Genomic DNA, 57066 nt, shown 5'->3' on the forward strand with positions numbered 1-57066 from the left:
GCACGGCATGGCCATCACCTACTTGATCCGCAACAAGACGCTGCCGGGCATGCCGGCGCGCAACCCCGACCCGCGGAGCACCGACGACAAGTTCATCATGGAGGTGCGCTCGGAGGACAACCACCTGGGTGCCGAGGCCATCGTGGACCTGCTGCGCGGCACGCCGGCCCTGGAGATCAACGAACGCGAACGCTGAGCCATGCGCAAGCCGCACCCGATCACCCTCGTTCCCGCCCTGCTCGCCGCGGCCCTGCTGCCGTCGTGCGGAGGCGACCCCAACAGCCCCGGCATCGAGTACATGCCCGACATGTACCGCAGCCCGGCCGTGGAGGCCTATGTGGACCCCGGCCAGGACCCCTATTACGTGGGCAATGAGAAGGCCGAGGCCCAGCGCTCCACCCAGAGCGCCCGTCTGCCGGTGGCCGGCACGGTGCCCTTCAGCATGGACCCCGCCAAGGCGGCGTTCAACTTCCCGTATCCGTATCCGGGCACGCCCGAGGGGTATGAGCAGGCCGGCCTGGAGCTGAAGTGCCCCCTGCCCATGACGCAGGCCGTGGTGGACCAGGGCAAGGTGGTGTACGACAAGTTCTGCCAGCACTGCCATGGCGCCAAGGGCGAGGGCGATGGCAGCGTGGTGAAGAACGGCAACTACCCGCAGCCGCCCAGCTACACCGCCGCACTGAAGGACCTGCCCGAAGGCAAGATCTTCCACAGCCTGGTGTATGGCAAGAACGTGGCCATGGGCAGCCATGCCGGTCAGCTGAACAAGGAGGAGCGCTGGCAGGTGACGCGCTACGTGCAGTTCCTGCAGAACGGCGGCAAGCTCACGCGCGACACGCCGACGCCCGCCGCCGACAGCACCGCCACCGCCGCCAAGTGAACCCGGACGAACACGGATCAGCGATGAACTTCACCTTCAGCAAACGGGCCCGCACCATCAGCATGGCGTTGATGGTCATCGGCGCCGTGGCCGCCGTCATCGGCATCCTCGGTGACCACACCGACCACCACCAGCGCACCTGGGCGAGCCTCTTCGTCAACGGCTTCTTCTTCTTCGGCATCGCCCTGGGCACCCTGTTCTTCTACGCCCTGCAGAACGCCACCGAGACCGCGTGGAGCGTGATGGTGAAGCGGGTGTACGAGGGCATCCTGGGCTTTTTACCGATCGGGGCGGGCGTGGTGCTGCTGTGCCTGGCCGCCGGAAGTCTTGGTCTGCATCACATCTGGCACTGGATGGACCCGCGCGTGACCGACCCGACGAACGCCGAGCACTACGACGCGTTGATCGCCGGCAAGAGTTCCTTCCTGAACCTGCCCTTCTTCTGGGTGCGCGCCATCGCCTACATGGCCACCTTCATCCTGTTCGCCCGCTGGTTCCGCAAGCAGAGCCTGGCACTGGACGAACTGAGCGGCGAGGCCCTGGTGAAGCGCCACCTGCTGATGTACCGCCGCGGGGCCCTGTTCCTCGTGCTCTTCGCGGTGTTCAGCAGCATCCTGGCGTGGGACTGGCTGATGAGCATCGATGCGCACTGGTTCAGCACCCTGTTCGGCTGGTACGTGTTCAGCGGCATGTGGGTGAGCGCCATGATCACCGCGGTGGTGCTGGTGCTGTACCTGCGCCGCAAGGGCTACCTGCCCCAGGTGAACAACAGCCACATCCACGACATGGGCAAGTGGGTCTTCGCCATCAGCTTCCTGTGGAGCTACCTGTGGTTCAGCCAGTTCATGCTCATCTGGTACGCCAACATCCCCGAGGAGGTCACCTGGTTCCAATCGCGGATCGATCACCACCCCGGGCTGCTGTGGACCATGTTCTTCATCAACTTCGCGGTGCCCATGGTGCTGCTGATGAGCCGTGATGCGAAGCGCAACCCGCGTTTCCTGATCGGCGTGGGCGCGGTGATCTTCATCGGCCACTGGCTGGACGTGATCCAGATCGTGATGCCCGGCGCACTCGGCCACCACTTCCACGGGGTCGGCCTGCTGGAGGTGGGCATGTTCCTGGCCTTCCTGGGCCTGCTGATCCACACCGTGCTCACCACCCTCACCAAGGCGCCGCTGGCCCCCGTACAGCATCCCTACCTGGAAGAGGCCGTGCACCATTCCATCTGACGAACAAACACCCGCCCCTGAGGGTATTCCAATAGGCGAACGATGACGAAGCTGCTGATCCTCCTGGTCCTGGTGCTGGCCATCCTGGCGGTGGCCCAGCTGGCGCGGGTCTATGAACTGACCTCCAAGCTGCGCGGCAAACGGGAGGAGGACATCTCCCCGGCCGACAACCGGATGAACGCCAACCTGTGGTACGTGTTCATGCTGGCGTATTACGCCTTCTTCCTCTGGCTGATGTGGGCCTATGGCGACAAGATGCTGCCGGTGGCCGCCAGTGAGCACGGCGTGGCGCTGGACGCCCTGCTGAACTTCAACTGGTTGATCCTCTTCATCGTCTTCTTCATCACCAACACCCTGCTGTTCTGGTTCGCCGGCAAGTACGCCTACCGAGCCGACCGCAAGGCCTACTACTACGCGCACAACAACAAGCTGGAGCTGATCTGGACGATCGTGCCGGCGGCCTTCCTGGCGGTGATCATCATCTTCGGTCTGCGCACCTGGCAGGACATCACCGGTCCGGCCTCGCCCGACGCGCTGCAGGTGGAGCTTTACGCCAAGCAGTTCGACTGGACCGCCCGCTACCCCGGGGAGGACGGCATCCTGGGCGCCACGGATTTCCGCCTGATCAACGGGGACAACCCGCTGGGCATCGTCACCAAGGAGAGCATCGCCAAGCGGTTGGCGGAGCTGGCGGCGGACAAGGCCGAGATCGACTCCACCCTGCAGCACGCCATCCTGCCGGATGCGAAGGTGGCCGAGTTCCATGCGGCGATCGCCAAGATCGAACGCCAGGCCGGCCGCATCGTGAACCTGCGCACGATGATGGAGCAGGACATCGCCGAGAAGGGCGACGCCAGCGTGTACGCCCACGGGGCCGATGACGTGGTGATCAAGGAGTTCCACCTGCCGCTGCGCAAGGAGGTGAACCTGTTGATCCGCAGCCGCGACGTGATCCACAGCGCCTACATCCCGCACATGCGGGCCCAGATGAACGCAGTGCCGGGCATGACGACGACCTTCAAGATGGTGCCCACGATCAGCACCGACAGCATGCGCCTGGTGATGAAGGACGAGACCTTCGACTTCATCCTGCTGTGCAACAAGATCTGCGGCGCCAGCCACTACAACATGCAGATGCCGCTGGTGGTGGAGGATCAGGGCACCTACGACGCCTGGTACGCCGAGGCGCGCAAGAAGCCCTTCCAAGCCCCGCCGATGGCGGCCGCCCCCGCTGCCCCCGCCGCTGCGGCCCCTGCCGACAGCACGGCCGCCCCGGCGGACAGCACCGCCGCCCCGGCCTCCGCCACCGCCGCCCTGAAGCCCTGAACCGACGACCCGACGAACCATGGGATCCGTAGCCACCGCCCCCCACGCCCACGCCGGGCACGCGCACCACGCGCATCATCACCACGAGGAGAGCTTCGTGTCGAAGTACGTCTTCTCGCAGGACCACAAGATGATCAGCAAGCAGTTCCTGATCACGGCCATCATCATGGCAGTGGTGGCGGTGATCATGTCGGTCATCTTCCGCCTGCAGCTGGCCTGGCCGGGCGAGAGCTTCGCCTTCACCAGTTTCTTCCTGGGCGAGAAGTGGGCGCCGAACGGCGTGCTGGACCCCAACATGTACCTGGGCCTGGTGACCATCCACGGCACCATCATGGTGTTCTTCGTGCTCACGGGCGGCCTGAGCGGCACCTTCAGCAACCTGCTGATCCCCCTGCAGGTGGGCGCGCGGGACATGGCCAGCGGCTTCCTGAACATGCTGAGCTACTGGTTCTTCTTCCTGAGCAGTGTGCTGATGCTGGCCTCCTTGTTCGTGGAGGGCGGTCCGGCCAGCTCGGGATGGACGGTGTACCCCCCGCTGAGCGCCCTGCCGCAGGCGATCCCCGGATCGGGCGCGGGCATGACGCTGTGGCTGGTGAGCATGGCCATCTTCATCGCCAGCTCGCTGTTGGGCAGCCTCAACTACGTGGTGACCGTGCTGAACCTGCGCACCAAGGGCATGAAGATGACCCGTCTGCCGCTGACCATCTGGGCCTTCTTCGTGACCGCGGTGGTGGGCATCCTGAGCTTCCCGGTGCTGCTGAGCGCGGCGCTGCTGCTGCTGATGGACCGCAGCCTGGGCACCAGCTTCTACCTCAGCGAGATCCACGTGGCCGGTGAGGCGCTGGACCACGTGGGCGGAAGCCCGATCCTGTTCCAGCACCTGTTCTGGTTCCTGGGTCACCCGGAGGTGTACATCGTGCTGCTGCCGGCGTTGGGCATCACCTCGGAGGTGATCGCCACCAATGCGCGCAAGCCCATCTTCGGCTACCGCGCGATGATCGGGTCCATCCTGGCGATCGGCTTCCTGAGCTTCATCGTGTGGGGCCACCACATGTTCATCACGGGCATGAACCCCTTCCTGGGCTCGGTGTTCGTGTTCACCACCCTGCTGATCGCCATCCCCAGCGCGGTGAAGGTGTTCAACTACCTCACCACCCTGTGGCGCGGCAACCTGGTGATGAGCCCGGCCATGCTGTTCAGCATCGGCCTGGTGGCCACCTTCATCGCGGGCGGCCTCACGGGCATCATCCTGGCCGACAGCGCGCTGGACATCAACGTGCACGACACCTACTTCGTGGTGGCGCACTTCCACATCGTGATGGGCATGAGCGCCATCTTCGGCATGTTCGCCGGCGTCTACCACTGGTTCCCCAAGATGTACGGGAGGATGATGAACACCAAGCTGGGCTACGCGCACTTCTGGCTCACCTTCGTGGCTGCCTTCGGGGTGTTCTTCCCCATGCACTTCATCGGCCTGGCCGGGGCCCCGCGCCGCTACTACAGCTACACGGAGTTCCCGATGTTCAACGGCGTGGTGGACCTCAACGTGCTTGTGACCATCTTCGCCATCCTGGGCGCGCTGGCGCAGATCCTCTTCCTCTACAACTTCTTCTACAGCGTGTTCCGCGGCCCCAAGGCGGTGCAGAACCCGTGGAAGGGCAACAGCCTGGAGTGGACCACGCCGGTGGAGCACATCCACGGCAACTGGCCCGGCGCCATCCCCACCGTGCACCGCTGGCCCTACGACTACAGCAAGCCGGGCAAGGCGGAGGACTTCGTGCCGCAGACCGTGCCGCTGGAGCACGGCGAGGAGGAGGAGCACGGCTGATCCGGCCGGTGATCGCTTGGGAATGTCCGCACCTTTGGTGGCGGACATTCCGCTTTTTTGCCCCGATGCGCGCGCGGATCCTGCCTTTGCTCCTGCTCCTGCCCCTGGCCGCACCGGCGCAGCTGCTGGACAGCCTGGGCCACTTCCTGCACCTGCGGCCGCGCTGGAACCTGGGGGTGGACACGCGGGGCTCCTTCATCAGCAACCGGGGGGTGACCGTGGCGGGTGTGCGCGTGGGGCTGGAGCACGGCGGGCGCCTGCGCTACGGGCTGGGCTATCAGTTCCTGCTGACGCAGGTGGAGCAGGACAGGGCCGTGTGGGAGGCGGGTGCCGAGCGGGTGGTGCCGACGCGACTTCGCCTGGGCTACGTGGCCCCCTACTTCAGCTACACCTTCCTGCAGCGCCGCCGTTGGTCCATGGCGATCCCTGTGCAGGTGGGGGTGGGGCGCGGGTCCCTGATGTTCGAGGACCTGGCCGGCGACCGCCAGCCGCTGCAACGCACCACGCTGTGGGTGTACGAGCCGCTGATGACGGTGCAGTACCGGTTCTGGCGCTACGCCGCCTTCCAGCTGGGCTGGGGCTACCGCCTGGTGGCCCGCAGCAAGGGCCTGGACGAGCAGCTGACGGCGCCGATCTACCAGCTGGGCCTGCGGCTCTTCACCCGCGAGGTGATGGAGGACCTGCGGCGGTGAGGGAGGCTGGCGAAGGAGGAAGGAGCAAGGAGGAAGAGCCAAGAGCCAGGAAATACGCCTTCGACAGGGTCTTCGGCGAGGCCAACGGAGTGGAGGGACTCGGGAGCCCGATGAGCCGGCCTGAGGGCAGCGGTGTCCACAAACTCACGCAGAGGAGCAGAGGACGCGGAGCCCATCCTAACCGTCATCGCGAGCCGGTCCCGCAGGGCCGGTGTGGCGATCTCCATCCTCAACGTCATCACGAGCAGCCCGAAGGGATGCGTGGCGATCTCCTTCCTATCCGTCATCGCGAGCCGGTCCCGCAGGGCCGGCGTGGCGATCTCCCTGGCCAGTGATCCGATCTCTATCGGGGAGTTCGCTTCGCCTGCAGAGCCTTGCTCGCGAAGACGATTGAAGGAGATCCCTTCAGTTGCGTCCCCCCCTGTAAAGCCCACGTGAAGTTTTCAACCGAGGGCACCAACCCGCTCACTGTCGACTATATTCGACCTGTCATGCCTGCTTTGAACACGCGCATACGTGGATGCGAACCGGACGGATCGCCGATGTCGGCGTGCGCCGCAAGCGAACGGCTTGTGGCCGGATGCTGGCGGCTGGAGGCTGGAGGCCTGTGGCCGGACAGGCCGACACAACCCCGAACGATGAAGGTAGCTGGCCTGGCCACTACCCCCCACGAAGAAGCCCCCGGCGCGTGAACACCGAGGGCTTTGGTCACTCATGTCCCACCAACTCGCGAAAGAAGATGAACAGGAGCTAGCACAAAGATAGGGTGCACCCGCAGAGCCCACCAGGCAGCACCAGGCCGTGCAGACACGGTCTACCAGCGGAGCCTTGCCGCAACCCGCGACGGACAAGGGCTTGAACGGAGCGGAAGAGGACCGGGATGATGCTCCCGGCCGATACGAACAACGAACGCGATGAACACCACCTACACGGCCTACACGAAGCATGGTTTCATGCATGCGGTGGCGCTTATGGCGGCGGTGTTCTGCACAACCAATACTGCGCACACCCAGAACCTGATTCCGAATGCGGGGTTCGAAGAGACGGATACCTGTGTTACCACCTTGGGCCCGGGTGGCCTTGAGGATTGGTACAGTGCCTACCTTCACTTCGACCGATTGCAGGCCTGTAACAATGGCGGTGCGAATGGATTACCGATGAATGCATTCACCTACCAAGAACCTTTCGAGGGTGGATCGTGCATCGGACTCTATACCTACTATCAAAGCGGTGTGGAGCAGCAGCGAGAATGGGCCATGGTGCCTTTGTTGGAACCCTTGGTGGTAGGGCAGACCTACTACTGCAGCTTCAGGGCCAATGCGGGTTTTGGTGGCAACGCGCAATACCCGCAGATCTGGCTGGCCAGTAATAACATCGGCATGCTCTTCACCACGTACGATCGTCATTGGTACCAAGGCGATGCTTACCCGGCACCGTTGAACACGGCTCATGTGTTACGTACCCAGGTACTGGCCGATACCGTGGGCTGGACCTTGGTGAGCGGCAGTTTCGTGGCCGACAGCGCTTACACCTACCTGATGATGGGCAATTTCTTCAGCAACGCGCTTACCGATACGGTACACTTCGCTGATCCGGATTCCGTGTTCCCCTGGTATCCCAGGGGCTATACGCTGATCGATGCTGTGTGCGTATCGCCAAACCCGGACGGTTGTGATCTAGGACAGGACGTGGAAGAGGTGCAGGAGGAAAGCGGGATCCTGTTCCCGAACCCGGCGAGCGACCAGCTGTTCATTGCCGGTCGCACCGGTGTGGAATACCAGGTGCTGGATGCGCTGGGGCGTGCCATAGCGCAGGGCAGGGCGCTGAACGGTCATTGGGCGGTGGATGTGCGTACATGGCCACGCGGCGCCTACATCATGCGCTTGGAAACTGCGGGAAGGTTGGAAGTAAGAAAGTTCGTTGTAGCGGATTAGGGAGCATCACCCCGGTCCTTTCGGAAACAGCTGATAAACGAAAGGACATGAGAACGAAGGTATTTCTTGCACATGCCTTGTGCGGTGTGTGCTTGCTTACGGCGCAGCGCGTCGGAGCGCAAGCGACTACGCTTGGAAATTTGGGTGGACCTGGTGATTATTCCGGCTGGAACGGCTCCACCACCATGCCCCTGGAAGTGCGCCACAACGGCAACCATGAGATCGAGTTCTGGACGGATAGCATCCAACGGGTGGAACTGAACCCGACGGAGAGCTACGTGGTGAACTCCAGCTTTGGGGCCAAGACGGCGAACGGGTGGATGTTGCTGAGCCCGGACATCGCCAACTTCCTGAGCGGGGCCAACGGGCCGTACAGCCTGCTGCATCTGGCGGCGGCCACCAACAACGCCCAGACCAGCAGCGACCGGCCCTGGATGAACGTGGGCATGACGCTCACGGGCAACAGCGACCACAGCTACGTGGGGCAGAAGGCGAACGCCAGCGACAAGACGGACATGGTGATCCACTGGAGCGACAACCCGGCCACCTGGTACGGCCCGGACCGCTTGCGCTTCCTGTTCACCAGCGGCTACAGCAGCTCCAGCGCTTCCGGGGCCTACAGCGAAGAAGGTTTGGAAGGCATGCGGCTGTGTCCGGTGACGCCGGATGAGGTGAATGTGGGCATCGGTGACTTCTACGCGGCCAATCTGTCCGACCCGACCATCACTGAACCCGAAGAGCGGGTGGACGTGGTTGACGGTCGGGTGCGGATCCGCCAGTTGCCGAACGAGGCGGTGATGGACACCGCGGACAAGTATGTGGTGGTGAACGAAGATGGGGTGCTGGGCTGGCAGAACATCGCGGCGCTACCGGATAATTGCGAATGGACCATGGGCGCCAATCCGAACCCCAACCACCTGTGGACGGCGGTGGGCGCGTCGGACCCGGACTGCCCGGATGGAGAGGATAACGTCGGGATCGGCACGAACAGCCCGGCGGGTGGAACGAAGCTCAACGTCATTGAGAACACCCCGCATTCCGGCTTGTCCAACCGAGGTATTTTCGTGCGCACGGAGATCCCAACGGGAACAAATGGTGCAGGTGCCTCTTGTATCGGTGTGCGTGCCGAGGCGGCCAACGGAGAAGATCGGAACGTTGGGATCCAAGGCACCGCATTCACGCCAAGTGGGGTCACTTCTGTGGACAACTATGGGATGGAGGGTTTCGCGAATCCTTCCGGTGAGGTGGGTCAGAACAGGGCGTTGTCGCTTGATGCATCAGTAGCCTCCGGTGGCGTGGTCGATGAGAACAGAGGTGTCTTCTCGCGCGCTACGGACAATGCCGCCAGTGCAGAGAACTGGGGTGGACAGTTCGAGGCTTACGGAACAGGCACCTCGGCGACGAACCGCGGCGTGGAGACCTATGTTCAAGGCACCGGGTCAAGCCAGAACAACATCGGCGTTCGGACCTACGTGTACAGCACAGGCAGCAGCTCCACGAACCATGGGGTGTGGAGTCGGGTGGATGGGGCGACCTCAAGCACCAACATCGCGGTGTATGGCCAGGTGGGCGATACGCTCACCAATCATTGGGCGGGCTACTTCGCTGGCCGCGTTCAGGTCACCGGCAGCATGTGGAACAACGGGACCTTCATCTTCTCGGACGCCGACATCAAGACCAATGTGGAGGACATCGAAGGACCGGATGCGGCCGATCTGCTGGGACAGCTGGCGCCACGGACGTACACCTACCAAAGCGCTCAGTATCCGCGATTGTATCTCCCGAGCGGACAGCAATACGGCTTCATGGCGCAGGAAGTGGCGCAGGTGATCCCGGCCGTCGTGAGCAGCACGAAAGTCCCCGCTGAGCTGGACAGCCTCGGCAATGTGGTGCATCCGGAAATGGATGTGGAGGGCATCAATTACACGGCGATGATCCCGTTGCTCGTGGCGGCCTTCAAGGAGCAGCAGACCACCATCAGCACCTTGCAGGACCAACTGGCGGCCGTGCAGCAGGACCTGGCGAGCTGCTGCGCGGCCCACGGCAGCACGGATGGGCGCAGCATGAGCCCAGGGGCAGGGGCGGGGGCACGCCTTCGCCAAGGCTTCGGCGATGCGAACGCAGGTGCAGGAGAGGCCCTGCGCACCGATCTTTTCATCGTGCCCAACCCTGTGGCGGACCACACGCAGCTGCGCTACACGGTGGCCACGCCGGGCCGCACGCGGCTGGAGGTGAGCGATGCCAGTGGCAAGCGGCTGGAGGTGCTGGAGGAGGCCGTGCGGGAGGCCGGTGCCTACACCCACGACTGGACCACCACGGATCTGGCGCCCGGCACCTACCATGTGACGCTGTACCTCGACGACAGCTTCGTGGTGAAGAAGGCGGTGAAGGTGGCGCGATAGGCTTGTGGACAACATGGGTCAGGGGCCGCTTCGCGATCGCGGGGCGGCCCTTGGCGTTCAGGCACATGCGCACATGAGCACGACTTGTCCCGCCCCAGCGGGATGCGCACTTGGGCAAATGTGCCCGCCTCGTCCACTGCGGCATGGAACCATGTGCCCGCCCCGCCGATCTACCTTCGCCCCATGCCCGCGTCCTTCGACCCCCGGCAGGAGCAGCGCGCCGCCAGCGACAAGGAGCTGGAGCAGGTGCTGCGCCCCCGGCAGTTCGGCGAGTTCGCCGGTCAGCGGGCGGTGACGGACAACCTGAAGGTGTTCGTACAGGCGGCGCGGCAGCGGGGCGAGGCCCTGGACCATGTGCTGCTGCATGGCCCGCCGGGGCTGGGCAAGACCACGCTGGCCAACATCATCGCGGCGGAGATGGGGGTGGGCATCCGGATCACCAGCGGCCCTGTGCTGGACAAGCCGGCCGACCTGGCGGGGCTGCTGACGAACCTGGAGCCGCACGATGTGCTCTTCATCGACGAGATCCACCGGTTGACGCCGGTGATCGAGGAGTACCTGTACAGCGCGATGGAGGACTACCGGATCGACCTGGTGATCGATGCGGGGCCGAACGCGCGCACGGTGCAGATCGCGCTGAACCCCTTTACGCTGGTGGGGGCCACCACGCGGAGCGGCCTGCTGACGGCCCCGCTGCGGGCGCGCTTCGGCATCAACAGCCGGCTGGACTACTACGACGCGCCCACCCTGACGGGCATCGTGAAGCGGAGCGCGGGCCTGCTGAACGTGCCGATCGCCGAGGAGGCGGCGGTTGAGATCGCGCGGCGCAGCCGCGGCACCCCGCGGATCGCCAACGCGCTGCTGCGGCGGGTGCGCGACTTCGCGCAGATCCAGGGCGACGGCACCATCACGCTGGCCATTGCCCAGCACGCGCTGAAGGCCTTGAACGTGGATGCGCACGGGCTGGACGAAATGGACAACCGGATCCTGGGGGCCATCATCGACAAGTTCGGCGGCGGGCCGGTGGGGCTGAACACGGTGGCCACGGCGGTGGGCGAGGAGGCCGGCACCATCGAGGAGGTCTACGAGCCCTTCCTGATCATGGAGGGCTACCTGCAGCGCACGCCGCGCGGACGCCTGGCCACCGAGCGGGCCTACCGCCACCTGGGCCGGGTGCCGAGCGTGAAGCCCGGAAGCCTGTTCGAGTAAGGCGCGGAGCGCCGTCCGGCATGGCCTAGGGCCGCGGCGGATCGGGGGCGAAGGTCCGCCGTGTCCCGCTGTACATCTCGTAGCGCATGAAGCGGCATTCGAGCGCGCCGTTGTAGAGCTTGATGCGCGGCCTGGGGGTGAGGTGGACGTGCTTGGCGGCCTCCAGGTTGCTGGTGATCATCCAGGCGGTCCACCCGGCCCAGCGCTTCTTGAGCGTGTCGCCGATCATGGCGTAGACGGCGTTGATGTCCTCGTCCTTGTCCATGCGCTCGCCGTAGGGCGGGTTGAGGAGCAGGGTGCCGCCGCCTTCAGGCGGTTCCAGCTCCTGGAAGGGCCGGTTGACGATGCGGATGCGGTCCTTCAGTCCGGCGCTGGCGATGTTGCTCTCGGCCTTGCGGGCCACGTGGGGGCTGAGCTCGCCGCCCAGGATGAGCGGCTTGTTCCGCGCATCGATGCGGGCCAGGGCCTCGGAGCGGACGGTCTGCCAGGTGTCCGGCTGAAAGCCCTTCCAGCGTTCGAAGCCGAAGCGAGGACGATGCATGCCGGGCGGGATGCGGCCGGCGATCATGGCCGCTTCGATGAGGAGGGTGCCACTGCCGCACATGGGGTCCACCAGGTTGCTGCGGCCGTCCCAGCCGGACAGGAGCACCAGCCCCGCGGCGAGCACCTCGTTGATGGGGGCCAGGTTGGTGTGGTCGCGGTAGCCGCGCTTGTGCAGCGAGCCTCCGCTGCTGTCCAGGGAGACCAGGCATTCATCCCCGCGGATGTGCAGGTGGATGCGCAGGGTGGCGTTGTCCAGGTCCACCGAGGGGCGGCGGCCGAAGCGCGCGCGGAACCGGTCCACGATGGCGTCCTTGGCCTTGAGGGCGAGGAACTGCGAGTGCGTGAAGCGGTCGGAATGGAGCGTGCAGTGCACCGACAGGGTGTCGTCCACGTCCATGTAACGCTCCCAGGGCATGGCCTTGATGCCGCGGTAGAGGTCCTCCTCGTTGCGGAGCCCGAAGTCGTGCACGGGCACCAGGATGCGGAGGGCGGTGCGCAGGGTGAAGTTGGCGCGGTACATGCACGCTTCATCGCCGCGGAAGGTGACGGCGCGGTTGTGCTTCTCGATGTCGCGGGCACCGATGGCCCCGAGCTCGGCCACCAGGAGGTCCTCCAGGCCGAACATGGTCTGGGCGGTCATGGGGAACAGGCCGTCGGACATGGGGTAAAGGTCGGGAAGGATGGTCCAGGCCCCGGCCTCCGGCTACAGGCCGCCAGCCGCCAGCCCCCGGCCTCCGGCCACAAGCCTCCAGCCTTCCAAGGCGCGCGCTCCCGGCACGAGTGGATCTGAAGAAACCACACGGGGGCAACGATCCGCGGGCATCCTTTTCCGTGGGTGAACGTCATGGCACCACCATGCACCGCCTCATGCGCCTCCCTGTTCTGACCGTTCTGCTACTAGCCGCTCCGGTGCATGCCTTATGGAATGTGCCCGATGCCAACTTGCGCGCGTGGATCGCGGCGAACTACCCGGGGGCTCTGGTGGGCAACTTCGTGGACGAGAACCATCCTGGCGTGCAGGCCGCCACGGAACTGTATCTGCAGAACAGTGGCATCGCCGACCTGAACGGCGTTCAGGCATTCGCGAACGCGCAAGGCCTCTACGCTGATAATAACCCCATTCCGAACAGCGGTGTGTACACCCCGCCCAACGTGTTGCTCGTGTCCTTGAGCAGCTGCCAGTTGAGCGGCACCCTGTTCATGGACGCCCTCGTGCCCAACAGCATTCAGGCCCTGTACGTGCAAGGCAACCAGCTGAGCTCCTTGACCTGGTGCAGTTCATGCGCGCTCTCGAGCTTCAACGGGGACAACAACCAGATCGCGTCGTTCACGGGTACGCCCCCGATCACGCTGGCCGCGGTAAGGTTGGCGTACAACGGCCTCACCGGGAACGCCCCCGGCCTCGCGGGGCTCCAGCTGTACTACTTGGATGTATCGAACAATGCGCTCACAGGCCTCCCGGACGTAGCGTTCTTTTTCGGAGGCGGCTTGCACGCCCCCTACAACCAGCTCACCACCTTGCATGCGGCCGCCCTGCCAGCGAACATGCAATCGTTGGACGTGGGCCACAATCTGATCCACACCGTGGACCTGAGCGGATCGGTCATCACGCAGCTCACGCTCAGCAGCAATCCCCTCACCAACGGCATCGTGGAGCTTCCCGCAGGCCTGCTCAGCCTGAGCATGACCAATACCCAGTTGCCCTGTCTGCCGTGGCTGCCCCAGAACCTGAACTTCATGACGTGCACCGGGAGCCTGTTCACCTGCCTGCCCAACATGCCGCCCGCGCTGAACCTGTCACCGGGCAACTTCGGCTTCACGCCTGCCCTGTGCACCATGGGGAGCAGCTGCTACATTCCACCGCCGAGCGTGCGCCTGTTCGCCGGGCTGCAGGGCGCGTGGAACGAGAGCTCCGGGTTGATGCGCGATGACCTGCGCGCCCAAGGCCTGCTGCCGCTCACCGAACCCTACACGGCGCTGGGCTACAGCTACGTGTTCAACAACACCCCGCTGAGCGTGCCGTCCTCCTTCTTCACCACCACGGGCCCCACGGCCATCGTGGACTGGGTGGTGGTGGAGGTGCGCCAGGGGGGCATGCCGGGCACCCTGGTGCAGAGCATGCCGGCGCTGGTGCGCCGCAACGGCCGCGTGATCAGCACCACGGGCGATACGCTGCTGACCCTGCGTGTGGCGCGGGGCTCCTACAAGGTGGCCGTGCGGCATCGCAACCACCTGGCGGTGATCAACTTCGCGTCGCAGCCCTTCGGCAACGGCCCCACCACCATCGACATCCTGTACCCCGGCACCACGCAACTGAACATGGTGGCGGTGAGCGTGACCGCGAGCGGGAAGCGCCTGCTGCCGATGGGCGATGTGAGCGGCGACAAGGTGGTGAAGTACACCGGCAGCTCCAACGACCGTGACCCGATCCTGACGGCGATCGGCGGCACGGTGCCCACAGCCGTCCTGAGCGGCCAGTACCGGCGCGAGGACGTGAACATGGACGGCCAGGTGAAGTACGCCGGGGCCTCCAACGATCGCGACCCGGTGTTGAACGTGGTGGGCGGTACGGTGCCCACGGGGACACGGTCACAGGTCCCCGTGTTCTGACGGCCGGCGCGGAGGCGCGTGGCGGCGGCTACCTTGCCCGCATGGATGCGGATGCCCGCTCGGAGGCCATCAAGCGCAAGGCGCACGAGCTGGGCTTTCTGGCGTGCGGGGTGGCGCGGGCGGGCTTTCTGGAGGAGGAGGCGCCGCGGTTGGAGCAGTGGCTGCGGCAGGGCAGGCACGGCAGCATGGGCTACATGGAGCGCCACTTTGACCTGCGGCTGGACCCCACCAAATTGGTGCCCGGCGCGCGGAGCGTGATCAGCCTGGCCTTCAACTACCACAGCCCGCCGCAGCAGCAGGATCCCGAGGCGCCCAAGCTGAGCACCTATGCCTACGGCCGCGACTACCACAAGGTGCTCAAGCAGCGGTTGAAGCCGCTGATGGCCTTCATGGTGGAGGCGTTCGGTGCGGTGGAGCTGCGGGCCTTCGTGGACAGCGCGCCGGTGTTGGAGAAGGCCTGGGCCGAGCGGGCGGGGGTGGGCTGGCGGGGCAAGCACACCAACGTCATCCGCCAGGGTACGGGCAGCTGGTTCTTCCTGTGCGAACTGATCACGGACCTGGAGCTGGCGCCCGATGCGCCGGCCACGGACCATTGCGGCACCTGCCGCCGGTGCATCGACGCCTGTCCCACGGAGGCCATCACGCCCTATGGCGTGGATGGTGCGCGCTGCATCAGCCACCTCACCATCGAGCTGAAGGAGGCGATCCCGGAGGAGTTCAGCGGCAAGCTGGCGGGCTGGGCCTTCGGCTGCGACATCTGCCAGCAGGTGTGCCCGTGGAACCGCTTCGCCACACCGCACAGCGAGCCGCAGTTCGCCCCGCGGCCGGAGGTGATGGCCCTGACGAAGGATGAATGGCACGGCCTGACCGAGGTGGTCTTCGACCGCCTGTTCGAGGGCAGCGCGGTGAAGCGCACCAAATACAGCGGGCTGCGCCGGAACCTGGAGTTCCTGCGGCGATCGGGGGACTGACCGGGCGTGGCCGGGTCAGCTCCGCATGGTGGTCTTGAAGACCTCCAGGATCACATCCTTGTACATGTGGCCGAAGGTGGCCAGGCACCAGGCTTTCAGCACGAGCTGATCGTGCTGGCCGAGCCATCGGCGGGCCTTGATGAGTTCCTTGGTGAACAGCCGGCGGTCAAAGCTGACCTTCTGGAGCACCTGCTTGCTGAGCTCCATCATCTTCCTTCCCTGGTCCATCATCACGAATCGGTTGATCAAGCGGTCGGTTCGGGGAACGCGAGCCTGAAGGTAAGTCGTCGGATCGGGTGAGCGCGCAGCGAAGCCTCGAACAGTTTTCCACAACGCGAACGGGCGCCCCGGCCACAAACAACGGGCCACGCGGAGGGATCCTTGCGAGGGCCGGGCCGGACGGGTGGCTCAGGGCTGGAACTTGCGCTCCTCCACCTGCATCACCTCCTTGGTGGCGGCATCGTAGACGTAGGCCACCAGGGCGCAGTTGTCGGGGTTCAGCACGCTGGCCGGCAGCGGGTTGGAGTAGGTGAAGGTGAGGGTGTCGCCTGCGGCGGCGCTGCCCACGATGGCGGGCACACCCCAGGTGCCGTTGAGGTTGCCGCGCAGCATGTGGCGGTGCTCGTAGTCGGGCACCTCAGGGGGCGTGGCGTTCACGTCGATCTGCCAGTCGATGATGTGGTCCTCGGTGAGGGCCACCACCAGGTTGTGGTCGCCGGTGACCGGGCCCAGGAGGGCGAGCTTGACGGTGGTGGAGACCGAGCCCCCCCCGACGGTGAGGGCGTCGAACCAGAGATGGAAGGCGGTGCTGTCGCCGATGATTGCGTTCACCGCATCGCCCCAGTCCCCATCGCTGATCTGCAGCACGCTGTTGAACGGGCGCCGGCTGATGAGGCCGGTGGGCAGGAAGGTGATGCCGAAGGCGCTTTCGTACGCGGTGCCCTCGGGGGTGCGGTGGTCGCTGTCCAGGATGTTGTCGCCGATGGGCGGCAGGGGTGCGGCGAAGCCGTTGACGCAGTGCACGGCGATGACCACGAGGTTCTCCCCGTGGATCGCCTGCAGGGCCGTGGCCTGTGCAGCGGCGGCGGGGCAGTTGTTGCAGCGGTGGCCGGTCATGTCCTCCAGCAGCACTTTGCGCACAACACCACCGCCGCCGTTTCCACCACCGTCCTGGACGGTCTCGTAGGGTTGTTCCACCTTGTCGCAGGCCGCGAAGGGCAGAGCGAGCACGAGCGCCAGGGCGTGGAGGGATCTCGGGGTGCGCATGGTCAGAAGGTGCTGGTGATGGACACGGTGAGGCCGTTGGCGGCGGGCACCTGGCGGCATACACCGCCCACGCAGAAGATGCCGGCGCGCTGGCGGCCGTAGTTCACCTGGAAGCGGTTGCCACCGCGGATGTAGCCCACCGAGCCGATGGGGTAGTGGGTGCGCTCGGCCGGCACCTCCTTGCCGTCCTTGATGAAGGTGCTGCCGAAGGTCTCGTAGTTGTACTGGTCCTGCGCCGCCACGAACCAGTGCGGGCTGAAGGTGAGCTCGGCCACGGCGGTGGCCCAGTTGCCCAGGTCCTGCTTGGTCCACAGGTGCTGCACCTCGAAGCGCAGGGAGGTGCGGTCGTTGAAGTTGTGGAGCCCCTCGAGCACCACCATGTCGGCGAAGACGAGCGGCTTGCCGGGCTTGCCCTGGATGACGTCGATGTCGTACTCGAAGTAGAGGTAGGTGAGGGCCAGCTCCCAGGTCTCCGACACGCGCTTGCGCAGCTCCACGTTGAGGTCGGTGAAGTACTTGCCGTCGATGTCGTAGTTGCCGGCGAAGAGGCTGGAGCGATAGCCGGTGCGGGCGCTGTCGGTGAGCAGGTCCACGCCGGTGGTGTCCAGCCCCACGGCGGTGCTTCCGTTCAGCGCGATCTTGGTGCCGTACTTGCCCCCGAGCGGCGTGCCCTTCTTGAACTTGTAGAAGACCTCGCCCTGGTAGCTCACCTCCCCGTTGGGCTGGGTGGCGTAGGGGTAGAGGGTGGCGGGCAGGTTGTAGGTGTGCTGCTTGGTGAGCGGCGGCAGGAAGTTGATGTTGAGGTCGAAGGGCGTGGGGGCGTTGCGGGCGCTCTGGTAGAGCATGTTGTCGTAGGAGTGCGCGCCCACGCTCACACCAAGGCCTCTGGTGGAGTAGGTGGCGTTCACCAGCAGCCCCTGACCCGGCTTGTAGATGTAGTTGTTGCGCCGGTTGGGGTCGTTGATCTTGTAGGCGTACTCGGCGTACACGTTCCACCGCGGGCTGGTGAAGTTGAGGCGGCCGGCCCACGCGCCCACGTTGGCGGGCATCTCCAGCTGGGCCACGCTGCCATCGGGCTGGGTCACCAGCTGCGAGGCGGCGGTCTGGTACTTGCTGACGAAGCTGCCGCCGAGGATGAGGTTCCAGTTGTGGCTCCAGGCGGAATCCAGCTCGCTGATGCTGAGCTCGGCATCGGCGCCACGCACCAGACCCTCGCCCTTCACGGTGCCATCGTCGAAGGCCAGGCGCATGCGGCCCATCACGCCCTTGAGGTAGAGGCCGGGCAGGGGACGGTACTTCACGCGCACACCGTCCATGGCGTTGTCCACACCGAGGTAGCGTTCCTCGTAGCTGCGGAACACCATGCCCTGGCCGAACTGTTCGAAGAAGTTGCCGACCGTGATGTCGAGATCGGCCTGGTGGTAGTTGATGTAGCGGTATCCGATGCCGCTGCCCTTGTAGGGGGTGCCGGCGGGGTAGCCGAGCAGGGAGGGCTCGTAGCTCTCCAGCCGCAGCCCGGCCTGGAAGCGGCCCATGGTCATCACCACGTTGCCCCACGCGTTGAAGCCCCAGGTCTGGGGCGGCGGCACGGCACCGATGTCCGGATCGTCGTTGTAGTACTGGCCGTCGGCGCTGAAGTTGCCGTGCACCTCGGGCAGCTGTTGGGCGGAGCCGGGGGTACCCACGGCGCACCAGGCCGCGGAAAGGGCGATGGCCGCAAGGCGGCGGGGATGACCGATGTGCATCGTGTTACTTGCCGGCGGCCTCCTTCACCTTCTGGTAGAGCTCGTTCTCATCGCCCGGCTCGTAGTTGTTGTGCTGGTACACGATCTCGCCCTTGCCGTTCACCAGGAAGGTGTGCGGGATGTTGTTGACGTTGAGCGCGCGCTTGAGGTCGCCGTTGGGGTCGAGGAAGAACTCGTAGTCCCAGTCCTGCCCATTGACGTAGGGGGCGACGCGGGCCATGCTGCGGGCATCGTCGATGCTGACCGCGATGAGCTTCACGCCCGTCTCCTTCTGCCAGGTGGCGTACTTGTCGGCAATGGCGGTGAGCTCGCGTTTGCAGGGCGCGCACCAGGTCGCCCAGAAGTTGACGATGATCGGCTTGCCGTCATTGCTCCAGGTCTTGGTGTCCACCTTCTTGCCGTCCAGGGACTGGAGGGTGACGGAGGGGATGCGGCTTTGGGCGGTCAGCAGGGCCGGGGTCGCGATCAGGGCCAGGGCGATCAGGAAGATCCTCATGAGGTGTGGGTGTTTGGAACGGGAATGGAAAGGTCGGCGATCGGATGCAGATCCCGCACCAGACCGCCGACCTTCCCGGATCACCGTTCGCTTACTTGTTCAGGGTCACTTTGCGGGTGCTCTTCAGGTCGCCCGCGGTGATGGTCATATAGTACACGCCGTTGGTGAGGGTGCTGAGGTCGACCACCTCGCGCTGGGCGCCGGCGCCCACGCTGCGGGTGCTGCTGTACACCACCTCACCCAGCACATTGGTCACCTCCAGGGCGGCCTGCCGGCCACCGGAAAGGTCGAACACCACGTTCACCAGCCCATTGCTGGGGTTGGGGAACACACGCAGGCTGTTGTCGAGCACGTTCTCCTCCACGCCCGTGGCCACCACGTTCACGAAGTCGGCCTGCAGGATCTCCTTGGTGGTGCTGTTCTGCACGAAGGCCACCAGCGTCACGCCGTCCAGGGTGCCCCACAGGTTGTAGTTGCCCTGGGCCGGACCGCCTTCGGTGAAGGTGTAGGTGTGGGTGATGGTCTCCGTACCGCCGGCCGTGAGGTTCACCGTCGTGCCCTGGGCGTTCGGCATCATCTTGCGCATGGCATAGTGGTACTCATCCTGGCCGGTGGTGTTGCCGGAGAAGGTGTAGAAGTCCTCGGTGGCTGCGATGTGCAGCTTGTAGGTGCCGGCGAAGTCGGCATAGGAGTTCACCGTCACGTTGGCCGTGAGGTCGAAGCCGGTGAGGGCGTAGGTGATGTCCACGTTCACGAAGGCGGGCTTGGAGGCTTCGGTGGCCAGGTTGCCGCTGTTGTTGATGAAGCCGTTCGCTTCCGCGCGGCCATCGAGGAACACGTCCGGAATACCGGTGACACCATAGTAGGACTTCCGGGCGTTACCGTCGGGGTTGTAGCTGGGGTCGTTGCCGGGGCTGGGCCAGTTCATCTGGTACTTGACGGCGGCGTAGTTGGAACCGGCATCGTTCGTGTTCAGGGTGCCCAGCAAGGGGTCGAACGTGGTGTTGTAGCTGGCGCAGGGCGGGCAGGTGCTGGAGGTGAACTCCTCGATCAACACGGTGCGTTGCACGCTCTGGGTGGCCACGCCGATGGTCTGCGTCAGCGTGTTGTTGCCGGCGAAGAGATCGCCGTTCACCCCGGAGAGCGTCAGATCGATGGTGTGGCTGCCCACGGTGGCGTTCCACGGCGTGGTGAAGGTGTAGGTGTAGCTCGCGCCCGGCTGCACGGTGGCGCTGAAGTTCTGGCTCACGGGAGCACCGCCATCCACGGCGTAGTCCAGCGTGAAGCCGTTGACGGCCGTGACGCCCGCATTGGTCACCGTCCCGGTGATGGTGGTGTTGCCTTGGGCGATCACCACGGGAACGCCCAGGGTGGCGATGCCCAGGTCGGTGCCCAGCACCACGTTCGCGGTCTGGCTGCTGCCGAAGGAGCCGCCGGTGGCCACATCGTTGCCGCCGACGGTGATCGTCCAGCTGCCATCACCATACGCGCAGCACATGCCGTCGCCGTAGCTGTCCTCCACGGTGATGGTCAGCACCGTGCCATCGGGCACGCAGAAGCTCACCGGTGTCTGAGGATACTCACCGGCACTGCCTTGGTCCTGGTACGGTCCGCCAGAGCCATAGACCGGGCTGCCACCGGGGCCGGTGACCTCCCAAGTGGTCTCGGAACCGTAGGCGTCGGTGACGATGGTCATCGTGACCTGCGTCTCGCCCGGCGGGCATTGGGCGACGCTCTGGAACGAGGCCAGGGCCGCGAAGGTGGAAAAGAGTACAGCCTTCTTCATGATGGTTGGGTTGGGGTTCGGATAGGGTGCGGCCGATGCACGCACCGGACCGGCATCACCGTTGCGGGATGCCGACCAAATGTAGGCGGGCGCATGCAATGGCCAAGGGGGTTGTCCGGTCCTCCTTGGGATCCTACGGGCCTTGGTGGATGCTGAGAAAGCACGTTCGGGGTCCTGTGGAACGCGATCGTTCCCACTACTTTTGTCATCGAACGTTCCAGTCACCGCGATCAGCCGACCACCATGAAGCGAACCCTACTCTCCCTCTCTTTGATGACGCTCGTCGCCGGCACCCAGGCGCAGCTCGCCGAACTTCACGATCTGTGGGGCAACACGGTGAACGGTCAGCTGATCGAGCACTGGGGCGACAACGCCACGTCGAACCAGGAAGTGGATGTGCACGTGATCCTCAATGGCTCCACGAACAAGACCCTGAACGTGCGTCGCTATGAGCTTTCCGTGGTCCCCAATACGGAGAACTACTTCTGCTGGGGCGTGTGCTATGCTCCGCAACTGGCCGGTGCCCTGCCGGTGTGGAACGCGCAGCCTCAGCATGCCATCCAGTGCCAGCCCGGTGTGATGGTGACCAACTTCCATGCGTACCACACCCCGTACGGGGCGAACGGCGCGAGCACCTATCGCTATGTGTGGTATGATATCAGCAACCCCACGGACACCGTGTGGTGCGACATCCGGTTCCAGGTGACCTCCGTGGGCGTTCCCGAGCTGGAGGTCAAGCAGTTCGAAGCCTTCCCGAACCCCGCCGTGGGCCAGGATGTGCAGCTGCGCCTGGAGCTGAACCATGACGTGGTGGGCGCGCAGGTGGTGGTGCACAACATGGTGGGCGAACAGGTGCTTCAGGTGCCGGTGCGCGGCGCTGCGGCGCGCATCACCGTACCCACGGCCCAGCTGGCGCCGGGCATGTACTTCGCCTCGCTGCAGCGCAACGGCCGGGCGGCCTCGAGCATCCGCTTCGTGGTGGCCGCACGCTAAGCGCCACCCATCAGCCTGAAGGCGAGCATCGGCATGCCGATGCTCGCCTTCTGCTTGATGTGCTCCACCGCAGCGCTGCGCAGCGGCACATCCGAGGGATCGATGAGGTGGATGGGACGCCCGGGCGGTAGCGCGTGCACCAGACCGGCCGCCGGGTACACCTGAAGGCTGGTGCCCACGATGATCAACCGGTCGGCCCGGGCGACCAGGGCGGCGGCCTCCGGGATGAGCGGCACGGCCTCGCCGAACCACACGATGTGCGGTCGCAGTTGGGATCCCAGCGCGCAGCGGTCGCCCAGCCGCAGGGTCGGACCGTTCACCGGCGTGATGAGCCGCGGGTCGGCCGTGCTGCGTGCCAGGAGGATCTCGCCGTGCAGATGCATCACGCGGGTGCTGCCGGCCCGTTCGTGGAGGTCGTCGATGTTCTGGGTCACCACGTCGACCTCGTGATGCGCTTCCAGCCGGGCGATCGCCGTGTGCGCCGCGTTGGGTGCCGCGGCCATCACCTGGGCGCGGCGCTGGTCATAGAAGCGCAGCACCAGCTCCGGGTCACGCGCCCACGCTTCAGGGGTGGCCACGTCCTCCACCCGGTGTTCCTCCCACAGGCCGTCGCCATCCCGGAAGGTGCGCAAGCCGCTCTCGGCGCTGACCCCGGCCCCGGTGAGCACCACGATGCGTTCCCGTTCCATGCCCCCAAAGGAAGCGATGCGGGGCAGGTCCCGGATCGTGGGAAGCTCCTACATTCGCGCTTCCGCAAACCGCCCTGCATAGAAGGACCGCTACCCCGGAACATGCGAGCAGACCCCTTTCCGGGTGATCGATGATCGAGAGCCTGAGCGGTACCCTTTTGGAGAAGGCGCCCGGCCATGCTGTGGTGGAGTGCCATGGCGTGGGCTATTGGGTGCAACTCCCTGCCTCGGCCTTTGAACAGCTGCCGGCCGAAGGCCGGCCCGTGCGGCTGCCGGTTCACTACGCAGTGTCGGTGGATGTGCGCAGCGGCCTCAGCGATCACCGGCTCTACGGATTCATCAACACCCAGGAGCGGGCCTTGTTCAGGCAGCTCATCACCGTGCAGGGGGTGAGCGCCACCCTGGGCATGGCCATCCTGGGCGCACGCAGGGCCGATGACCTTCGATCGGCCATCGTGTCGGGGGATGAAAGCGCCTTGCGTGGCATCAAGGGCATCGGGCCCAAACTGGCCCAGCGGGTCATCGCCGAGCTGGGTCCTGTGCTGGCCGGATCGGCCTTCACCCCGGCGCCGGCCGGGGGCAATACGGTCCGGTCGGAGGCGTTATCGGCGTTGGTCTCCCTGGGGCTTGACCGGGTGAAGGCCGAACGGGCGCTGCAAGGCGTGCTCAAGGAACATGCGGACGGACCACCGCCATTGGAGGAGCTGATCAAGTTGACGCTGAAGAACCTGTGAAGCGGTCCGTGCGCACGATCGTGGGCCTGGTACGGGTCCTTTCCACCGGGTGGCCCCACCGCCTGGTGGTGCTGCTGGCCATGCTGCTGGCCCTGCCGGAGCTGGCGGAGGCTTCGCTGGACCTGGGCTTCCTCGTTCAGCAGGTGGACAGCCCCGAGGTCGAGCTGCTGTGGCCGATCGACAGCGACCCCGGCACCGGCCAGAGCGACGGTGGGGTGGACCTGCAGGACCCCGAGAACATCGAGAACGAGGTGATCTATGACCCGGTGACGGGCCAGTACATCCTCAACAGCAGTGTGGGCGGCTCCTTTGATTACCGGCCGCCGATGAGCATGACGCTGGACGAGTACCTGCAGTACGACATGGAGCGCGCCATGGAGACGTACTGGACGGAGAAGAGCACCAGCGAGACGGAGCGGGCGGCCAAGGGGCTGATCCCCTCGCTGAACGTGAAGGGCGAGCTGTTCGACCGGATCTTCGGGGGCAACACGATCGACATCCGTCCGCAGGGCTCGGCGGAGATCATCTTCGGGGTGAACGTCTCCAAGACCGAGAACCCGCGGATCCCGGTGGACCAGCGGCGCATCACCACCTTCGATTTCGACCAGCGGATCCAGCTGAACCTGACGGGCAACATCGGGGACAAGCTGAAGATCAACACCAGCTACAACACCGAGGCCACCTTCGATTTCGAGAACCAGGTGAAGCTGGACTACACCGGCTACGAGGACGAGATCATCCAGAAGATCGAGGCTGGGAACGTGAGCCTGCCGCTGCAGGGCCAGCTGATCCAGGGCAGCCAGAGCCTCTTCGGCATCAAGACCGAGCTGCGGTTCGGTCGCCTCACGGCCACGGGCATCTTCAGCCAGGAGAAGGGGCAGCGGCGCAACATCCAGACCCAGGGCGGGGCGCAGACCACCAACTTCGACATCAAGGCGGACGAGTACGAGGCCAACAAGCACTACTTCCTGGGCCACTTCTTCCGCGACCTCTATGAGCAGAGCCTGCGCACGCTGCCCACGGTGAACAGCCCGATCCAGGTGACGCGTGTGGAGGTGTGGGTCACCAATACGCGCTTCGACTTCGCGCAGACGCGCAACATCGTGGCCTTCACCGACCTGGGCGAGAACGCGGATGCCGCCGCCATCGCCGCGGGCAAGGTGAGCGGCGACCTGCCGCCCGGCCTGTTGATCGACGCTGCGGGGACCACGGCGGACAACGCGGCCAACTCGCTGTACCAGACCGTGGCGAACAACCCGGCCATCCGGGGCTTTGCGAACTCGAGCCAGGCGCTGCAGGCCTTGGGCGTGGTGGCCGCACGGCACTTCGAGAAGCTGGAGAGCGCGCGCCTGCTGCAGCCCAACGAGTACAGCCTCAACGACCGCCTGGGCTTCATCAGCCTCAACCAGAGCCTCAACAACGACGAGGTGCTGGCGGTGGCCTATCAGTTCGTGTACAACGGGCAGACCTACCAGGTGGGCGAGTTCAGCACCGACGGCGCGGTGGGCACCAACGCACTGATGCTGCGACTGCTGAAGGCCACCATCACCAACCCGCGGATCCCGCTGTGGGACCTGATGATGAAGAACGTGTACTCGTTGGGCGCCTTCCAGGTGAACCGCGAGGAGTTCCGGCTGGACCTGATCTACAACAACCCCACCACCGGGGTGGACCTCAACTACGTGCCGCGCGTGCCGATCGACCAGATCCCGCTGCTGCAGGCCCTGGCGCTCGACCGCCTGGACCCGCAGAACGCGCCGAACCCCGATGGATGGTTCGACTTCATCGATGGCGCGGCCACCACGGGCGGCACCATCAACAGCCAGAACGGACGCGTCTATTTCCCGGTCCTGGAGCCCTTCGGCACCACCCTGGACCAGGCGCTGGACCCCGAACAGCCCCTGGCGATCCGCCAGCAGATCGTGTTCCAGGTGCTGTACGACAGCACCAAGGTCGCCGCGCAGAACCAGCCCGAGCTCAACCGCTTCCGCCTGAAGGGCAGCTACCGCAGCGCCAGCAGCGACGTCATCAGCCTCAACTCGGTGAACATCCCGCAGGGCAGCGTGGTGGTGACCGCCGGCGGGGTGCGCCTGGTGGAGAACCAGGACTACACGGTGGACTACAACCTGGGCCGGGTGAAGATCATCAACCAGGGCATCCTGGAGAGCGGCACGCCCATCAACATCAGCCTGGAGAGCAACTCGCTCTTCAGCATCCAGACCAAGACGCTGGCCGGTGCGCGCTTTGATTTCAGGGTGAACAGGGACCTGACCATCGGCGGCACGGTGATGAACCTCTACGAGCGTCCGCTGACCCAGAAGGTGAACGTGGGCGACGAGCCGATCAGCAACACCATCGTCGGGCTGGATGCCAACTGGCGCACCGAAAGCAACCTGATCACCACCTTGGTGGACAAGCTGCCCTTCTTCGCCACCAAGGAGATCAGCACGGTGAACGCCAGTGCCGAGGCGGCCTACCTGATCCCCGGCCACAGCCGGGCCATCGGCAACGCGGGCACCAGCTACATCGACGACTTCGAAGGCAGCGTGAGCACCATCGACCTGCGCCAGCAGAGCCTCTGGTTCCACGCCGCCACCCCGCAGGGCATCCCGGACCTCTTCCCCGAGGGCGACTTCATCAACGACCTGCGCACCGGATTCCGCCGCGCCAAGCTGGCCTGGTACGTGATCGACCCGCTCTTCTTCCGCAACAACAACCTGACACCGCCCAACATCACGGGCGACATGCAGTCGGACCACCGCCAGCGCGAGGTGCTGGAGCTGGAGGTGTTCCCCAACCGCCAGCTGCAGGCGGGCGCCCCGGCCAACATCCCCGTGCTCGACCTGGCCTACTACCCCCGTGAGCGTGGCCCCTACAACTTCAACGTGAACGGGCTGGACCAGGACGGCTTCCTGCTGGACCCTGCGGACAGCTGGGCGGGCATCACGCGCCGCATCACCACCACCGATTTCGAGGCCAGCAACATCGAGACCATCCAGTTCTGGATGATGGACCCCTTCAGCGAGGGCACCGGTGCGGGCAGCAACGAGGACAGCCAGAACAGCACGGGCGGCGACCTGTACATCGACCTGGGCAACATCAGCGAGGACGTGCTGCGCGACAGCCGCAAGAGCTTCGAGAACGGCCTGCCGCCCGACGGCACCGACCTGAGCTACACCACGGGCGAGACCAACTGGGGCGTGGTGGCCACCACCCAGAGCGTGGTGAACGCCTTCGCCATCACCGAGGACAACAGCAACCGCTACCAGGACGTGGGCCTCGACGGGTTGAGCGACCAGCAGACCGACGTGGAGGGACGCACGGAGCAGAGCTTCTACCAGACGGACTACCTGCAGCCGGTGGCCAGTGTGGTGACGAACCCGAACGCGCTGGCCCGCATCAACGCCGACCCTTCGGCGGACAACTACCGCTTCTTCCGCGGCGACGACTACGACGGCAACCCGCTGGCCGACATGCTCTTCCGCTACAAGGAGTTCAACGGTCCGGAGGGCAACAGCATCACCGACGTGGACAGCCCGGAGGACTACCCCACCCAGCAGACCACCCTGCCCACCACCGAGGACATCAATCAGGACCAGAACCTCGCGGAGAACGAGAGCTACTTCCAGTACCGCGTGAACCTGCGGCCCAACGAGCTGCAGGTGGGCAGCGGCTACGTCACGGACCGGGTGCTCGGCACGCACCCCATCAGCGGCAAGCAGGTGTACTGGTACCAGTTCAAGGTGCCCATCCGCCAGCCGGACCGCGTGGTGAACGGGATCCAGGACTTCCGCAGCATCCGCTTCATGCGCATGGTGATGCACGGCTGGCCGCAGGAGGCGGTGCTGCGCTTCGCCCGGCTGGAGTTCATCCGCGGGGAATGGCGCAAGTACTTCTTCTCGCTGGAGACACCCGGGGAGGGCATCGGCACGGACCCCGATCCCACCACCTTCGAGGTGGCCGCGGTGAACGTGGAGGAGAACGGCAACCGGGTGCCCATCAACTACGTGGTGCCGCCGGGCATCCTGCAGGAGGTGGACGTGGCCAGCGCCAACCTGCGCAACCTGAACGAGCAGAGCCTGCAGCTGCGCACCTGCAACCTGCGCGACGGGGACGCCCGGGCCGCCTTCCGCAACGTGCAGTTCGACATCCGCAGCTACAAGAAGATGCGCATGTTCATCCACGCCGAGAGCTCGGACCCCGGCAACCCCGTGGAGTACGGCGACGTGAGCGTGTTCGTGCGCCTGGGCAACGACTTCGACCAGAACTACTACGAGTACGAGGTGCCGGTGGTGCCCTCGGCCTTCGGCAACAACGATCCGGCCAGCGTGTGGCCCGAGGCCAACAACATGGTGATCGAGTTCGCCAAGCTGAACGATGTGAAGATCGAGCGCAACCGCGAGGGCTTCGCCACCAACCAGCGCTACATCCAGTTCGAGGGCGACCGCCGCATCGTGGTGAAGGGCAACCCCAACCTGAGCCAGATGCGCACGGTGATGATCGGCATCCGCAACCCCAAGAAGGATGGCGTGGAGGCCAACCCCTGGGGGGTGGACGACGGGCTCAGCAAGTGCGTGGAGGTGTGGGTGAACGAACTGCGCCTCACCGACTTCGACCAGCGCGGCGGCTGGGCGGCCATCGGCCGGGTGAACACCACCCTGGCCGACCTGGGCACCCTGAGCGTGGCCGGCAACTACAGCACCCCGTTCTGGGGCAGCATCGACAAGCGCGTGAGCGAGCGCCAGCGGGAGACCAAGTACGGCGTGGACCTCGCGGCCAACCTGGAGATGGGCAAGTTCCTGCCCGAGGAGAGCGGGGTGAAGGTGCCCGTGTTCGTGGGCTACAGCGAGCAGGTGAGCAATCCGCAGTTCGACCCCCTGAACCCCGACATCGAATGGGATGATGCCACGCGCAACCTAACCCCCGACGAGCGAAGGGAACGGCTCAAGCAGGTGCGCACCTACACGCGACGGCGCAGCATCAACCTCACCAACGTGCGGAAGGACCGCACCGCGGGCAAGAAGGAGCATTTCTGGGACGTGGAGAACCTCTCGCTCACCTACAGTTATGCCGACCAGGAGTTCCACGACGTGAACACCGAGTTCGACAACACGGTGACGCACCGCGGGGCCATCGCCTACGTCCACAACCCCAAGCCGAGGGAGGTGAAGCCGCTGGCCAACGTGAGCCTCATCAACAAGAGCAAATGGCTGAAGCTGTTCAAGGAGTTCAACTTCAACCTGGGATTCAAGCAGCTGAGCCTGCGCAGCTCCATCGACAGGGGGTACAACGAACGGCTCATCCGGGCCAACCCCGACATCGCCTCGCTGCCCCCCCGGCCCACCTACAACAAGAACTTCAACTGGAACAGCCAGTACGGCTTCCGCTACGAGATCACCCGCAGCCTGAAGGTCGACTTCACCGCCAACAACAACGCCATCCTCGGCGAGCCGCCCGGCCGCGTGGACCCCAAGGTGAAGGGCGAGTACGAGGTGTGGAAGGACAGCGTGCTCACCAGCCTCAGCCAGTGGGGCGAGACCACCGGCTACGACCACACGGTGAACGTCACCTACACGCTGCCCTTCGACAAGCTGCCCCTGACGGACTGGATCACCTCCAACGCGGCCTATGCCGCCGGATACCAGTGGGACCGGGCGCCCTTCACACAGGACACCCTGGGCGCGGTGATCCAGAACTCGCAGAACATCAGCATCAACGGACAGTTCAACTTCGTGAGCCTCTACAACAAGTCGAAATACCTCAAGAAGGTGAACGACAAGGGCCGCACGAGCAACCGCAGCCAGGCCAACAGGTCCAAGGCCGGTGAGAAGCCCAAGGAGGATGACAAGGACAAGGAGAAGGACAAAGGGAAGGACAAGGACAAGAAAGAGGGCGGGTTCAAGCCGCTCGACGCGTTCGCCCGCGTGCTGATGAGCATCCGCAACGGCAACATCACCTACAGCCAGAACTCGGGCATGCTGCTGCCGGGATACGCGCGCAAGACCAACGTGATCGGCATGGACGGCTTCGCCGCCCCGGGCATCGGCTTCATCCTGGGCCAGCAGAACCACGACGTGAGCGATGCGGTGGTGCGCGACTACGCGTCGTACGCCGCCGGGCAGGACTGGCTGGTGCGGACGCCCTCCATCTTTACGCCGCACACTCAGACACGCACCGAGAACATCAACGCGCGCCTGTCGCTGGAGCCCTTCAAGAGCATGCGCATCGAGCTCAGCGCCAACCGGGTGTACAGCGAGAACCGCAGCAGCTTCTTCCGCTGGAACGACTCGCTGGGCACCTACGTGAACGACAGCCCGCGGGAGTTCGGCAACTTCAGCGTCAGCACCATCACCTGGGGTACGGCCTTCAGCGTGGACGATGACAACTTCGTGAACCCCATCTTCCAGCAGATGCTGGATAACCGGGCCATCATCAGCGAACGGCTCGGCCAGGAGCGGGAGGGCAGCATCTTCGTGCCGGACAGCGGCTACTACTCGGGATATGGCCCCACCAACCAGGACGTGGTGATCCCGGCCTTCCTGGCCGCCTACACCGGCCGTGGCGCCGACAAGGTGACCACCAACCCCTTCAGGCTGATCCCGCTGCCCAACTGGGATGTGACCTATGACGGGCTCTCCCGCATGGCGCCGTTCAGCAAGTGGTTCCGCACCTTCACGGTGAAGCACAGCTACCGCAGCACCTTCAACATCGGCAACTACCAGACGAACCTGCTCTTCGTGGAGGGCGCCGGCGAACTGGACGCGGCGTTCAACTACATCCCCGAGCGGCAGATCAGCGTGGTCACCATCACCGAGGTGATGCGTCCGCTGCTGGGGGCGGACGTGACCCTGCAGAACAGCCTGCTGGCCAAGTTCGAGTACAACCGGGACCGGAACCTGAGCCTGAGCATCAGCAACTACCAGGTGACCGAGGTGCGCGGCAAGGAGTACGTGTTCGGCACCGGCTACCGGTTCAAGAACGTGAAGTTCCCCATCACCATCGGCGGCAACCGGCCCAAGAGCGACCTCAACCTGCGGGTGGACGTGAGCATCCGGCAGAACAACACCGTGATCCGCAAGATGCAGGAAGGGCAGAACCAGGTGACCGCCGGGCAGAACATCACCTCCATCAAGGCCTCCGCCGATTACGTGATCAGCCAGCGGCTGAACGTGCGCCTGTTCTACGAGCGCGTGGTGAACAAGCCGGTGATCTCCACCTCCTTCCCCAGCTCCAACAGCAACTTCGGCCTCAGCCTGCGCTTCACCCTCACCCAATAGGGCTGACGGAGGTCTGATGTCCGACACGGGATCCCGCCTATTTTCGCCGCGCAACGCAGAACACCGCACCCGATGAACTTCCCCGCAGACCTGAAGTACACCAAGGACCACGAGTGGATCCGCCTGGAGGGCGGGGAGGCCGTGGTGGGCATCACCGAATTCGCCCAGGGCGAGCTCGGCGACATCGTCTTCGTGGACATCGGCACCGAGGGCCAGGAGGTGGACGAGCACGCGGTGTTCGGCACCGTGGAGGCGGTGAAGACGGTGAGCGACCTGTTCATGCCGGTGAAGGGCACGGTGATGGCCGTGAATCCCGGCCTGGCGGACGACCCGGCCAGCGTGAACAAGGACCCCTACGGCTCGGGCTGGATGGTGCGGATCAAGCCGGCGAACGTGGCCGATGTGGCCGCGCTGATGAGCGCTGACGAGTACCGCGCCCTGGTGGGCCACTGAGCCCATGCTGCGCCACCTGCGCTGGGCCCTCCTGTGGGCCCTGGCCATCCTGGTGCTCTGCCTGATCCCCGGCCGCAGCCTGCCCCAATGGGGCTGGTTCGACCTGCTGGACCTGGACAAGCTGGTGCACGCCCTGCTCTTCTTCGGGCAGACCGTGCTGCTGGCCGCGGCCTTCCTGGGCCATGGCCGCCCGGCGGCCTACCTGATGTGGGCGGTGGGGCTCAGCGTGGCCTATGGGCTGGGTACCGAGGTGCTGCAGGGACTGCAGGCCCTGGGCCGCCGCACCGACCCCATGGACATGCTGGCGAACAGCATCGGCGCGCTCGGTGGCGCCTGGTTCACGGCGCTGCGCCGGCGCAAGGGGCGGGCGATCGTGCCGGCCTTCCTGCGCTGATCACACGATCATCCCCGCGGCCACGGTCTCGTGCGTGCTCTCGTCGATGAGGATGATGCTGCCGGTGTACCGGTTGCGGCCGTAGGTGTCGAGGTGGAGCGGCACAGTGGTGCGCAGCTGCACGCGGCCGATGTCGTTCATGCGGATGGTGCGGTCCTCCGCCTTGTGCAGCGTGCTGATGTCCATCTTGTACTTCACCTCCTTCACCATGCACCGCGCATCGCGGGTGGTGTGCTTGATGGCGTACTTGCCGCCGGGCTGCAGGGGCCGCTCGTTGAACCAGCAGAGCATCACGTCCACATCCTGGCTGGTCTCGGGCACGTTGTTCGGGCTCACCAGCATGTCGCCGCGGCTGATGTCGATCTCGTCGTTCAGCGTGATCACCGCACTTTGCGGGGCGAAGCATTCCTCCACCTCACGGTCGCCGATGTGGATGCTCTTGATGGCGCTCTGGAAACCGCTCGGCAGCACCTGGATGGGGTCGCCCTTGCGGAAGACACCTCCGGCCACGCGCCCGGCGAAGCCGCGGAAGTCGTGCCATTCATCGGTCATGGGGCGCACCACGTACTGCACCGGGAAGCGGCGGTCGATGTGGTTGAGGTCGCCCGCGATGTGGATGTTCTCCAACAGGTACATGAGCGTGGGGCCCTGGTACCACGGCATGTTGGCGCTGCGCTCCACCACGTTGTCGCCCTTCAGCGCGCTGATGGGGATGTAGCGGATGTCGCGCACCTCCAGCTTGCTGCTGAAATCCTCCAGCTCCCTCTGGATGCGGGTGAAGGTGGCCTCGTCGTAGTCCACGAGGTCCATCTTGTTGATGCAGAAAACCACGTGCGGGATGCCGAGCAGCGAGGCGATGAAGCTGTGGCGACACGTCTGCTCCAGGATGCCCTTGCGCGCGTCCACCAGGATGATCGCCAGGTTGGCCGTGCTGGCGCCCGTGACCATGTTGCGTGTGTACTGGATGTGCCCCGGCGTATCGGCGATGATGAACTTGCGCTTGGGCGTCGCGAAGTAGCGGTAGGCCACATCGATGGTGATCCCTTGTTCGCGCTCCGCGCGAAGACCATCGGTCAATAGCGACAGGTCGACCTCTCCGGATCCGCGTTTTGCGCTTGCGCGCTCCACCGCCTCCATCTGGTCCTCGAAGATCTGCTTGGTGTCATACAGCAACCGGCCGATCAAGGTGCTCTTGCCGTCGTCCACGCTGCCCGCCGTGGTGAAGCGGAGCAGGTCCATGTCCAGGTAACCGCTCATGGCAGGAAAGATGAAAGTTGAAAGCTGAAAGCTGAAACCGACAAAGCGTTCATCGCGTGACCAGTGAGGTGAAGATGGAGACCAGCTCGTTCGACTCCTTCAGGAGCGCCTCGGTGGAGGAGAGCGGCATGGTACCGGACTCGGTGAGCATTTCAAGCCAGAAGCCCGATTCATCCGCTTCTTCGATCACGACCCCCAGCTTGGCGATGTATTCACGCTTGCTTCTGCCGCGGAAAGCAGCCCGCGTATTCGCGCCCACGGAGGTGCCTGCCCTCAAAAGTTGCCTGCCCATCACTTGCGCTTCGGTCGTCTTCGGCAAGAGCTTGAACAAGGTCACCACCGCCAGTGCGAATTGCTTGGTCCGATGCTTCAGGTCCTTGTGCGGTGCGGGATTCATTTCCTCTTTCCTCTTTCCTCTTTCAGCTTTCAGCTTTCAGAAGTATCCCTCTTTCTTCCTGTCCTCCATCGCGGCTTCACTCCGCTTGTCATCCATCCGGGACCCTCTTTCGGTGACACGCGACGAGGCCACCTCTTCAATGATCTCTTCCAAGGTGCTTGCGGGTGAATCCACCGCACCGGTGCAGCTCATGTCGCCGATGGTACGGAAACGCACGCGCTTCATGTACGGCTTCTCTTCAGGCTTCAAGCGCATCACCGGGCTGTTCGCGTAGATCACGCCGTCGCGCTCGAACACCTCGCGCTCGTGGCTGAAGTAGATGCTGGGGATGGGGATCTTCTCCAGCAGAATGTACTGCCACACGTCCATCTCCGTCCAATTGCTGATGGGGAACGCGCGGAAGTGCTCGCCCGGACGCTTTTTGCCGTTGTAGAGGTTCCACAGCTCGGGCCGCTGGTTCTTCGGGTCCCACTGGCCGAACTCGTCGCGGTGGCTGAACACGCGCTCCTTGGCGCGGGCCTTCTCCTCATCGCGCCGTCCGCCGCCGATGGCGCAGTCGATCTTGTGCTTCTCGATGGTGTCGAGCAGGGTCACCGTCTGCAGCTTGTTGCGGCTGGCATAGTAGCCGGTCTCCTCCTGCACGCGGCCCGTGTCGATGCTCTCCTGCACGCTGCCCACGATCAGCTTCGCGCCGTGCTCCTTCACCAGGTCGTCGCGGAAGGTCAAGGTCTCCTCGAAGTTGTGGCCGGTGTCCACGTGCACCAGCGGGAAGGGCACCTTGGCCGGGAAGAAGGCCTTGCGGGCCAGGTGGAAGCACACGATGCTGTCCTTGCCACCGCTGAAGAGCAGGGCCGGGTGCTCGAACTGCGCGGCCACCTCGCGCAGGATGTGCATGCTCTCGCTCTCGAGCTCCTTCAGGTGGGTGAGGCGGTAGGAATGCATCGATCTCAATTTTGAACCGCAGAGGGCGCGGAGGACGCTGAGAAATGCAATTTCAGGACATCTCTCCTTATAATCTCTGCGAACTTTGCGTACTCTGCGGTTTTCTGGATTTTAGATCCTTTTAATGCGGGGAAGAATGAATTCGAAGATGTCGCCAGCGCAATCACCTGGCCCACGATCGGTGGTGCTCACTATTACATCCGCCTGTGTAGGTGGCTCAAAAGGCGCACTGATGCCCGTGAAGTCCTCCACCTCGCCGGCGCGGGCCTTGGCGTAAAGCCCCTTCACATCACGGCGCTCGCATTCCTCCAACGGGGTGTCGATGAAGACCTCCACGAAGTCCTCCGCGCCGATGATGGCCTTCGCCTGTTCGCGGGTGGCGATGGTGGGCGAGACGAAGCAGCAGATGACCACGGTCCCGTTCTGCACGAAGAGCCTGGCCACTTCGGCGATGCGCCGGATGTTCTCCGTACGGTCGGCCTCCGAAAAGCCCAGGTTGTTGTTGAGGCCGGTGCGCACGTTGTCCCCATCGAGGACGATCGTGTACACCTGGGTGGCGTGCAGCACGCGCTCGAGCTCGCCGGCGATGGTGCTCTTGCCGCTCCCGCTCAACCCGGTCATCCACAGGCACAGGCCGCGCTGGCCCAAGAGCGCCTCCTTGTCGGAGCGCTGGAGCAGCCGGTCGAACACGGGGTGGATGTGGGTGGGGGCGGACACGGTTCCGGAGCGGCCGCGAAGGTACGCGATCACCCGCAGGAAAGCCGCGCCGGACGCGGGGTCAGAGGGCACGCGGCAGGCGCGCCAGACGGCTGTGGCGGTAGCCGTAGGCAAAGTAGCAGGCGAGGCCGATCAGCAGCCAGGTGCCGAACCACTTCCAGTTGCTGGCGGCCATGCCGGTGAGCAGGTAGCAGCAGGAGGCCAGGCCGAGCACGGGGATCAGCGACCAGCGGTGCACGAAGCTCAGGGCGGACAGGCCGACGCAGAGCGCCCAGAACACCAGGAGGGGGATGCGCTGAGCGCCGTGCTGGCCGGCGGGGTCGAGCAGGTCGCTGAAGTAGCCGGGGAGGCCCACGCGGACGAGCACCACGGCCAGCAGCAGGAGCGCGGGCACGATCCAGCGGCCGTCGATGTGGGGAAGGTGGAATCCCGAGGGGCCGCGTTCGCGGCGGGGCATCAGCAGCACACCGCCGCACACCAGCACGAAGGCGAAGAGGGTGCCGATGCTGGTGAAGTCCAGGATGAAGGCCTCATCGGTGAACAGGATGGGCACGCCCACCACCAGGCCGGTGACGAGGGTGCTGAAGCCTGGCGTGCGGTAGCGGGGATGGATGCGGGCGAAGGGCTTGGGCAGCAGGCCATCGCGGCTCATGCTCATCCAGATGCGGGGCTGGCCGAGCTGGAAGACGAGCATCACGCTGGTCATGGCCACCACGGCGGCGATGCTCACCAGCAGCAGCATCCACTTCACGCCGCGGAGGGCGAAGACCTCGGCCAGCGGGTCGCTGACGTCGAGCTGGGCGAAGGGCACCATGCCGGTGAGGACGAGCGCCAGCAGGATGTAGACCATCGTGCAGATCACGAGGCTGAGGATCATGCCGCGGGGCAGGTCGCGCTGCGGGTCGCGGCTCTCCTCGGCCAGGGTGCTCACCGCGTCGAAGCCGATATAGGCGAAGAAGACGGCGCTGGCGCCGGCCATCACGCCGCCGAAGCCGTTGGGCAGGAAGGGTGTCCACTGGTCGATGTCGACATACGCGATGCCCACGCCGATCACCAGGGCGATGATGACGAGCTTGACGATGACCATGATGTTGCTGGCGTTGCGGCTTTCGCGCACGCCCACGTAGCACAGGGCGGTGATGAGCACATTGATGGCGAAGGCGGGCAGATCGAGGATGATGCGCAGGCCGCCGATCACCGGTGCGGTGTTCCAGGCGGTGAGCCCTTCGCCGGGCGTGTTGTTGACGGCGGAAGCGGAGGCGCTGCGGTGGTTGATGGTGAGCCACTCGGGCAGGTGCAGGCCGGCGGCGTCGAGCAGGTTGGTGAAGTAGCCGCTCCAGCTGAAGGCCACGTAGATGTTGCCGATGCTGTACTCCATCAGCAGGGCCCAGCCGATGATCGAGGCGAAGAGCTCCCCGAAGCTCACGTAGGCGTAGGTGTAGGCGCTGCCGCTGGCGGGCACGCGGGCGGCGAACTCGGCGTAGCACAGGGCGGTGAAGCCGCAGGCCACGGCGCACAGCACGAAAAGCAGCACCACGCCCGGACCGCCGCTGGCGCAGGCCTGGCCCATGCTGCTGAAACTGCCCGCACCGATGATGGCGGCGATGCCGAAGAAGGTGAGGTCGCGCAGGGTGAGGTGCCGGCCGAGCGCGGCGCCGCCATGGATCTCGCCCTCCGGGGTGGCATCGTGGGTGGCGGGCTTGCGACGGAAGAGCTGGTTCATGCCGGATCGGGTTCAGCCTTCCTCGTTCAGCTTCGCCAGTTCCCGAGCCACCCTTCGCACATGCTCACGACCGGGAGGCCACCGTGCTGTCCACCACCCACGTGCAGGGCATGGGTGGACTGATGAACGGACCCACGGTGCGCAGGTACGATTGGAGTGGATCGATCCCACTGTCCGAGGGCGGCGATCGGATGTTCCTCCGTGATCGTCGCGCGGTGTTCGTGCCCGGCGACGCCCCCCGGCACCATCGCGATGGAGATCCACGGGGTGAGCCGGTCGCTGCTGGTCATGCGGGGCAATGTACGCGGCGCGGTCCGGCCATGAAAAAGGGAGGCCGCGGCCTCCCTTTCCCGATGTCGTGGCTGACGTTCACTGTGCGGGCAGGGTGCAGTCCTTGGCGCTCACGTCCTGCAGTTCCTTGGTCAGGAGCATGTCCGTTCCCTGCTTGGTGTTGCTGGTGCCGGCGTTCAGGGCCTTCAGTTGCTCGAACCAGCACTTGGCCATGCCCGGGTCCTTCTCCTTGCTGAAGTGGTAGAAACCGAGGTAGAAGTATGCCTCCTCGAGGTCCACCTTGTACTTGGTCTGGTCCTCCGGTTTGATGTGGCGGACCACCTCCTCGTAGAAGGGCCGGGCCTGCCAGGTCTGCTTGTCGGGGTCGAGGCCCACGTTGGCGCGCGCACGGCCCAGGTACCCTTGGTGCAGGCCGGGCTGCTTCTCCGTGTATACGGCCCAGGCGCTGTCCGAGGTGGTGTACATCCTGGCCTTGTAGGCGTTGCTGCCCAGGTAGTAATAGTCGTTCACCTCGGGCTTGCCGCTGGCGATCTTCTCCTGGAAGGCACGGGTGGCCAGATCGAACCGCTTGGCCTTGCCGAAGGCCTTGCCCGCCTCGCTGAAGAGGTAGGCCTTGGTGCGGTCCATGCGCGCGGCCTTCAGGTAGCTCTCCGCAGCGAGGGAGTCCAGGTCCGGACCCGTGACGGTCACGGCGGATGCATCGGTCGGACCCGGGGCCGGAGGTGTTGCCTTGGCGGCCAGACCCGCGTAGATCTTGCCCATATACTCGTGGTCGGTGGAAATCACCTTGTCGGCGGGTTGCTCGGCGAAGTAGGCCTCCATGGCGGTGCGGGCCGCCTGGAAGTCCCCGGCCTCGCACCGGGCGTAGCCCTCGATGCGGCGCAGGTTGTTGTCCTTCACACCCGTGCCACGCACCGCATCGATCTCGGCGATGCTCTCGGTGTACTTGCCCACCAGGAAGAGGAACTTGGCGTAGCGCACGCGGGCGCTGATGTTGCCGGCGTTCAGCTCGAGGTACTTGTTGTAGTCGGCCGTGGCCTTGTCGTAGGCCTTGGTCATGAAGAGGGCTTCGGCACGGCCGCTGTAGGCGGGGGCGAAGGAGGGGTCGATGGCCACCGCGCGGTCGTACTCGGCGATGGCGGCCTCGTAGTTCTTGGCGCGGTGGTACATCAGGGCCTTCTTGGCCACCGGGCGGGCGGCGCTGGGCATCAGTTCGGCGGCGCGCTTGTAGGCCGCCACGGCCTCGCTGGCGTCAAAGGAGCCGCGGGCCACCAGGAGGTCACCGCGCAGCACCTGGGCGTCGGCATCATTGGGGTTCAGCTCGATGGCCTTGTCCACGTGGGTGAGCGCCGTGGGCACATCGGGATCGGGACCGGCGCCGTACGCATCGGCCACCTCGCGGTAGGTGAGGGCCTTGAGCTCCTTGGGATGCTTGGCCGCCTTGTCCTCGGCCAACGCGATCGCCTCGTTCAGCTTGGCCTTGGCCTCCTCACGGCGGGCCTGGGCCTCCTGGAGGGCGCCCCCGCTGGCGTCATCAGGGATGCCGTGGGCGAAGAGCACCTTGCCGAGGCCGGCATGGTTCAGCGGGTAACGGGGGTTCAGCTCCGCGCCGCGGCGGTAGCACAGCTGGGCGCTGTCCGGCTGCTCGTTCTCCCAGTAGTTCTCGCCCAGGAAGTACCAGGTGGCACCGTCGTTGGGCGTGGCGGCCAGCAGCTTGCGGAAGGCCGTGGTGGCGGCCTCGAACTGTTCGCGGTCGGTGAGGCGCTGGGCGTCCTGCAGGGTCTGGGCATTGGCGGTGAGGGGAAGTGCGGCGAGCAGGTGGCCGGTCACGAAGCCGAGGAGCAGGTTCTTGTTCGTCAGGTGTTCCATCGTTGTTCAGGGGGTCACGATCATCACGTCGCGTGCAGGCACATGCGCGGGGGCGAGGCCTTTCTTGAGGAGGATGCGTTGACCCTTGTGTCCGGCCACAAAGGAAGCGAACCCCGTGCCAAGCCCGCTCTTGCCCTCGGTCACCAGCATCATCAAGGGCCGGCGCAAGGGATAGCGGCCGTCCTTCAGGGTGCCCTGGGTGGGTGCCAGGGCCGGGCCATCGCCGCGGTGGACGGGCACCAGGCGCAGGCCGTCGCGCAGCGCCCGGCAGGCCGGGTCGTCCAGGTCGCTCATCAGGCTGAAGGCCAGCAGCCCGATGGCCGTGCTGTCGCGGCGCAGGCGGTCCACGAGGTCCTCGGGCCCGTGGGCCACCTGCACCTTCAGGGCCTGGTCGGTGGCGCCGTGCCACAGGCTGTCCACCAGCGAGCGGGCCACCCCGCTGCCGGCGTCGTCCAGCAGGGCGGCACAGGGCCGCCCGCCCAAGCGGCCGTCGCGCAGGATCCCGCGGAGCTCATCGAGGCTCAGGCTGTCGGGCCCGGCGGGATGGGCCAGCACGGCGATGGCCTCCACGGCCACGGCCTCCACATGGGGGGTGAGCTGCCGGGTGCGGAAGTAGGCCTGCTGGTCGGCGCCGGGCAGGAAGGTGCCGAACACGGCGCGTACGCTGTCGTTCAGCATGGCCTGCACCAACTGGCGCTCAGGCAGATAGCGCACGTCCACCCGGGCCTTTTCGTACAGCGCTTCAAAGGTGGTGCGCTGGTCCTCGAGCACGGGGCGCAGGTCCTGGTCGGCGAGCACCAGCACGTGGCCGAAGGTGGGGCTGTCGTCGCTGCGCGGGTCGGGCGGACCGCTGCTGCAGGCGGCCAGGAGGAGCATCAGCAGGCCGGTGTGCCGCATGGCTCAGGAATGGCCGTGGTCGGCCTTGCGCTTGCGCCACCACATCACCAGGCGCAGCAGGCCGTAGCCCACCAGCACCAGGGCCAGCACCGCGCGGTAATTCGGCAGCACGTCGCTGGCGAAAGGGGTTAGGCCGATGACCAGGCCGGCCAGGATGTAGAAGCCGGACATCCCGATGGCGAAGGCGGTGCGCAGGTCCATCGCCCGGCCCGGCGCCTCAGCGCAGGTCGAAGTTGATGGGGATGACGTACCGCACCTTCACGGGGCGGCCGTTCTGCTTGCCGGGGCTCCACTTGGGGGAGGCTTTCATCACACGGGTGGCCTCCTTGTCCAGGCCGGCGCTCACGCCGCGCACGGTGCGCACCTCGGTGATGGAGCCGTCCCTGTCCACGACGAACTCCACGAAGACGCGGCCCTCGATGCCCTGTTCGGCCTCCATCTGGGGGTACTTCACGTTCTTGCCGAGGTACTTGTAGAACTCGGCCTCACCCCCGGGGAAGGTGGGTTTCTCCTCCACGGCGGCGAACATCATCACCTCCTCCTCCACCGGCGGGGGCGGGGGCGGGGGTTCTTCGCTCTTCTCGCCTTCCTGGGTCACAGTGCTGGCCGTGGTCTCCTCCAGGATCTCCTGGGTGGGGGGCGGTTCCTCCACGGGCTCGTCCACGGCCTCCAGGGCGGTGAACTGCACGGTCTCGATCTTGGGCGGGGGCGGCACCTCCACGGGCGGGGGCGGGGGCTCCTCCTTCTTCTCCTCCTCGAAGAGCTCGAGGTTCACGTCCACGATCTTCTTGGCCTCCACCACCTCCTCCTCGCCGCCGCCAAGGGCCTCGATGATCTTGGGTGTGCCGATCGCCAGGCCGAAGAAGGCCACCGAGCTGCCCACGGCGATCATCAGGCGCTTCACATAGTCGCGGCGCAGCACGAAGGCGCCGTAGGCCTGGTTGCGGCCTTCGAACACCAGCTGGTTGCGCACCGTGGTGAGCACGTTGTTCCAGCTGAAATCCAGCGTCATCACCAGGGAAAGGACCAGCAGGATGCCGGTGATCAGGAGGTATTCCATGGCTCAGATGGTTGCTTTCTCCGCGTCGAGCAGCAGCTGTTCAGCGGTCTTCAGGCTGTCCAGCACGCCATAGGAGCCGATGCCGCTGATGTCCATCTCGTCGACGATGTCGATCATGTTGCGGTACTTGGCGTCCTTGTCGGTCTTGATGATGGCCTTGAGGTTGGTGGGGTCCCCCTTGGTCTTGCGCCGCAGGCTGTCGTAAGCCGCCTCAGTGATCTTGCCACTATTGAAGTCACGCGCCAGCTGGTTGAGCTTCTCCACGGCCTCCTTGTTGCGCTCCAGCAGCACCTGGCGCACCTTGCTGAAGTCGGTGCGGGTGAGGGTGGTGGGCGGCTTGCCGCTGCCGTCGGTGGGGGTGTGGAACTCGCCCAGGTAGTAGAAGATCTGGTCCTTGGCGGTGAGGATGAGCGTGATGGCGTTGCTCAGCTCGGTCTTCTTGTCGTCGGTAGGGTCCTCGTCCGGCACCGGGAAGGTCATCTGCAGGGTGCTCGGTTTGTACATGGTGGTGGTGAGGATGAAGAAGGTGAGCAGCAGGAAGGCCAGGTCCACCATCGGCGTCATGTCGATGCGGGTGCTGCCTTTCTTGGCGCGTTTCTTCTGGTGGCGTTTTCCTCCGCCGCCTTCTTCGCCTCCACCGGGTGCGTCTGCCATGGTCGGGTCTCGTTGGGCGGGTCGTTCCAGTGCCCCGTACACGTGTGCACGGGAATGGTTCGACCGGCTGTTACATCCGTGATTCCTCCAGGTCGGTGATCATCTTGAAGCGGTTGATCTGGATGCCCGGGGATTGGAAGATCCGGATCACCTCCGCCACCTTGGAATAGTTGGTGTTGCCATCGGCCTTCAGGGCCACCAGCGGGTTGATGCCCGCCTCTTCGTAGAACAGCAGGCGCGTGGTGATGATCCAGTCGCGCAGCTGGTTGTTGGTGCTGTCCGTGGGGATGCCCTCGAACTGCCGGTCGAACTCCTTGCGGGCTCCGCCGGTGGGCAGGGCGAGGTAGGCGGGCAGCTGCTGGATGGGGATGCCCACGGCGCCCACATTGGCGAACTTCACCTTGTCCTCGTCGCTGGGGGTGTAATTGATGCGCTTGCCCATCTCCTCGAGCACCTTCAGGCGCACCTTCTTGTCGGTCATATCCCAATACACCTTGCCGGCGCTGTCCACCACGATGGTCATCAGGTTCTCCGTGGGGATGGGGCTCTGGCTCATGGACGAAGGGGTGTCCACGGCCACGGCCTCCTCCGGTCGGAACTGGGCGGTGAGCATGAAGAAGGTGACCAGCAGGAAGGCCAGGTCCACCATGGGGGTCATGTCGAGCTCGGGGCTCTTCTTGGGCATCTTCAGCTTCGGCATGCGTCGGGGGTCTGGTTCGTTGACGGTGAACGCCCGGCCGCCGGGGGGGTGAGCCCCCGGACGCCGGTGCCGTGCGGGGTCACTTGTGGGTGGCCAGGGTCTGGCTCACGCTGAAGCCGGCCTCGTCGATGCCGTGGGTGATGGCGTCGATCTTGGTGCTGAAGTAGTTGAAGGCGATGATGGCCACGGCCGAGCCGGTGATCCCGAGGGCCGTGTTGATGAGGGCCTCGGAGATACCGGTGGACAGGGCGGTGGCGTCCGGCGTGCCGGCGGTGGCCAGCGCGCTGAAGGCGCGGATCATCCCCAGCACCGTACCGATCAGACCCAGCAGGGTGCTGACGCTCGCGCAGGTGCTCAGGATCACCAGGTTCTTGCTGAGCATGGGAAGCTCCAGGGCGGTGGCCTCCTCGAGCTCCTGCTTCACGGCCTGCAGGCGGGTCTCCTTGTCGTGGCTCGCATCGTGCAGCACCAGCTTGTACTTCTGCAGGCCGCTGCGCATCACGTTGGCCACGCTGCCCTTCTGCTCGTCGCACACGGCCACCGCATCCTCCACCTGGTCATTGGCCAGGAACTGGCGCACCTTGCCCAGGAAGGTCTCGATCCGGCCCTTGCCCTTGGCGCGGCTCAGGGTGATGAAGCGCTCCACCGAGAAGATGATGACGATGAGGTTCACGCTGATGAGGATGGGCACGATGAAGCCCCCCTTGTAGATGGTGCCATACAGTTTGCCGGGGTTCTCGGCGATGGGGTGGCCCTTGATGGGATCGCCGTTCTCGAAGTTCGCCGGATCGCCGAGGACGAACATGTAGATCATCACGCTGATGATCAGCACCAAGGGGAACACAATGGCCACGAAGAGGCTCGAGCCTTTCCCGGTGGACGTTTCGTTGCTCATGAGAAGAGGGGTCGGGTTTTCGGTTGGAGGCGTTGGTCGGTTCCGTGGGGACACCCGGAAGGAACACCCGGGGCCGGTCAAGGGTTTGTTATTGACAGGGGGGCAAACATAACAAGTCTGCCCATCCGGGCATGTTAACCCGGTATGACCTGTGGCGGCCCTGCGGGAGGGGGGGTCTCCGGTGCGGAAGGCCTTCGGTGCGGTCGGTCACGGGCATTGCGGAGCCGAAATAACGGGCCCGCCGTGCCGATCCGTCCCCACAGCAGGGTACGTCCGGGGAACGGCTGCCCTGATGGCAGGAACGGCACGCGGGTCGTCAGGCTATCTTGGCCCCATGACCACCAAGTCGCTCGCACCAGCCCGGCTCGTTCCGGTCAGCGCTCCCCCCATCGACCAGGTGGGCATCGAGGAGCGGGTGGCCCGCATCAAGACCCGCAGCATCAAGAAGGAGACCAAGGTGCAGGGCATGAAGCTGGCCCTCAGCATGATCGACCTCACCACCTTGGAAGGGGCCGACACCCCGCACAAGGTGCAGCAGCTCTGCTTCAAGGCCATGCATCTGCACGATCAGCTTCCGGGCCTGCCCACCGTCGCTGCCGTATGCGTGTACCCGTCCCTGGTGAAGGTGGCGAAGAAGGCCCTGGGCGACAGCGGCGTGAAGGTGGCCAGCGTGAGCACCGCCTTTCCCAGCGGACAGGCTCCGCGCAACGTGAAGATCGCCGACACTCGCTTCGCCGTGAGCGAAGGCGCCGACGAGATCGACATGGTGATCAGCCGCGGCAAGTTCCACAACGGGGAATACGGCTTCGTGTTCGACGAGATCGCGGCGATCAAGGAGGCCTGCCGGGAGGCCCGCTTGAAGGTGATCCTGGAGACGGGTGAACTGGGCACATATGACAAGGTGCGCCTGGCCAGCGACATCGCCATCGCTGCGGGCGCCGACTTCATCAAGACGAGCACCGGCAAGATCAACCCGGCAGCGACGATGGAGGTGACGCTGGTGATGCTGCACGCGATCCGCGACCACTACCTGCGCACCGGGCAGATGATCGCCATGAAGCCGGCGGGTGGCATCCGCAAGAGCAAGGAGGCCCTCCACTACCTGATGATGGTGAAGGAGGAGCTCGGCCCCGAGTGGCTCGATCCCCACTGGTTCCGCTTCGGCGCCAGCAGCCTGGCCAACGACATCCTGATGCAATTGCAGAAGGAGGCCGACGGGCACTACCAGAGCGCGGATTACTTCAGCGTGGATTGATGATGAAGCCAGGGAAATGTGCCCCACTTTGGTTGGTGGTGGCCTTCCTGGTGGCTGCATGTTCGACGCCTGAGGTTCCTAATAATGGAGGAGCGGTCATTCCCGAAGTGATCCCGTCCGATACCTTCGAACCACCTGTGAAGCAACTTGTGGTGGAGGAGCTTCGCTTGATGGCGCTTTGGGATTCACTCGTTGGAGATACCACAGCGCCTTGGGTGACGGATAGTGCAGCCCTGACCTCCACGAAGGAGTGGCGGGATCCGATACTGTACTTTGACCATGAGGGAGCAGTTGCCTTCTACAAGCGCAAGGGCGCTTCCATGCTGGTTTATGCGGATAGCACGTTCGCAAGGAACGCGTTCGAGCGTGTGGCCGACCCACTTGGAGCAGACCCGTCGAAGCGGCACATTGGCCAGTTCGAGCTTCCCACAAGGTTCTTGGTGAGCTCCATCTTCTCGAAGAGCGGTTCAACCCATCTGCTAAGTGGTCGAGTGATCGTTCATCTTCTCGGCTCTTGCGCGGAGTCGCGGCAGGAGGTCGATCGCCGACTTCACTTCGCTGAGATCCTGAGCGGGCAAGGGCTCCTGCGTGGAACGATGAGCATGCGGTGCGGTTGGGGTGGCCTGAAGATCATTCGAGCAGCCTGGCCAACGACATCCTGATGCACCTGCAGAGGGCGGCCGACGGGCACTACCCGAGCGCGGATCCCTTCAGCGTGCTCCGCAGCCCGGCCGGCTCAGCCGTTCTCCGGAAGCACGAGCAACGGCGTGGTGGTGTGCAGCGCCATGCGCTTGGCCTTGCTGGCGGTGAACAACCGCTGCCAGAAGCTCTTCTTCCTGTGGATCACGGCCATGAGCTGGATGCGTCCCTGCCGGGCCAGTTCATCAAGGGTGCCGGTGACGTCCTCACCGGCCACGGTGACGAACGAGTGGCGGATGCCGTCGAGCAGTGCGCTCACGATCTGCCGGTCGCCGCGTTCGTCGAAGGTGGCGATGTTGTCGCGCACATGGGCCACCACCACCTCGGCGCCGGTGCGGCGGGCGATGGCGATCAGCGGTTGAAGGGTGGCCGCGTCCATGGTGCCGCCGTCGTTGGCCAGCAGGATGCGCTTCACCGGTGCGGGCTGCCACTGGGAGGGCACGGCGATCACTGGTACCCCTGCGCCGGTCACCACCGCGGTGGTGTTGCTGCCCACCAGCCCGTAGTTGCCCTCGCCCTGGGTGCCCATCACGATCAGTTCACCCTTGCCTTGATCGGCCAACTCGTTCAGCACCTCGGCCAGGGGATAGGGGGAGGTCCGCTTGGCCAGGGTCACGGTACCTGCGTGGGCACGACAGCGTCGCTCAGCCCGTCGCAGCTTGTTGGCGGCCTCGCGGCCGGTGTCCATGGCCGGAAGCAGGGCATTGCGGTAGGCGGGCTTCAGGTACGTGTGCACCAGCGTGTACCGCACGCCGTCCGTGCCAAAGAGGTCAAATGCGAAGCGTGCCGCGTTGAAGGCGGCATCGCTGCCGTCGGTGGGGAGAAGGATGCGGGTCATCGTCGGGGACGTCCGTTGAGCCCGCAAAATAGGGCCGGTCCGCAACGACCCCGGCTGATCCCCATCAAGATGATGCCCTTGCGGGGCGTGCCGCTGTTCACATCCTGCGGTGGGAACCTCGCGGAGACACTGCCGCGGACCCGCGCCGCAGCAGGTTTCCTTCGCTGCTGAACCACCCTCTGCTCAACAACCATGAACCCTTGCCACAGGATGCCGGTCCTCGGCCTCACCGTGTTCATCACCGCCGTGTGCACGGCCCAATGGTCGCAGACCAACGCCGGCATCGCCGACCTGTCGCAGGGCGCGCAGGTGCTCGGGGCCTCCTCCACACACCTCTTCGCCAAGGCCGGCAGCACGTTGTACCGCAGTGCGGACAATGGCGACACGTGGAACGCGGTCACGAACCCGGTGGCGTTGAACCCCACGGAAAGCGGCTTCGCCGTGGGCAACCGGTACTTCGCCGGGCTGAACGCCTCCTCCGATTGCATCTATTGGACGGACGATGGTGGTGATACCTGGAATACGGTGGCCGGTGCGCCGCAATCGACCGTGGTGCGCGGATTCCTGGCGAATGGCACGCATGTGTTCGCGTATGCCTCCACGGGAGGCGTGTTCCGCGCGCCACTGCCCGGTGATGCGTGGACCACGGTGAACGCCGGTCTTGCCAACACCAACGTCATCGGCATGCTGCTGGTCGGCAACGACCTCTACGCGAACACGATCGGCGGCGGCATCTTCATCAGCACCGATGGCGGAAGCACTTGGGATGACAGCAACACCGGCATCTCTCCCAGCGACCTCAACGGCGAGAACCTGTGGGTGATGGACGGCGACCTGTACTACACGGCGCAGGGCGGTGGCAGATACACCAGTGCCGATGGTGGCGCCACGTGGAGCGCATGGGCCGGTCTTCCGCAGTTCGGCCTGGGCCTGCTGGAGCTGAAGCGCTTCGGCACGGCCCTCTACATGGAAACGCGCCATTTCGCCGGTGGCGGACTCCGTGACAGCGTGTACCTGAGCACCGACGAAGGCACCAGCTGGACCAACATCACCGGAAACCTCAACGCCGCCGACCTCAACGGTTCCGGTCTCTTCGAGCACCAGGGCTGCGTGTTCATCGGCTACAACCTGATCTCGCCGGGCCAGGGCATTTACCGGCGTTGCGCCAGCACGGGCTTGGAGGAAGAGCCCGCACAGGCCGTGCGTGTGTTCCCGAACCCGGGTGAAGGGATCTTCGCCGTGACCCTGCCTCAGCCGGCCATCGGTGCGCCCTACCGCGTGGTGGACATCGCCGGGGCCGAGGTCCTGCGCGGGCGGATCGGCGGTGCACAAATGGAGCTGGACCTGTCGGCGCTGGCCGCGGGCACCTATGTGATGCACGTGGAAGGTGCAGCGGTGGCGCCGGTGCGCGTGGTGAAGCGGTGAACACGGGGTTCGCGATCTTCGCGACATGCGCACCCTGTTCGCTTCGTTGCTCCTCGCCCCGCTGGCCTCCCTCGCCCAGGGCTACACCAGCTACTTCACCGGCAGCACCACCGATGTGGTCACTGCGCCGCAGGGCGGGCTCTGCCTCATGGGTGGCGCCACTGAGAGCGATCCGGCGATGGTGTGGTTCCTGCAGCGCGCGGCGGGTGGCGATGTGCTGGTGCTGCGCGCCTCGGGGAGCGACGGGTACAACGACTACTTCTACACCGACCTGGGCGTACCCGTGAACTCGGTGGAGACCATCGTGTTCAGCAACGCATCGGCCTCCAGCGATCCATACGTGCACCAGCGCATCCAGCAGGCCGAGGCCATCTGGTTCGCCGGTGGCGACCAGTGGAACTACGTGAGCTATTGGCAGAACACGCCCGTGGACAGCCTCGTGCGCGCGGCCATCGCGCAGCGCAACATCGTCATCGGCGGCACCAGCGCGGGCATGGCCATCCTGGCGGGCTACCGCTTCACCGCGCAGAACGGCTCGGTCACCAGCCAGGCTGCGCTCAACAACCCTTACGCCGTCAACGTCACGCTCGACGGCAACCCCTTCATGGGCGCGCCCGGCATGGACGCGGTGGTCACCGATACGCACTTCGACAACCCCGACCGGCGCGGACGCCTGCTCACTTTCATCGCACGCTCCTACACCGATGCCGGAACGCCGGTGCTGGGCATCGCCTGTGAGGAGTATGTGGCCGTGTGCATCGGCGATGACGGCATCGCGCACGTGTACGGCGATCATCCGGCCTACGACGACTTCGAGTGGTTCGTGCAGGCCAGTTGCGACGTGCCACTGCCGCCCGAGACCTGCATGGCCGGCTTGCCGCTCACCTGGGACCATGGCGGGCTGGCGGTGAAGGCCTGCAAGGTTCCGGGCACCACCACCGGCGCCAACACCTTCGACCTTAACGATCGCCGCAGCACCGTGGGCGGCACCTGGGAGCACTGGAGCGCGAACGCGGGTGTGCTTTCCGCTGTGCCGGGCGTGGCGCCCTCGTGCACCGTGGGGCTGGTGGAGGCCCCCGGCCCCTCTTGGGCCTGCGTGCCCACCGAACAGGGTGCCCGGCTCACCGGTTTGCCGGCCGACGCGGTGATCGAGCTCTTCGATGCCACGGGTCGCGCCGTGCCGTTCACCGCACAGCGCGCGCAGGAGGCGGCGCTGCTGAACTGGTCGCGTGCGGGCCTTGTGTTGGTGCGGGTGCGTGATGGGGCGACGCAACGCGTGTTCCGGGTGATGCGATAGGCGACCCGCTGGCCGGGAGGGTGGCGCGTAGTGAACGGGGGCCGTTAGGGGCGCCTGCTGCGATGCAATGCATACACCGTCTCCGCGATGGTGAACGCGTCCGTCATGGTCTCCATCATCCACGGGGCGTCGATGACCTCCTCGCGGTCGGGCCCGTACACCTGCCACCTCCACTTCTTCCGGTCCATCTTCTCCACCCGGAGCATGTAGCCATCTTCCGTGGTGGCCACGAAGTCGTCGTCAACGGGCGTGGCATCCTGAGCACCGGAGGTGGTGCGCCACGTGACCGGCACGAAGGGGTTTGGGCGGATCGACATGGATCAGCCCGCTTCCGCCAGCAGGATCAGGTGGTCCCGTTCCCGTTCCGTGATGTTCTCCTTCTCGCTCTTGTCGTACATGGTCAACAGCACCACCACCTTGTTGACCACGCGCACGTAGGTGATAACACGCGCCCCACCGCTCTTGCCCTTGCCCTTGGAGCCGATCGCCATGCGCACCTTGTAGCAGCCACGGCCGATGGGTGTGCCGATGAACGCATCCTGCGCGAGTTCTTCGCCAAGCGCGGCCACGTCATCTTTCAGGGAGCGGTACTTCTTCGAGAGCCGCTTCAACTCACGGATGAATGCGGGCGAGGGGATCACCCTATAGCTCATCGAGCACTTCCTTCAGGGTCTTCAGTTTCCTTTTTCCGGAGAAGTGGTCCTTCGCCGCCTCGAAGGCCTCGGTCAGGTCCTTCATGAAACGCTTCTCGGCTGCGGTGGCCGGCTTGCGTTTCCGGGCGGTGGGTGCCTTGCGCTTCGCGGAAGACTTGCGTGCCGCGCGTTTGGGTTTGGCAGGGTCGCGCTCCACCTCGATGCCCTTGATGCCCTCAAGCAGTTCCTCGACCTTCTTCTCCTGTTTCGGGTCGGTGATGTGGACGATATAGCGCAGCATGGCACCACGAAGGTAAGCAGGCGCGGGTCCTATCTTCGCTCACCGCCTTTGCCGTTCCGGCTTGGGCGGACGAAGCAATGGCAACCAAGAAGAAGCCCCTCGACTGGACCCTCGCCCCCGCCCCAGAGTCCAAGGACCACGTCAAGATCTCCGAGCAATACGAGCTCTTCATCAACGGCAAGTGGGTGAGGCCGAAGTCGGGGAAGTACTTCGACACCATCAACCCCGCCAACGAGCAGAAGCTCGCGCGCATCGCCGAGGGCAATGATGCCGACGTGGACGCCGCCGTGAAGGCCGCCCGCACCGCCTACGACACCGTGTGGTCGAAGATGCCCGCCGCCGAACGCGCCAAGTACATCTACCGCATCGCGCGCCTGTTGCAGGAGAAGGCCCGCGAGTTCGCCGTCATCGAAAGCATGGACGGCGGCAAGGCCATCCGCGAAAGCCGCGACGTGGACGTGCCGCTTGCCGCCGCGCACTTCTTCTACTACGCCGGTTGGGCCGACAAGCTCAAGTACGCCTTCCCCGGCAAGACCGTAACGCCGCTCGGCGTCGCGGGGCAGGTCATCCCCTGGAACTTCCCGCTGCTCATGGCCGCGTGGAAGCTCGCGCCCGCACTCGCCTGCGGCAACACCGTGGTGCTGAAGCCCGCCGAGACCACGCCGCTCACTGCGCTCACCCTCGCGAGCATCCTGCAGGAAGCCGAACTCCCCGATGGTGTCGTCAACATCGTCACCGGCGCGGGGGCCACGGGCGCGGCGGTGGTCAACCATCCCGATGTGAACAAGGTCGCCTTCACCGGCAGCACCGGCGTGGGCAAGCTCATCCAGCGCGCCACGGCGGGCAGCGGCAAGAAGCTCACCCTCGAGCTCGGCGGCAAGGCGGCCAACATCATCTTCGCCGACGCCACCATCGACCAGGCCGTCGAAGGCATCATCAACGGCATCTACTTCAACCAGGGCCACGTGTGCTGCGCCGGCAGCCGCCTCTTCGTGGAGGAGGCCGTGTACGACGAAGTGATCCGCAAGCTCAAGCACCGCATGCGCTCGCTCGTCGTGGGCGATCCGCTCGACAAGAACACCGACATCGGCGCCATCAACTCGCGCGAACAACTGACAACCATCAACCGCTACCTGAAGGCAGGCGTGAGCGACGGAGCGGAGATGTATCAATCAGCCTGCGACATTCCTTCGAAGGGCTTCTGGTGCCGCCCCACGCTCTTCCTCAACGTGGCGCAGAGCGCGCGCATCGCGCAGGAGGAGATCTTCGGTCCCGTGCTCGCCGTGCAGACCTTCCGCACCGTGGACGAGGTGATCCAGAAGGCCAACAACACCCCCTACGGCCTCAGCGCCGGCGTGTGGACGGACAAAGGCAGCAAGATCTTCAACCTCACGAGCAAGTTGCGCGCGGGCGTCATCTGGGCCAACACCTACAACAAGTTCGATCCCACCTCACCCTTCGGCGGGTATAAGGAAAGCGGGTATGGACGGGAAGGTGGGGTGCATGGGTTGGGGGCGTACTTAAATCTCAACTGATGCGAGGTGTGAGGGGTGAGTGCGGAGGTGTGGGGTGTGAGGTAGCAAGTACTTCACAACTCACGGCTCACACTTCACACCTCACCATTCTGGTTGGGGGCGTACTTGGATCTCAATTGATCCACAGATGGCGCAGATGACACAGATGCTTGATCACAGGGCACGTGTCACGCTGAGCGGAGTCGAAGCGTGGGCGTGCCCCTCGCAAAAGCCTCGGGTCGGGCTATCCGCAGTAGTCCGCCCCCTCGCAAAGCCTCGGGGTGCGGGCTACTTGCTCCTATCCCTCACGCAAGATAGGTGCTTCACCTCTACATTAGACACATGGAGCAGAAGGATTGGCAGGTGCGCCATATGCGCTATGTCTTCATGGATATTGTCCAATTCACCAAAGGCCGCACCAGCGACGATCAGGTCGTTGTGGTGCGCGCATTGAACAATATTGTTCGTCGCGCGCTGCTCGATCTGGACGTTCGTGAAGAGGACCAGATTTTACTTCCCACAGGCGATGGAATGTGTGTTTGCCTTTACTCCAATGAGAGCAGTCCAAATGACTTGCATCTTAGACTCGCGGTGCGGATCCTAGGAGGAGTCAAGGAATTCAGCCATAGCAACGACCCACTTCCTCAGCACGGCTTCATAATCCGGATTGGGGTTGACGATCACAACGATTGCATCATTAAGGACATCAATGGAAATGTGAACGTGGCCGGAGTGGGAATTAGCCGGTGCCAGCGGATAATGGACAAAGCTAGAGGCGGTAATGTGCTGCTGAGTCGCAAGGCCTATGAGTCTCTACCAGATGAGCAAAGAGCATCCGGCCATTTCAGCCGATGGAGCTTCAAGACGAAGCACCAAGACGTACTTGAGGCATACGTTTATACCGATCCCAATGTCCTTGGTTTGAATACGGCAGTCCCTGACGACCTCTCTGCAATTCACGATGATCAGAGTGTTCCGGCGCCACTTGAAGAGGACTTTGCTTTTGCGATTCCCACAAGCGGATTCACCGCAAGGGACAGCTTCACGCAAGTGGAAATAGGAAGTGATTCAACGATTGAGTTCGTGATGAGCAGGCTTGAGCCCAACCAGGCCTATGTCTTCTACTTCCACTTCCGAACCGACCTCAACGAACAAGGTTGGATTGGATTCTGCACTCCGCCGAAATACGGTCGGTTTTGGACAGACGCCGAACGAACCGACGTCATTACAGCTAATAAGGGACCTAATCGGGAGATGAGCATTTGGTGGCTAGTCAAAGAGCGGTGGCCAGAGTTCAAGGGTAAACCCGTTGAGATTAACAGACTACGAATACGAGGTGATGACGACAACAAGTCGATTGTTCAGGTCAACGTCGACCTCAGACGGATTAGGGTCATTTGAACTTGTGCCGAAGGTCAAAGTCTGGTAACACAAGCTCCCTCCATGCCCCGCCTTCTCGTCCACAGCTTCACCATCTCGCTCGCCCGTTCCGCCGCCCTCAGCTAATCCCAGTCCCGGTGCGGGTGTAAGCTTCCCCATTGTTCGGCCAGGTGATAGTGGAGGTCAGGCGGTTTTCCCCGGCCCCTTCAAAGGCCTGGGGAAAACCGGCTGACCGGTCGGGGGCTACCTTCAACCGATCGTAGCCATGAGAAAGACCAAGTTCACCGAGCATCAGATCGTCGCGATGCTCAAGCAGCATGAGGCTGGTGCCAAGGTGGCCGACATCTGTCGGGAACACGGCATCAGCAACGCCACGTTCTACCAGTGGAAGGCGAAGTATGGCGGCATGGATGCCAGCCAGCTCAAGCTGGTGAAGGAACTCCAAGAGGAGAACAGCCGCCTGAAACGCATGTATGCGGAGCTGAGCATGATGCACGACTCCCTCAAGCAGGTGGTGGAAAAGAAGTGGGGGTCTGACGAGAAGCGCGAGATCGTGCAGGCCCTTATCACCGAGCATGGACACACCCAGCGGCAAGCGTGCCGCATGGTGGGTCTTGCTCGCAGTACCGCGCAATACCGCAAGCATCCGCCCGACGACACGATGGTGATCGGCGCATTGGACGACCTGGTGACCAAGCATCCGGCCATTGGGGTGTGGCAGTGCCATCACCGCATACGCTTGATGGGTCATGTGTGGAACTTCAAACGTGTCTACCGGGTGTACACCGGCATGGGGCTCAACATCCGTCGGCGGACCAAGAAGCGCCTGCCTGCACGCGTGAAACAGGCCTTGTTCCAGCCACAGGCCCCCGACCAGGTATGGAGCATCGACTTCATGCACGACACCTTGTGGGATGGCCGCACCTACCGCATGCTCAACGTCCTGGACGACTACAACCGCGAAGTGCTGGCCATGGAAGTGGACACTTCTTTGCCTGCCTTGCGTGTGATCCGCGTGCTTGAACGCCTGAAGGAACAACGCTCACTGCCGGCCATGATCCGCGTGGACAACGGGCCGGAGTTCATCAGTGCCAAGCTTGACCACTGGTGCCGAGAGCACAAGATCACCCTCACCTACATCCAGCCCGGCAAGCCCACCCAGAACGCTTACGTGGAGCGTCTCAATGGCAGCATACGCCGTGAGCTCCTCGGCGCCTACGTCTTCCGCACACTCGAAGAAGTGCGCTTGCGCACCACCGAGTGGATGTACGACTACAACCATCTTCGGCCTCACAAAGCACTCGGTTACCGGCCACCTGTGCTCATCCATCCCTAACAACAAATGCCCCTGAGACCTCCAGTTATCGCTGGCCCGACTTCAGGGGAAGCTTACACGCGGGCTTCATCGCCTCTTCCACGAAGCGATCCAGCGTTCCGTAGAGCCACGTTCTCGGGAAGTCAGGTAGGCGTTCACGCTTGCCGGAATACGTCAGATGAACGATGGCCACGCGTCCATCCGAAAGCGCGAACAGCACATCATCACGGTCCTGGCGTCGTGCGATCACGGTAAGGATGGCACCGGTCAGCACATGGCCCTTCGGTAGTTCCCGCTGGAGCTCCGCCAGCAAGCTGCGGCGTACGGCCGGGTCATCCACCGGGTGCCATGGCACGAGCCATTCCACGGCGGGGCGTTCATGCACTTCTTCACATACATCCGTGGCGAACAGAAAGGAACGTTCAGGTTCCAGGAAGCGTGGTGCATGGGTCCGCCACCAGTCCGCTGCTTCCGGTGCATGGGTGGCCAGCAATTCCAAGGAGGTCTTCGCGTCCACCACGTATCCGGTCGCACGCTTGGCCCGTCCGGTGAGGATGCCGAGCAGCACCCCCAGCCACGTGCGTGGGCCGGTAAGCACGCCCACGCCAAGTCGCGTTTGCGGTCCGGCGTAGCGCTCGTGAACCGGTAGCACCAGTCCCACCCACGCCTGGCGGATGTGTTCCGGTGCCTCGCCCGGTGGCGTGCGGGTGATGCGGATGTGCATGGGCACGGCGCGCGGTTCGTTCAAAAGTACCCGACGCGGTCAACGCAAGCGATGGGGCATCTCGTTGATGGTCATGGGGGCACATCCTGGTTCACCCGCCTTAACTTCGTCTTACACGCCGCTTCCATGTCCACGGAATCCCTCAAACTCCAACTGATCGAGCGCCTGCTGCGCACCACCGATGAAGGTCTACTGAAGAAGGTGGCCGATCTGTTCCGTTCGGAGGCTGAAGCCGATGAGGACGGCCTCACCGACGAGCACTACAACATCGTGAAGGAGCGCGAGGCGGAGTACTTACGCGGCGAGGGGAAGAGCTACACCTGGGAAGAGGTGAAGGCCATGCTACGGGCAGGCAAGGGGCGCGAGGCATGAGCCTGAAGTTGGAATGGCGCGACCGGGCCATCCACGAAGCCCAGGATGCCTTTGACTGGTATGAAGCGCAAGCACCAGGGACCGGTGAGCGTCTGATCACAGAGATCGATGCTCATGTTGTTGATCTTCTCGCTCATGCGCAGGGTTATCCCATGTGGCGTGGGCCGTTCAAGAAGATCAACCTGAAGCGCTTTCCGTACGTGATCGTGTTCCGGATCATGAAGGATGCGGTGATCATCTACAGTGTGTTCCACAGCAAGCGTAACCCCAGCCGCTGGGGAGAGCGACGCTGAGCCAAGCAGATCGCCATGAACAACGAACGCGTCTTCCAGATGCCCTTCGCCAGCGTGTACTGCGCCTTCGCGAAGCCTTCGGCGAAGCAAGGCCCGCACTACGTGGCCAAGGTGGCGAAGAAGGGCCGCACGGTGGAGGAGCTGCACCAGGTCATCGCGTGGCTCACGGGCTACGATGAGCAGGCACTTCAGCAGATCATCGCCGACCAGACCGACTTCGCCACCTTCTTCGCCAAGGCGCGCATGAACCCGAACGCGGGCATGATCACTGGTGTGATCTGCGGCTACCGCGTGGAGGAGATCGAGGACCCCCTCATGCAGCAGATCCGCTACCTGGACAAGCTGGTGGATGAACTGGCGAAGGGTAAGAAAATGGAGTCGATCTTGCGGAAGTGATGACCGACCCGCAAGAGGTTCTCTGCGCACACTTCGACCGCTACCTGGCCTTGGATGAGGCTGAACGGAAGGCACTGAAGGAGCGCAGCCGCGTGCGCCGGTTGAAGAGGCGCGGCTTTCTCCTGCAGGAGGGCGAGGTATGCCGGTCCTACGCCTCTGTGGTGGAGGGCTGCCTGCGCATGTACGAGATGGATGCGAAGGGCGTGGAGCACAACCTGCAGTTCGCGCAGGAGAACGAGTGGATCGTGGACATCGGCAGCTTCCACGCGGAGAAGCCGAGCAGCCTCTTCATCGAAGCGCTGGAACCGAGCGTGGTGGTGTGCATCGACCACGCCGACCTGCTGCGCCTCTACACCGAGCACCCCAAGTTCGACCGCAACTTCCGGGTGATCATCGAGGATCAGTTCGTGGAGCTGCAGCAACGCATGCTCCGGCGGAACGCGTCCAGCGCGGAGCAACGCTATGCGCACTTCGTGGAGCAGCATCCGAAGCTAGCCGTACGGGTGCCCAACGTGCACATCGCCTCCTACTTGGGGGTGACCCCGGAGTTCCTGAGCCGCCTGCGGGCGAAGACCACCAAGCCGTCCTGATCACTTGATCTGGATCAAGATCATTTCTTGATCGGGGCCATGGGCCGGACCCATCGGTCCAAGGAACCTTTGTGCCGCAACGATCCGATCCGATGAAGCACAAGCTCCTCCTCACCCTGCCGGTCGCGCTGCTGCTCGGCTGCCAGGCACCCGAACACAAGACCACCGAACCTGATAACACTCCCACGACCATGAGCACCACCAACCACCAGAACGCGATCAAGGAACTGCTCTTCGCCTACCGCGATGCGCTGAACGCCTCCAGCACCGACCAGGTGATCCCCTTGTACACCACGGATGGCGTGTTCATGCCCACGGGTTTCCCAACAGCGATCGGGACGGAGCAGGTACGGCAGGCCTACGACGGTGTGTTCGCCAACATCAAGCTGAACATCGAGTTCTTCATCGACGAGGTGGAGGTGGACGGCGATCATGCCTTCGCGCGCACCAAATCACGCGGCACCACGCTCATCCACGCCACGGGTGCCACCGTGCCCGAGGAGAACCGGGAGCTGTTCGTGCTTCAACGCACCGATGGCAACTGGAAGATCGCGCGGTACATGTTCAACAAGATGAAGTGATGGCGTGCAGGCTGCTGGCTGATCATCTTGTTGGACTGGAGAAGTGGTAGGCGAGGATCGCGGCAATGGACTCACGTTTTCCGGACCGCCTGGATCACCGCATCCACACCTGAGCCTGCCTCGCGGCGCGGACGATCTTCAGCAGCAACCAAAGTCCAGCGATCTGGATCGAGCGCAGCTAACGCCTCTTCCACCGATACCTGCACCTGCCCGGCTGCTGGTGTCGGTGCCCCGGAGGCGGGATCGATGGGGCGGTGCCCGACCAACAGCAATGTTCCGCCCGGCGCCACTCCTGCGGCCAAGCGATGCACGAGTTCTTCCACGGAGACGGCCACATGGACATACAAGCAGACCACCAGGTCATAGCGGTTGCTCTCAGGCATCCATTCGCCCAGATCACCTTGGACCCATTCAACGCGCCCGGCGACCTCAGGCCCCAAGGCTTCGGCTGCGGAGCGAGCGTGCGTCAATGCCGTGGCCGAAAAATCCACGGCGGTCACATTCCAGCCATGGGCCGCGAGCCAAAGGGATTCGGTACCATGCCCGCAACCGGCATCCAGCACGCGGCCGGCAGGGAGCTTGGCTGCGACGC

Annotated in this window: 53 protein-coding genes (2 of these 53 cut by a window edge); 28 read left to right on the top strand and 25 right to left on the bottom strand. The window is 64.6% G+C overall.

Going from position 1 to position 57066, the window contains the following annotated elements:
- From IPM49_13265 to ruvB, 9 genes are all read left to right on the top strand, one after another.
- Window positions 1-196, top strand: the 3' end of a protein-coding gene (locus IPM49_13265; protein ID MBK9275489.1) for a DUF3341 domain-containing protein. 335 nt of this gene lie to the left of the window's left edge; the window shows 196 of its 531 coding nt (coding positions 336-531); its start codon lies off the left edge, out of view; it ends in the stop codon at window positions 194-196.
- A 3-nt stretch (window positions 197-199) separates the two neighbouring features.
- On the top strand, window positions 200-880 hold the full coding sequence (locus IPM49_13270; protein MBK9275490.1) for a cytochrome c: 681 nt from the start codon (window positions 200-202) through the stop codon (window positions 878-880).
- 71 nt (window positions 881-951) lie between these two features.
- Window positions 952-2112 carry a quinol:cytochrome C oxidoreductase gene (locus tag IPM49_13275; protein ID MBK9275491.1) on the top strand — a complete coding sequence of 387 codons (1161 nt, stop codon included), beginning with the start codon at window positions 952-954 and terminating at the stop codon, window positions 2110-2112.
- A 42-nt stretch (window positions 2113-2154) separates the two neighbouring features.
- A complete protein-coding gene (locus IPM49_13280) occupies window positions 2155-3438 on the top strand; it encodes a cytochrome c oxidase subunit II (GenBank protein MBK9275492.1) in 1284 nt (427 codons plus the stop codon).
- Between the two features lie 19 nt (window positions 3439-3457).
- Complete coding sequence (locus IPM49_13285) at window positions 3458-5266, top strand: cbb3-type cytochrome c oxidase subunit I (protein MBK9275493.1); 1809 nt, start codon at window positions 3458-3460, stop codon at window positions 5264-5266.
- A gap of 65 nt (window positions 5267-5331) precedes the next feature.
- Window positions 5332-5958, top strand: a complete 627-nt coding sequence (locus IPM49_13290; GenBank protein MBK9275494.1) for a hypothetical protein — start codon at window positions 5332-5334, stop codon at window positions 5956-5958.
- 914 nt (window positions 5959-6872) lie between these two features.
- Entirely contained in the window at window positions 6873-7892 is a 1020-nt protein-coding gene (locus IPM49_13295; protein MBK9275495.1) for a T9SS type A sorting domain-containing protein, read from the top strand.
- Between the two features lie 185 nt (window positions 7893-8077).
- Window positions 8078-10294 (top strand): tail fiber domain-containing protein, encoded by a 2217-nt coding sequence (locus IPM49_13300; GenBank protein ID MBK9275496.1) that lies wholly within the window; start codon window positions 8078-8080, stop codon window positions 10292-10294.
- A 183-nt stretch (window positions 10295-10477) separates the two neighbouring features.
- A complete protein-coding gene (ruvB, locus tag IPM49_13305) occupies window positions 10478-11503 on the top strand; it encodes a Holliday junction branch migration DNA helicase RuvB (GenBank protein ID MBK9275497.1) in 1026 nt (341 codons plus the stop codon).
- Between the two features lie 25 nt (window positions 11504-11528).
- Here ruvB and IPM49_13310 read toward each other — a convergent pair whose 3' ends face one another.
- On the bottom strand, window positions 11529-12686 hold the full coding sequence (locus tag IPM49_13310) for a class I SAM-dependent RNA methyltransferase (protein ID MBK9275498.1): 1158 nt from the start codon (window positions 12684-12686) through the stop codon (window positions 11529-11531).
- A gap of 227 nt (window positions 12687-12913) precedes the next feature.
- Here IPM49_13310 and IPM49_13315 point away from each other — a divergent pair, with 227 nt between their 5' ends.
- Window positions 12914-14656 (top strand): hypothetical protein, encoded by a 1743-nt coding sequence (locus IPM49_13315; protein ID MBK9275499.1) that lies wholly within the window; start codon window positions 12914-12916, stop codon window positions 14654-14656.
- Between the two features lie 41 nt (window positions 14657-14697).
- A complete protein-coding gene (gene queG, locus IPM49_13320; protein MBK9275500.1) occupies window positions 14698-15627 on the top strand; it encodes a tRNA epoxyqueuosine(34) reductase QueG in 930 nt (309 codons plus the stop codon).
- A gap of 15 nt (window positions 15628-15642) precedes the next feature.
- Here the strand turns inward: queG and IPM49_13325 are convergent, their stop codons facing one another.
- The 5 genes from IPM49_13325 to IPM49_13345 all read right to left on the bottom strand — a co-directional run bounded on the left by IPM49_13325 (window position 15643) and on the right by IPM49_13345 (window position 20920).
- Window positions 15643-15837, bottom strand: a complete 195-nt coding sequence (locus tag IPM49_13325) for a hypothetical protein (protein ID MBK9275501.1) — start codon at window positions 15835-15837, stop codon at window positions 15643-15645.
- Between the two features lie 198 nt (window positions 15838-16035).
- Window positions 16036-16893 carry an Omp28-related outer membrane protein gene (locus IPM49_13330; GenBank protein ID MBK9275502.1) on the bottom strand — a complete coding sequence of 286 codons (858 nt, stop codon included), beginning with the start codon at window positions 16891-16893 and terminating at the stop codon, window positions 16036-16038.
- Between the two features lie 2 nt (window positions 16894-16895).
- Entirely contained in the window at window positions 16896-18638 is a 1743-nt protein-coding gene (locus IPM49_13335) for a hypothetical protein (protein MBK9275503.1), read from the bottom strand.
- A gap of 4 nt (window positions 18639-18642) precedes the next feature.
- Window positions 18643-19134, bottom strand: coding sequence for a TlpA family protein disulfide reductase (locus IPM49_13340; protein ID MBK9275504.1), 492 nt, complete (start codon window positions 19132-19134; stop codon window positions 18643-18645).
- A 91-nt stretch (window positions 19135-19225) separates the two neighbouring features.
- Window positions 19226-20920 carry an Omp28-related outer membrane protein gene (locus tag IPM49_13345; GenBank protein ID MBK9275505.1) on the bottom strand — a complete coding sequence of 565 codons (1695 nt, stop codon included), beginning with the start codon at window positions 20918-20920 and terminating at the stop codon, window positions 19226-19228.
- 243 nt (window positions 20921-21163) lie between these two features.
- On the opposite strand from IPM49_13345, the gene IPM49_13350 reads away from it, so the two are divergent.
- Complete coding sequence (locus IPM49_13350; protein ID MBK9275506.1) at window positions 21164-21913, top strand: T9SS type A sorting domain-containing protein; 750 nt, start codon at window positions 21164-21166, stop codon at window positions 21911-21913.
- Here IPM49_13350 and IPM49_13355 read toward each other — a convergent pair.
- A complete protein-coding gene (locus IPM49_13355) occupies window positions 21910-22602 on the bottom strand; it encodes an NAD-dependent deacylase (GenBank protein MBK9275507.1) in 693 nt (230 codons plus the stop codon). The two genes, IPM49_13350 and IPM49_13355, sit on opposite strands and share 4 nt — an antisense overlap.
- A 131-nt stretch (window positions 22603-22733) precedes the next feature.
- On the opposite strand from IPM49_13355, the gene IPM49_13360 reads away from it, so the two are divergent.
- The 4 genes from IPM49_13360 to vanZ all read left to right on the top strand — a co-directional run bounded on the left by IPM49_13360 (window position 22734) and on the right by vanZ (window position 31460).
- The gene (locus tag IPM49_13360; protein MBK9275508.1) at window positions 22734-23336 is read left to right on the top strand and encodes a Holliday junction branch migration protein RuvA; all 603 of its coding nucleotides are present in this window, start codon (window positions 22734-22736) and stop codon (window positions 23334-23336) included.
- Window positions 23337-23344: 8 nt separating this feature from the next.
- Window positions 23345-30613 (top strand): cell surface protein SprA, encoded by a 7269-nt coding sequence (gene sprA, locus IPM49_13365; GenBank protein MBK9275509.1) that lies wholly within the window; start codon window positions 23345-23347, stop codon window positions 30611-30613.
- A 72-nt stretch (window positions 30614-30685) separates the two neighbouring features.
- Window positions 30686-31066, top strand: a complete 381-nt coding sequence (gene gcvH / locus IPM49_13370; protein MBK9275510.1) for a glycine cleavage system protein GcvH — start codon at window positions 30686-30688, stop codon at window positions 31064-31066.
- A gap of 4 nt (window positions 31067-31070) precedes the next feature.
- A complete protein-coding gene (gene vanZ, locus IPM49_13375; GenBank protein ID MBK9275511.1) occupies window positions 31071-31460 on the top strand; it encodes a VanZ family protein in 390 nt (129 codons plus the stop codon).
- On the opposite strand, the gene cysN is transcribed toward vanZ, so the two are convergent.
- The 12 genes from cysN to IPM49_13435 form a co-directional block, all read right to left on the bottom strand.
- The gene (gene cysN, locus IPM49_13380; GenBank protein ID MBK9275512.1) at window positions 31461-32717 is read right to left on the bottom strand and encodes a sulfate adenylyltransferase subunit CysN; all 1257 of its coding nucleotides are present in this window, start codon (window positions 32715-32717) and stop codon (window positions 31461-31463) included.
- Window positions 32718-32766: 49 nt separating this feature from the next.
- The gene (locus IPM49_13385) at window positions 32767-33114 is read right to left on the bottom strand and encodes a four helix bundle protein (protein ID MBK9275513.1); all 348 of its coding nucleotides are present in this window, start codon (window positions 33112-33114) and stop codon (window positions 32767-32769) included.
- A 36-nt stretch (window positions 33115-33150) separates the two neighbouring features.
- Window positions 33151-34056 (bottom strand): sulfate adenylyltransferase subunit CysD, encoded by a 906-nt coding sequence (cysD, locus tag IPM49_13390; protein MBK9275514.1) that lies wholly within the window; start codon window positions 34054-34056, stop codon window positions 33151-33153.
- Between the two features lie 111 nt (window positions 34057-34167).
- Window positions 34168-34773 carry an adenylyl-sulfate kinase gene (gene cysC, locus IPM49_13395; protein MBK9275515.1) on the bottom strand — a complete coding sequence of 202 codons (606 nt, stop codon included), beginning with the start codon at window positions 34771-34773 and terminating at the stop codon, window positions 34168-34170.
- A 61-nt stretch (window positions 34774-34834) separates the two neighbouring features.
- Window positions 34835-36496 carry an amino acid permease gene (locus IPM49_13400; protein ID MBK9275516.1) on the bottom strand — a complete coding sequence of 554 codons (1662 nt, stop codon included), beginning with the start codon at window positions 36494-36496 and terminating at the stop codon, window positions 34835-34837.
- A 369-nt stretch (window positions 36497-36865) separates the two neighbouring features.
- Window positions 36866-38656: a tetratricopeptide repeat protein gene (locus IPM49_13405; protein ID MBK9275517.1), complete on the bottom strand. Its 1791-nt coding sequence runs from the start codon at window positions 38654-38656 to the stop codon at window positions 36866-36868.
- Window positions 38657-38662: 6 nt separating this feature from the next.
- Window positions 38663-39553, bottom strand: coding sequence for a substrate-binding domain-containing protein (locus tag IPM49_13410; GenBank protein MBK9275518.1), 891 nt, complete (start codon window positions 39551-39553; stop codon window positions 38663-38665).
- A gap of 3 nt (window positions 39554-39556) precedes the next feature.
- Window positions 39557-39754 carry a hypothetical protein gene (locus IPM49_13415; GenBank protein MBK9275519.1) on the bottom strand — a complete coding sequence of 66 codons (198 nt, stop codon included), beginning with the start codon at window positions 39752-39754 and terminating at the stop codon, window positions 39557-39559.
- A 16-nt stretch (window positions 39755-39770) separates the two neighbouring features.
- Window positions 39771-40613: an energy transducer TonB gene (locus IPM49_13420; GenBank protein MBK9275520.1), complete on the bottom strand. Its 843-nt coding sequence runs from the start codon at window positions 40611-40613 to the stop codon at window positions 39771-39773.
- A 3-nt stretch (window positions 40614-40616) separates the two neighbouring features.
- Window positions 40617-41267: a biopolymer transporter ExbD gene (locus IPM49_13425; GenBank protein ID MBK9275521.1), complete on the bottom strand. Its 651-nt coding sequence runs from the start codon at window positions 41265-41267 to the stop codon at window positions 40617-40619.
- Between the two features lie 70 nt (window positions 41268-41337).
- Window positions 41338-41967, bottom strand: coding sequence for a biopolymer transporter ExbD (locus IPM49_13430; GenBank protein ID MBK9275522.1), 630 nt, complete (start codon window positions 41965-41967; stop codon window positions 41338-41340).
- 79 nt (window positions 41968-42046) lie between these two features.
- A complete protein-coding gene (locus IPM49_13435; GenBank protein ID MBK9275523.1) occupies window positions 42047-42862 on the bottom strand; it encodes a MotA/TolQ/ExbB proton channel family protein in 816 nt (271 codons plus the stop codon).
- A gap of 334 nt (window positions 42863-43196) precedes the next feature.
- Between IPM49_13435 and deoC the strand changes: the two genes are divergently transcribed.
- Entirely contained in the window at window positions 43197-44117 is a 921-nt protein-coding gene (gene deoC / locus IPM49_13440; protein ID MBK9275524.1) for a deoxyribose-phosphate aldolase, read from the top strand.
- A 38-nt stretch (window positions 44118-44155) separates the two neighbouring features.
- Window positions 44156-44779 (top strand): hypothetical protein, encoded by a 624-nt coding sequence (locus IPM49_13445; GenBank protein MBK9275525.1) that lies wholly within the window; start codon window positions 44156-44158, stop codon window positions 44777-44779.
- 74 nt (window positions 44780-44853) lie between these two features.
- Here IPM49_13445 and IPM49_13450 read toward each other — a convergent pair whose 3' ends face one another.
- The gene (locus tag IPM49_13450) at window positions 44854-45654 is read right to left on the bottom strand and encodes a universal stress protein (protein ID MBK9275526.1); all 801 of its coding nucleotides are present in this window, start codon (window positions 45652-45654) and stop codon (window positions 44854-44856) included.
- A gap of 210 nt (window positions 45655-45864) precedes the next feature.
- On the opposite strand from IPM49_13450, the gene IPM49_13455 reads away from it, so the two are divergent.
- Together IPM49_13455 and IPM49_13460 are read left to right on the top strand one after the other, a co-directional pair.
- Entirely contained in the window at window positions 45865-47079 is a 1215-nt protein-coding gene (locus tag IPM49_13455) for a T9SS type A sorting domain-containing protein (GenBank protein MBK9275527.1), read from the top strand.
- Window positions 47080-47104: 25 nt separating this feature from the next.
- Window positions 47105-48376 carry a cyanophycinase gene (locus tag IPM49_13460; protein ID MBK9275528.1) on the top strand — a complete coding sequence of 424 codons (1272 nt, stop codon included), beginning with the start codon at window positions 47105-47107 and terminating at the stop codon, window positions 48374-48376.
- 44 nt (window positions 48377-48420) lie between these two features.
- Here the strand turns inward: IPM49_13460 and IPM49_13465 are convergent, their stop codons facing one another.
- From IPM49_13465 to IPM49_13475, 3 genes are read right to left on the bottom strand one after another with little or no spacing between them, the layout of a single operon-like run.
- Window positions 48421-48693, bottom strand: coding sequence for a hypothetical protein (locus IPM49_13465; protein MBK9275529.1), 273 nt, complete (start codon window positions 48691-48693; stop codon window positions 48421-48423).
- Window positions 48694-48696: 3 nt separating this feature from the next.
- Window positions 48697-49029 (bottom strand): type II toxin-antitoxin system RelE/ParE family toxin, encoded by a 333-nt coding sequence (locus tag IPM49_13470; protein ID MBK9275530.1) that lies wholly within the window; start codon window positions 49027-49029, stop codon window positions 48697-48699.
- Window positions 49019-49309, bottom strand: a complete 291-nt coding sequence (locus IPM49_13475) for a hypothetical protein (protein ID MBK9275531.1) — start codon at window positions 49307-49309, stop codon at window positions 49019-49021. The genes IPM49_13470 and IPM49_13475 overlap by 11 nt, the downstream gene beginning before the upstream one ends.
- A 77-nt stretch (window positions 49310-49386) precedes the next feature.
- On the opposite strand from IPM49_13475, the gene IPM49_13480 reads away from it, so the two are divergent.
- The 3 genes from IPM49_13480 to IPM49_13490 all read left to right on the top strand — a co-directional run bounded on the left by IPM49_13480 (window position 49387) and on the right by IPM49_13490 (window position 53539).
- Window positions 49387-50844, top strand: a complete 1458-nt coding sequence (locus tag IPM49_13480; protein ID MBK9275532.1) for an aldehyde dehydrogenase family protein — start codon at window positions 49387-49389, stop codon at window positions 50842-50844.
- Window positions 50845-51165: 321 nt separating this feature from the next.
- On the top strand, window positions 51166-52224 hold the full coding sequence (locus tag IPM49_13485; GenBank protein ID MBK9275533.1) for a hypothetical protein: 1059 nt from the start codon (window positions 51166-51168) through the stop codon (window positions 52222-52224).
- 244 nt (window positions 52225-52468) lie between these two features.
- Window positions 52469-53539 (top strand): IS3 family transposase, encoded by a 1071-nt coding sequence (locus IPM49_13490; protein ID MBK9275534.1) that lies wholly within the window; start codon window positions 52469-52471, stop codon window positions 53537-53539.
- 25 nt (window positions 53540-53564) lie between these two features.
- Here IPM49_13490 and IPM49_13495 read toward each other — a convergent pair whose 3' ends face one another.
- Window positions 53565-54242, bottom strand: coding sequence for a hypothetical protein (locus IPM49_13495; protein MBK9275535.1), 678 nt, complete (start codon window positions 54240-54242; stop codon window positions 53565-53567).
- Between the two features lie 126 nt (window positions 54243-54368).
- Here IPM49_13495 and IPM49_13500 point away from each other — a divergent pair, with 126 nt between their 5' ends.
- The 5 genes from IPM49_13500 to IPM49_13520 all read left to right on the top strand — a co-directional run bounded on the left by IPM49_13500 (window position 54369) and on the right by IPM49_13520 (window position 56474).
- Window positions 54369-54614, top strand: a complete 246-nt coding sequence (locus tag IPM49_13500) for an addiction module protein (GenBank protein MBK9275536.1) — start codon at window positions 54369-54371, stop codon at window positions 54612-54614.
- A complete protein-coding gene (locus IPM49_13505) occupies window positions 54611-54907 on the top strand; it encodes a type II toxin-antitoxin system RelE/ParE family toxin (protein ID MBK9275537.1) in 297 nt (98 codons plus the stop codon). Before IPM49_13500 ends, IPM49_13505 begins: the two co-directional genes overlap by 4 nt.
- Before the next feature lie 15 nt (window positions 54908-54922).
- Window positions 54923-55303 (top strand): DUF2200 domain-containing protein, encoded by a 381-nt coding sequence (locus IPM49_13510; GenBank protein MBK9275538.1) that lies wholly within the window; start codon window positions 54923-54925, stop codon window positions 55301-55303.
- Window positions 55303-55893, top strand: a complete 591-nt coding sequence (locus IPM49_13515) for a Crp/Fnr family transcriptional regulator (protein ID MBK9275539.1) — start codon at window positions 55303-55305, stop codon at window positions 55891-55893. Before IPM49_13510 ends, IPM49_13515 begins: the two co-directional genes overlap by 1 nt.
- Before the next feature lie 92 nt (window positions 55894-55985).
- Window positions 55986-56474, top strand: coding sequence for an SgcJ/EcaC family oxidoreductase (locus IPM49_13520; GenBank protein ID MBK9275540.1), 489 nt, complete (start codon window positions 55986-55988; stop codon window positions 56472-56474).
- A gap of 71 nt (window positions 56475-56545) precedes the next feature.
- Here IPM49_13520 and IPM49_13525 read toward each other — a convergent pair whose 3' ends face one another.
- Window positions 56546-57066, bottom strand: the 3' portion of a protein-coding gene (locus tag IPM49_13525) for a methyltransferase domain-containing protein (GenBank protein ID MBK9275541.1). Its footprint extends 103 nt past the window's final position; only the last 521 of its 624 coding nucleotides appear in the window; its start codon lies off the right edge, out of view — the gene reads right to left on this strand; it ends in the stop codon at window positions 56546-56548.

It is taken from the genome of Flavobacteriales bacterium (genome assembly GCA_016715895.1).
Classification (GTDB): Bacteria; Bacteroidota; Bacteroidia; order Flavobacteriales_F; family PHOS-HE28; genus PHOS-HE28.

Coding starts and splice junctions, on each gene's coding strand:
- IPM49_13480 (MBK9275532.1), top strand. CDS start 49,387: ATGGCAACCAAGAAGAAGCCCCTCGACTGGACCCTCGCCCCCGCCCCA.
- ruvB (MBK9275497.1), top strand. CDS start 10,478: ATGCCCGCGTCCTTCGACCCCCGGCAGGAGCAGCGCGCCGCCAGCGAC.
- IPM49_13470 (MBK9275530.1), bottom strand. CDS start 49,029: ATGAGCTATAGGGTGATCCCCTCGCCCGCATTCATCCGTGAGTTGAAG.
- IPM49_13420 (MBK9275520.1), bottom strand. CDS start 40,613: ATGGAATACCTCCTGATCACCGGCATCCTGCTGGTCCTTTCCCTGGTG.
- IPM49_13315 (MBK9275499.1), top strand. CDS start 12,914: ATGCGCCTCCCTGTTCTGACCGTTCTGCTACTAGCCGCTCCGGTGCAT.
- queG (MBK9275500.1), top strand. CDS start 14,698: ATGGATGCGGATGCCCGCTCGGAGGCCATCAAGCGCAAGGCGCACGAG.
- gcvH (MBK9275510.1), top strand. CDS start 30,686: ATGAACTTCCCCGCAGACCTGAAGTACACCAAGGACCACGAGTGGATC.
- IPM49_13485 (MBK9275533.1), top strand. CDS start 51,166: ATGGAGCAGAAGGATTGGCAGGTGCGCCATATGCGCTATGTCTTCATG.
- IPM49_13520 (MBK9275540.1), top strand. CDS start 55,986: ATGAAGCACAAGCTCCTCCTCACCCTGCCGGTCGCGCTGCTGCTCGGC.
- IPM49_13270 (MBK9275490.1), top strand. CDS start 200: ATGCGCAAGCCGCACCCGATCACCCTCGTTCCCGCCCTGCTCGCCGCG.
- IPM49_13280 (MBK9275492.1), top strand. CDS start 2,155: ATGACGAAGCTGCTGATCCTCCTGGTCCTGGTGCTGGCCATCCTGGCG.
- IPM49_13385 (MBK9275513.1), bottom strand. CDS start 33,114: ATGAATCCCGCACCGCACAAGGACCTGAAGCATCGGACCAAGCAATTC.
- IPM49_13465 (MBK9275529.1), bottom strand. CDS start 48,693: ATGTCGATCCGCCCAAACCCCTTCGTGCCGGTCACGTGGCGCACCACC.
- cysD (MBK9275514.1), bottom strand. CDS start 34,056: ATGCATTCCTACCGCCTCACCCACCTGAAGGAGCTCGAGAGCGAGAGC.
- IPM49_13405 (MBK9275517.1), bottom strand. CDS start 38,656: ATGGAACACCTGACGAACAAGAACCTGCTCCTCGGCTTCGTGACCGGC.
- IPM49_13325 (MBK9275501.1), bottom strand. CDS start 15,837: ATGATGGAGCTCAGCAAGCAGGTGCTCCAGAAGGTCAGCTTTGACCGC.
- IPM49_13295 (MBK9275495.1), top strand. CDS start 6,873: ATGAACACCACCTACACGGCCTACACGAAGCATGGTTTCATGCATGCG.
- IPM49_13290 (MBK9275494.1), top strand. CDS start 5,332: ATGCGCGCGCGGATCCTGCCTTTGCTCCTGCTCCTGCCCCTGGCCGCA.
- cysN (MBK9275512.1), bottom strand. CDS start 32,717: ATGAGCGGTTACCTGGACATGGACCTGCTCCGCTTCACCACGGCGGGC.
- IPM49_13275 (MBK9275491.1), top strand. CDS start 952: ATGGTCATCGGCGCCGTGGCCGCCGTCATCGGCATCCTCGGTGACCAC.
- IPM49_13455 (MBK9275527.1), top strand. CDS start 45,865: ATGCCGGTCCTCGGCCTCACCGTGTTCATCACCGCCGTGTGCACGGCC.
- IPM49_13490 (MBK9275534.1), top strand. CDS start 52,469: ATGAGAAAGACCAAGTTCACCGAGCATCAGATCGTCGCGATGCTCAAG.
- IPM49_13435 (MBK9275523.1), bottom strand. CDS start 42,862: ATGAGCAACGAAACGTCCACCGGGAAAGGCTCGAGCCTCTTCGTGGCC.
- IPM49_13415 (MBK9275519.1), bottom strand. CDS start 39,754: ATGGACCTGCGCACCGCCTTCGCCATCGGGATGTCCGGCTTCTACATC.
- vanZ (MBK9275511.1), top strand. CDS start 31,071: ATGCTGCGCCACCTGCGCTGGGCCCTCCTGTGGGCCCTGGCCATCCTG.
- IPM49_13475 (MBK9275531.1), bottom strand. CDS start 49,309: ATGCTGCGCTATATCGTCCACATCACCGACCCGAAACAGGAGAAGAAG.
- IPM49_13430 (MBK9275522.1), bottom strand. CDS start 41,967: ATGCCGAAGCTGAAGATGCCCAAGAAGAGCCCCGAGCTCGACATGACC.
- IPM49_13335 (MBK9275503.1), bottom strand. CDS start 18,638: ATGCACATCGGTCATCCCCGCCGCCTTGCGGCCATCGCCCTTTCCGCG.
- IPM49_13340 (MBK9275504.1), bottom strand. CDS start 19,134: ATGAGGATCTTCCTGATCGCCCTGGCCCTGATCGCGACCCCGGCCCTG.
- IPM49_13355 (MBK9275507.1), bottom strand. CDS start 22,602: ATGGAACGGGAACGCATCGTGGTGCTCACCGGGGCCGGGGTCAGCGCC.
- IPM49_13410 (MBK9275518.1), bottom strand. CDS start 39,553: ATGCGGCACACCGGCCTGCTGATGCTCCTCCTGGCCGCCTGCAGCAGC.
- IPM49_13310 (MBK9275498.1), bottom strand. CDS start 12,686: ATGACCGCCCAGACCATGTTCGGCCTGGAGGACCTCCTGGTGGCCGAG.
- IPM49_13425 (MBK9275521.1), bottom strand. CDS start 41,267: ATGGCAGACGCACCCGGTGGAGGCGAAGAAGGCGGCGGAGGAAAACGC.
- IPM49_13515 (MBK9275539.1), top strand. CDS start 55,303: ATGACCGACCCGCAAGAGGTTCTCTGCGCACACTTCGACCGCTACCTG.
- IPM49_13460 (MBK9275528.1), top strand. CDS start 47,105: ATGCGCACCCTGTTCGCTTCGTTGCTCCTCGCCCCGCTGGCCTCCCTC.
- IPM49_13350 (MBK9275506.1), top strand. CDS start 21,164: ATGAAGCGAACCCTACTCTCCCTCTCTTTGATGACGCTCGTCGCCGGC.
- IPM49_13285 (MBK9275493.1), top strand. CDS start 3,458: ATGGGATCCGTAGCCACCGCCCCCCACGCCCACGCCGGGCACGCGCAC.
- IPM49_13495 (MBK9275535.1), bottom strand. CDS start 54,242: ATGCACATCCGCATCACCCGCACGCCACCGGGCGAGGCACCGGAACAC.
- IPM49_13360 (MBK9275508.1), top strand. CDS start 22,734: ATGATCGAGAGCCTGAGCGGTACCCTTTTGGAGAAGGCGCCCGGCCAT.
- IPM49_13505 (MBK9275537.1), top strand. CDS start 54,611: ATGAGCCTGAAGTTGGAATGGCGCGACCGGGCCATCCACGAAGCCCAG.
- deoC (MBK9275524.1), top strand. CDS start 43,197: ATGACCACCAAGTCGCTCGCACCAGCCCGGCTCGTTCCGGTCAGCGCT.
- IPM49_13300 (MBK9275496.1), top strand. CDS start 8,078: ATGCCCCTGGAAGTGCGCCACAACGGCAACCATGAGATCGAGTTCTGG.
- IPM49_13450 (MBK9275526.1), bottom strand. CDS start 45,654: ATGACCCGCATCCTTCTCCCCACCGACGGCAGCGATGCCGCCTTCAAC.
- IPM49_13510 (MBK9275538.1), top strand. CDS start 54,923: ATGAACAACGAACGCGTCTTCCAGATGCCCTTCGCCAGCGTGTACTGC.
- IPM49_13330 (MBK9275502.1), bottom strand. CDS start 16,893: ATGCGCACCCCGAGATCCCTCCACGCCCTGGCGCTCGTGCTCGCTCTG.
- IPM49_13500 (MBK9275536.1), top strand. CDS start 54,369: ATGTCCACGGAATCCCTCAAACTCCAACTGATCGAGCGCCTGCTGCGC.
- IPM49_13400 (MBK9275516.1), bottom strand. CDS start 36,496: ATGAACCAGCTCTTCCGTCGCAAGCCCGCCACCCACGATGCCACCCCG.
- IPM49_13345 (MBK9275505.1), bottom strand. CDS start 20,920: ATGAAGAAGGCTGTACTCTTTTCCACCTTCGCGGCCCTGGCCTCGTTC.